Source organism: Paraflavitalea devenefica (assembly GCF_011759375.1).
GTDB lineage: Bacteria > Bacteroidota > Bacteroidia > Chitinophagales > Chitinophagaceae > Paraflavitalea > Paraflavitalea devenefica.
Map to the genome: position 1 here is coordinate 2,249,186 of NZ_JAARML010000002.1, position 57,671 is coordinate 2,306,856.

Consider the following 57,671-nt stretch of genomic DNA (forward strand, 5'->3'; position numbering starts at 1 on the left):
GCCACGTTTATGGCATTCTTCAATCATGAATTGCATAGGGTCCCACGCTGGATTGGGCGCTTTGCCTTGTGTGCCGGTCAGGTCGGCCGACCAGGGTTCAATAGCGCTGGAGTAGAGGGCATCGCATTGGCTGCGCACCTGGATGTACAGGGTATTAAGACCTGTTGCTTTGTGGTGTTCAAGAAGGGTAAGGAAAGCGGCGCGCTGCTGCGCAGGCGTTTGTGTGCGGTTGGGCCAGTCAATATTGGCATACGTGGCAATCCACGCGCCACGCATTTCCCTTTTGGGAGGCTGCTGACCGAGCGCCAGCAGATTTACAGCTAATAACAATACAGCAAGTAAAGATCTTTTCATACGCGTTAGTTTTGCAGGTTTGTACCTAAAGTACAGAAAGGGCTGCAAAAATTTGCGACTTTAAGCCCGTGTGGATATTAAAATAACCTGCAAAAAAACGCAGCGATCTGTGAGCTTGTAGCACGGCTATGCGAGGCTTGCAGCCTCGCAGTTCTATTTCATTGCTTTCAGCAATACTTACACAACCGACTCTGCCAGGTGTGCCGGCGTATTGGCGATATATGTGTCCAATTGGGTATCCTCCAGGAATTTATTGGAAAATAGCTTAGCGGTCTTTTCTGTCAGCAACGCGCTCCGGTATTCCATCCAGGTGATGGCCTTATTGCCATACATATGGTGTACTAGTCCAGGAAACGACCAGTCGGCATTCTTACCCCAATGAATGGTAAAGGGAATATTATTGGCTTGCAATACTTCGATGGTGCGTGTACAGAATTGTTCCAGGCTGATGATCTTGTTCTTCTTCGCTTTCCAGATCAGGCCATCAATCTCCAGCATGCAGGTAATGGGAAATCGCGTAAAGGCTAATGTGGCGTCGGACTGCTTTACAAACCGCATCGCATAAATGCCGGGGATAGGCCCTTCTTCCCGGGCCAGCTTCGTCAATAAGCCAAGCGCCTGAGGGGCATTTGTATGATCAATACCTACAGCAATAGCATAAGCCGGTCCCTGGTAAGGCGCATCCCAAAAGATCTCGGCCAGGGTGCCGGTCACTTCAAGGTCTACGGGTGGCAGCACTGATGTTTGTAACAGCTTGATCAGTTTGGGGATGCTGTTCTTAAACTTTTCTGCAATCTTCGTAAACAAGATGATCAGGTCGCGGTAAATGGCTGTCTTCATACGTGGCAGCGGATCAGGATACTCCTGCACATACGGCTTTTTATAAATCGCTTCTACCACATAATCGGGATCATCCACGTAAGGATTGATAAACACTTTATAATGGAAGGGACGGTTACCTTTTCCATTGGCATCGGTTTCCCCGGGGATCGTGAAGGGGGAACTGGCAAAGTCCATCGTTTTGGCTAGCTCCAGGGCCAGGTCTTTATTGATCTTCTTTACATACCGTTTTAATAAATAGCGGTCTTCTGTTTCCATCACAACGCCATGTATAAAACCAAAAGCACCCAGGCCCACGAGGGCGGCATTAAACAATCCGTCATTGCGTATTACCCTCGCCTTAATGCGTTGGGCAAACACCTCATTCAGGGCAGGTTGTGTATGGCGTTCCAGGTACACAATGTCATGGGGATCGGGCCCGATGATCAGGTTCAATCCTACCACACTGTCCTGTACGGAACCTGTATCCAATGCCGATCCATGCACGCCGGTAGACACACAGCCGGCAATCGTTTGCCCATTGCTGGCGCCGGTGGCCTTGATGGATTTGCCATGATCAAATACAAAGTTGTGCATCTCCTTGATCACATTCCCGCACTGGAAGAAAAACAGGTTCTCCCGTTTGAAGGCAGCGTTGGGATGCATCTCATCTTCGAGGATAGCCTTCTTTAAATTCATGTCCGCGTTGAAATGCATATTGTCCTTCTGGTGGGCAACATGGTTCATAGACCAGGCAGAACCATAGGCCCTGAACCCTTCCTGTTTATCCAATGCGGCTTTAATAAGCCGTTGGATCTCGGCGGCTGCATCATTGTAACGGTCAATCAAAGAAGGCATATTGCCTTTTCCTTCCAGGGAAGTTTTATACAATACCTTGGTAGGGAAGGGGCCATTATTATGGAAGGTATCCCAGGTCCCTATTGCATGTTTCGTAGTTGTTGCCATAGCAATTCGTGTAATTCGTTTTAATGTGTTTTCTGCTCGTTGCCTCGTTGCCTCAATGCCTTCCTACTGCTCCTTCATACACACATATTTGATCTTCACCCTTCTTTTTTTACCAAACGTGATTGCGCTCAGCAATACACCGCCGAAGGTGACCCGGTATTCTACAGAAAAAAAGCACCGGGAAGGGCATCTTTCAATCAGGTAAAAATCACCTTCTATCAATTTCAGGGAAATCGTCGTGTCCAGCACATGCACTTTCTTGCCCCTGTAAAAGTTATCGGCAGTATTGAGCGGGTCAGGTTCGGGTACGCCTTCCCGGTTCACGATGCGTACCGAATAGCAGGACGACAGGAAGAATAGCGCGATGAAGGAGGAAAGCAATAAGAGAGGCAGCTTTGGGCGTATACAAATCCGTGTATTCATGGTATAGTTGTTTTGGTATGATATATACAGGGACGGATTATACGCACTAAATATCCATATTATTTTGATAATGGCAGATACCACTTTGTGGGTACCTGCCATTATCTATGCATCATTGTGTTAAAAATACATTACACTATGGACGGTATTGCCACACCTGATCAACCTTACTTGTCGTGGCATATCCTGCGCCGCTGGTGCCCACATAGTAAAGCCGGTTCCATGGATCGGGCAGCACCGGGATATACTTCCGCTCGAACCAGGTATTGGAACCGGGATCATACCGCCATAGGTCGTGAGTCAGCGTATTATCTTCACCCAGATCGCCTGCTCCGGCATATACCTTGCCCTTGAGCACAAATCCTTTCAGGCCACACCTGACACCGCCGCCAAAATCGGCCTTCTGCGTCCAGGTATTGGTCACGGTGTTGTATTCCCACCAGTCTTTCAGGGGCGTAGGTGTTTTAGTGATGATCCCGGAACTGAGCTGTACCTTGGTAATGACCGTTTCACCGGTACCATAATAGATTTTATCACCCACGGCAAAGCTACAGGAACGGTACCTGGGCCAGCCGGGTGTATTCGCCCTTTTTGTCCAGGTGTCGTTTACAAAATCATATTCCCAGTTCTCGGCATGCAGTACCGGGTTCAGGTTAGCGTCAAAATCACTACTTCCTCCCATCATATAACCTTTGAAAGCAGTAGCGGTATAAGCGCCTCCGGAAGTTTTTGTGCCTGGATAATTGGCTTTGTCGGTCCAGGTCTTCGTATTCACATCATAGGCTTTCAGGTATTTCTCCCATTTCAGGAAATAGGCCTTCGACTGGTAAGAAAACAGGTAGCGCGCGTTTTTGAACTCTATGTCCGAACCGACCTGGTTCCAGGTAGCTTGACCGACATTAAACTGATATAAAACCCAATCACCCAGCACGTGTAACTGGTCATTCACTACGAATGGAGGACTGAAGGAGGGGGTCGGATTAACCTGTATAGCGGTCCATGACAGCTTGTCCCAGGTATTGGCAAGCAGGTAAGAAGGCAATATAGGGCTTGTTGTAGGAAGAGGTTCTGAGGGAACAGGCCCTTCAAGGGCTTGCTTACTGCAACCGGCCAATAACCATACGATACAACAAATGAAAAGGCGCACCATGCGTGCGCTGTGTGATACAATAAACATATTTATTAAAGGTTTAAGGCCAGCAAGGTAAAGCGCCGGTAAAGGGCCTTAAACGGGAACTTAATAACCGGAAAGATTATTGAGTGATTGGTATAACCAGACAATGCATCTGCTACTGATATAAAGTAACTGACCTACGGTTTCAAACCTACGATCGTCGGTTTCAGGCTTCCATAAGGAGTGCTAAGCAGACTATCTTGAGGGGCATTTTAGACAGGGCTTTGGCGTATCTTTATACAAATCAAAGCCATGCAACAGAAACATGTATCCATCCTGGTACCGGAGGGGCAGAACAACGTGAGCAGTATCATAGGTCCCTACAAAATACTCAACAAGGCCGATGAATACTGGCGGAAGCTGGGGCATGAGTCTGTTTTTCGTGTGCAGGTAGTAGGACTTTCTAAAACCGTGGAGTTATACGATGGCTTGTTTACCATCAGGCCACATGCCTGCATTTCAGAAATTGATCATACAGACCTCATCATCATTCCTGCCCTCAGCGGGGACTTTGCCGCGAAAGTGCCGTTCAATGTAGACTACCTGCCCTGGATCAGGGAGCAGCATGCAAAAGGCGCTGAGGTAGCCAGCATCTGTACAGGGGCCTTTATACTCGCAGCTACCGGTCTGCTGGATGGAAGGCAGTGTTCTACACACTGGAATGCAGCCAATAGTTTCAGGAAACTATACCCGGAGGTTGAGCTGGTAACAGAAAAGATCTTTACCGATGAGCAGGGCATTTATACCAATGGCGGCGCTTTTTCTTTCCTGCACCTGTTGTTGTACCTCGTTGAAAAATTCTACAACCGGTCGGTGGCCATCTTCTGCTCTAAAGTATTCCAGGTAGAAATGGACCGCTTTAGTCAGTCGCCATTCACTATCTTTTCGGGGCAAAAAGAACATGACGATGACCTTGTAAAAAAAGCACAGCTATACATGGAGCAAAACATGGGGGAAAAAATAGGGGTAGACCAGCTCGCTTCCCAACTAAACATTAACCGCCGCAGCTTTGACCGTCGTTTTATCAAAGCCACCGGCAATACCCCGCTGGAATACCTGCAACGGGTAAGGATAGAGGCCGCCAAGAAAGCGCTGGAAACCTCACATATCTCTGTAAATGAAGTATTGTACGAAGTAGGTTATGCCGACATAAAAGCCTTCCGGCAGGTATTTAAAAAAATAACAGGTTTATCTCCCCTTGAATATCGTGCCCGCTATAACAAAGCGGCCATCCCCGAAAAAATGCATCACTGACCAGCCGCCATAGTCGCTTTAACAGAATTTTTGCATCTCCCGGGGGTTTGGATGGACGACGTTGTGCAACAGAGAAAAAAAATACGGTACTTTAGGTGGTATCTTTTTCCTCATCCAACTTGTACAACATGAAAAAAACATGCACATTTATTGTAGTCCTCAACCTGCTTATGCTGGCCTCCTACGGACAGAGTGGTAAACTCTTTGTTAGCTACAATAAACTGACAGAACTTACTGGTACCAGCTACGTACTTGCTTCGGTAGAAAACTGGGGGAAGATGTCTGTACAGGACCAACACCTGTTGTTTATCAATACGAGCACCGGAGAGAATAAGCAGGTTGACTTTCCGAAGGATGCCTACATTTCCGGGATCGAACAGATCAAACTGGATACCCTGCAGATCAACAAAGTGGTCGTATCGGCCAGAACGGTTAACCTCAACGAGAACAAGTCCATCGACTGGCGAGACCCCATGCAGGTATTCATTTTTACACCGGATGGAAAACAACAAACAAAAATTACCAATGATGACTTCTTCGTTGGCTCCTGGACCCTCAACCGGCAAACCGGTGTAATGGTGGTGCTGGGCCGGGTAGATACCAATAAGAACGCCAAACTGGATAAAGAAGATAAACCGGAAATATTATTGTTTGACCTTAAGGAGATGAAGCAATTGGTGAAACAATAACGGTAATTGCGGCCTGACATCAATTGGATCAACCCGGAAGCACAAGCCTTTTAATCAGGATGGCTTGTCTTTGGTATTCCTGATCAGTCCAACGCCGGCAAAGAAGAAAATAGCTCCCAGGATGGCATAGATCACAATGTTTTTAATGTTCCGGGTACCGCTTCCACCTTCCACGAAATAAACGGCCGCCAGAATAAGCCCTGCTGTCCCCAGCAAGGAAAAAATAATGCCCAGGATGCGCTTTTCCATAACTACTTTTGAAAGCAGAGAACAAATTGTATGCCCGGGGTATACCCCTGAAATTGAGAGAGTAATAACTTTTAAACATATCATTTCATGGATATCTGGCATGTAGAAAATATGCACTGGGCGAAGCTAATCCTTTGGCGGACAGACGAAGATACTTTTCGAGTTGCACAGGATGGTGAGTATAATCCTCTTTTAACCAATGGTAATTATATTCTTGTAAACAAGAAATATGCGGATATATTTAGACAACTTCATGGACAGGTAGCTGTGCGTGAAGTAAAAATAGTTGACTTTGAATTCAATACTCAAAATAATGATTACGTTGAATTGCTGATAGCCAACGAAATTGACCCGGATTCAATTAAAGTGAAAGACAGTGAGTGGGCTAAAATCTGGAGATGTGAAGGGTATGTTTTTGTGACAGGTAGCTTAAAGGAAGCGTTGGCAAGCATTAGCAATAGCGAACTCCATTTTAACCTTGGCTTCTCTCATTTTTGTGGCTAAAGAAGTTTGCAGATAATAATACACTGGCGCAGTATGCGGGGTACTTGTGCCAGGAAAAGAAGATTCTGTATATGATTACATCAACTTACATAAAAGATATTTTAACATTACTGCTTGATGGCGACAACGAAGGGTTGGCTGCCAAACCGCAACTTGAATTCATTGTGGATGCGGAATACCAGTATACAGGTGGTGGGTTGTTTGTGTCATTTTCGTACAAAGACGGGATCGAAGCATATTCCATAGATAAAAAAGATCTTATTCTGAATGGCGTTAAAATAGAAACAAGCCAATATCCTATAGAAGCAGATGCCTCCTTGTTTTTTAATGACGGCTTAATAAGCTACCTGGAAATCTGGTGCTATCTTGGTGACTATCCTGATAAGGATTTAAAACAATATACTTTGACGCAGATATGGAAGGACTCTCCGGGAAAGCAGATTAAGAAAAATGGTCTTCCCTGATTTGACTGTTTAAATAATAATATCCACCTCCCCACGTAACCTGGCAAATTTATTGCTGCATAATAATGGCGCTTTGCGCTGTTCCGGTTCCATTTCCTCTTGAAGGAGTTCTGCAATTAAGAATAGAAGGGATCAGCATTTCCATAAAACATAGTTTTTAAAAAAATGAACAATACAACAGGGGGATCACTATACCCTTACATGAGCAGATATGGTACTTAGATGTAATAAAATATTATTTTTAAGCTGTTTTCTTCCCTCCTTACAGCGTACTTGCAACGATGTTTCAGCGACCTCATAGCGGATTTACAGCGAGCTTATAGCGATGTTACAGCGACCTTATAGCGGTATAAACGGTAGGTAACTCCCACCTAAGTCCATAGTAACTCCCCATTTCTTCCCCACCAGACGTATAGTAGCGCCCACCCCACAGTGACATAAAAGGCAGGTAAATGCTGGTTGTCCTGCCGGAGCTTTGCTATTCCCTCCAATTGTTGAATTATCATTTTAATACCTTAACTTAGTGACTACTCAAGTTCAGTTTGCTATCCTTTCCTTAGGCCTTCCTTGTTTACCTTATCATTCCGCTTACCTGTCACGCCATACCCCACGCGTTTATTGTGTCATTCTTTAATCAATCATAAAACTATAATTATGAAAATGGTTGCTTCTTTTATGCTAATAACAGGCAGTATTGTTTTGCTGCTGGCTTGTAACACAGCAAGAGACGAAAAGGCCACAGTGGAAGTAAAAGATACCACTGCATTTGACCTGTCTGCAGCAAGGTCATGGATAGAAAATGACAATGCGAAATTCGCGGAGGAATTAAAAAGGGGAGACTCTGTAGCAGTTGCCGCGCATTATGCATCGGATGCCTGGGTCATGATGTCGAACAGTGAACCGGCAAAGGGCAAGGATATTGCTTCCGCATGGGGGCAGGTTGTCAGAATGGGCATTAAGGATATTAAGATCGAGACGGTTGATCTTATTGGCAATGCCGACTTGCTGGCAGAAACAGGCACATATGAGTTGTATGGTGAGGGTAATAAATTATTGGATAAAGGAAAATATGTGGTAATATGGAAACAGGAGAATGGGACCTGGAAAATATACCGGGATATCGGCAACAGTAATTTACCGGTTATGTCTGTTAAATAATGACGTTACAGTAGAGAATTTCACTAATTATACTGGCGCATGGAGTTCAGCCTTGTACGGTTAGGGTTCTTGCGCCTTTTTCACATTTTTTTGCATAGTAGTACAGAATAGGATAGATTTGTTGCATCGGCCCGTTAAAACGGGCTAACCCATAACGATTCCCATATGGACGATGTATATAAACAGATCTATGAAATGGAGGGCGTGAACAGCCTGTCGAAGCATGAACAGTTGGTGAACGGCATCCTGAGCGCTATCCAGAATAAAACACTGGCGCAGGGCGATATGCTCCCCTCGGTCAATAACCTGATCAATGAATTTGGTTTTGCCCGCGAAACCATTGCCAAAGCCTATAAGGACCTGGTAAAACGCGGTATTGTAGAGTCTAAGAACAGGGTAGGGTTCTTCGTTTCCAACAATAATGTAAAACAGCACCTGCGGGTGGCCCTGGTACTCTTTGCTTTTGATGCCTTCCAGGAAACCTTCTACAAAGTGTTCAGGTCCAAACTGGGCAAGGGCGTTCATATAGACGTTTTCTTTCACCACAACAATATTGACGTGCTGGAAAGCACGATCCAAAGCATTCGTGGCCGCTATGGCATGTATGTGGTGGCGCCTATTCCCCATCACCGCACCGCTGCTATCCTGGAAACACTGCCCATGGATATGTTCCTTATGATTGACCGGTTTGAGAAGGTCCCGGGCGATCATGCTTATGTGGCCCAGGAGTTTAAAGAGTCTTCCTACCGGGTATTTGCAGAACTGAGTGATACTATCAAGCAGTATGATAAAATGGTCTACTACCACCGGCCTGCCGCTGATACACCGATCGAGATACTGCAGGCTTTCAAAACCTTTGTAAAGGATTATAAAATAAAGCATGAAATAAAGGCTGAGTATGTTCCCGGCACACTGGAGAAGGGGAAAGTGTATTTTACCATCAATAATACTGAGCTGTGGATGATGCTGAAGGATTGTAAGCTCATGAAGCTGAAACCCGGAAAAGATGTGGGTATCCTTTCGCACAATGATGAAGTGGTAAAAGAGATCATCTTTGATGGTATTACCACTTATTCTGCCGATTTTAAAGTAATGGCGGAAAAAGCGGCTGAGTTTGTGCTCAAACGAAAGATGATCCAGGAAATAATCCCTACCGTGTTAATCAGGCGCAAGTCGCTATGATGATCTGATACACCATGAACCTGACAGGATTTATCTGCTTTTTATTGTTTCTGGCCATCGTTGCTGCCATTGCTATTATTAAGACCAGGAAGATGCGCCTCAACACGACTGTTGCTTATTTTATGGGCAACAGATCGCTGGGCTTCTGGATGGTGGGCGCCTCCCTTTTTCTAACCAACCTCAGCAGCAACCAGTTTGTAGGTGAGAATGAATTTGTATATACCAATGATATGACGGTAATGGCCTGGGGCATGAGTTCCATACTGGCCATGCTTCTTGTGGCGGAATTCTTTTTACCCATCTACCTCAAAATGGGGGCCGTTACCACACCTGATTTTCTGGAGCATCGTTTTGGCCCCGGCCTGAAGAAGATTGTCTCCTTCATCTTCCTGGCGAATTATCTCGTAACGCTCATCCCCACTATATTGTATGGCAGCGCTGTGGCGCTCAATGGCATCTTTCATATTGATGAAGCGCTGGGCATCAGTTATTTTTCTGCCATCTGGTTGCTGGTGGTCCTGGTGGGTGTTATCGGTGGATGCTACACCATACTGGGCGGGTTTAAAGCCATTACGGTTTCTGACCTGGTGCAGGGAGCGGGATTACTGGTAGGAGGGGTGGCCTTACTCTGGTTCAGTCTGCGTTACCTGGGCGATGGAAGCATATTGGGTGGCATTCAAAAAATAGGGGGATCAAAAAAAGAACACCTCAATGCCATCGGCGGGTCCAGCGACCCCATTCCATTCAGTACCTTGTTTACAGGCATGTTCCTGATCAATCTCTACTACTGGGGCATGGAGCAATACATCATGCAGCAGGCGCTGGCCGCCAAAAGCCTGTCGCAGGGACAGAAAGGCATGTCGCTGGCCTGTGTGGGCAAACTGCTTGCTCCCTTGCTGCTGAATGTGCCCGGTCTTATTGCGGTGCATCTTTATCCCAACATCACCAATACGGCTACGGTGTTCCCCCGGCTGGTAGGTGATGTACTGCCACCTGTGGTGACTGGCTTTGTAGCAGCCATTGTATTTGGGGCAGCCATCAGTACATTCAATGCGGGGCTCAATAGCTCAGGCACTTTGTTTATTATGAACCTGTACAAACCCTGGCGAAAAGGAAATGCCAGTGACCGTGAACTGGTAAAGGCAGGCAGGATTTTCCAGGTAAGCACACTTATCCTCGCCATGTGCTTTTCTCCGTTCATACTCTTCTTTGAAGGCGGCTTTTATCACTATATCCAGAAGATATCCAGCTTCTTCAGCGTTCCTGTATTCACCGTTATGATCGTAGGTTTCATGACGAAGCGGGTGCCGGAATCGGCAGCCAGGATAGGATTGTTGTTTTTCATTGTTACGTACACCCTGAGTCAGTTTGTGTTTGATGTGGGGGTACATTACCTGCATGTGTCGGCCATTCTTTTTGTTATTACCGTGGTGCTCATGCTGGCCATCGGGAAGTGGAGACCCATGGCCATACCCTATACCGAACGCAACTTGTCGGTCGTTGACCTGCAGCCCTGGCGCCACCGGTATTGGTTCTTTCTCCTGCTGATCGTGCTCATGGCAGGCGCCTTCATACTGTTTTCAAAAGCTGGTATCGCTCAATGAGCATAACAATCATAACCGCTGCGAATAAACTATAAACATGCAACTGAAACACTTAACCAATAGGAAGCCGGTAACCTTTATGGCAGGCATTATACTCTTATGTGCCCTTCCTGCCTTTTGTATGGCCGGCACAACCGGAGGTAAAGACGGTATTATCGCTATTCCCTTTGGGAAAAAAGATACTATTCTGTATTATATGAATAGCGGGACTTACACTGTACTATTTAGCGGCAAACCGGTTATCAGAGAAGCTGCTGCTGTATATGGAGGAAATGTAACACTTGAAAGTACTGTCGATGCCCCGCGAAAATATTCAGTCGCTTCCATCAACGATGCCTGGGGAAAAGGAAAGTTGCATAGTATAGAGCAAATCCGGAATGATATGCGTATGCAGCAACTGTTTTACGTATACCCTGGTAAATCTTTCTTTTTTGTGCAGGTAAAAGTGTATGGAAAAAACGTGGCGGCAAACTTTATTTCACCGATTTACCTTAGCGAGGTCATTGTAGAAGGTGCAGGGGATAAGCGTGGTCTGGCAGTGCCTTTCGATAATGATATGTGGGTACGTTATAATGCACGGCCATTGGGAAAAGACGGCTATATCAGCAGCGAAGTAACGGCCTTATACAACAATGATAATCATCAAGGGTTGATCATTGGTTCTGTAGAGCATACTGTATGGAAATCCGGCATCATAGTGTCAGGCGGAAGTCAGCCGGGTCTCACTGCTGTTGGCGGGTTCTCCGACAGTGTGATCACCCACGACAAGATACCCCATGGTAAAGTGGCTATCAATGATACACTTTGTAGTTCGCCGAAGATAATGGTCGGCATGTTTTCCGATTGGAGGAACGGTATGGAAGAATATGCGCGGGCTAACAAACTGGCAGAACGGCCGGTTATTGCCCGGTGGAAGAAGGCCACCCCCATGGGATGGAACAGTTGGGGTGCTATACAAAATAAGATCAACCTTGATAAGGCAAAAAGGGTAGTGGACTTCTTCAGCGATTCCTGTAAAGGTTTCCGCAATGCAGAGGGCTTCCTGTATGTTGACCTGGACTCTTACTGGGACAATATGATGAAGGGAGGGATAAACGGTGATGTAAGCGCCCTGCAGGAATTTGTACAGTATTGCCGGAGCAAAAACTTCAAGCCTGGGATATATTGGGCGCCTTTTACCGACTGGGGAAAGCATGACAGAAAAGTGGAGGGTTCTACTTCCTGGAATTATCCGGCAACTTGGACCCGTCAAAACGGGAAGGCGATGGATGTGGACGGCGCTTTGGCCATGGACCCTACACATCCGGCTACCAGGGCGCGGATCGTAACCTACATCAACCGGTTTAAAGAATTGGGCTTTGAAATGATCAAAGTAGATTTCCTGGGTCATGCGGCTTTGGAAAGCGACCGGTTTTATGATCGGGCTGTAACCACCGGCATGCAGGCTTACAGAGCAGGGATGGAATTTTTAGACAGTGTGCTTGATAATAAGATGCTGGTGTATGCTGCCATTTCTCCTACCATGGCTACCGCCCGTTATGTACACATGCGCCGCATCGGCTGCGATGCTTTCAGTGCTATTGATAACACGGAATATACCCTCAACAGCACCGGTTATGGCTGGTGGCAAAGCAGTCTGTATGATTATATTGATGCAGACCATGTGGTGTTCAATAAAGAAACAGCAGGTGCCAACAGGGCCCGGCTGGCTTCGGCCCTCGTTACCGGTACGCTGATCACTGGTGATGACTTCGCAACAACAGGTGCGTGGAGCGAAGCGGCACAACGCCTGTTACAGAACAAGGATTTACTAAGTGTGGTGAAAGACGGCCATAGCTTCCGGCCATTGGAAGCCAATACCGGTAACAGTGGCGTGGTGCTATTTATAAAGACCATCAAAGGTGCAACTTATCTTGCTGTATTTAACTACGGTAATACAGGACACAAATACACGATTTCTCCTGCCAGACTTGGATTGAAAGGTTCACAATGGAAAGCAAAAGAGCTGTTTTCGCAGGTGTCGTCAACAATTACCGGCCATCTTGAGCTGCACATACCTGCTGCAGATGCAGTGATATACAAGATAATACGATGATTAAAGCTCCTTCTTTGGATCGTCCTGCAAGGGTGAAACCTTACACTCATTTGTCATTTCGAACCCTGCCATACGCTGCTGCACAGGCAGGAACTGTACAGGGTGAGAAATCTGTTATCGAAGCAAAGGAGCGGTTCAGACAATTTCCCCTAAAAATATTTTGGCCCACTGAAAATAAATCTATATTTGTAGTAGTATAGTATAGGATAGTACAGATGGGCAATAAAAATGCTGTCTGTGCGTATTTGGAAAACTAACATTGCTTTTTATGATTACAAGATTTGCTTGCCGTGCAGGGCGACCGATCGCTCATCCACGCAACCCCGTCCTTTTCATTCCCACTGCTTTATGCCTGATCTTCCTGTTGCTATCTGTCAGTTCCCGGGCGCAGGAACCTGCCGGCACTCCCTTATCGGGTGTGGTGGTAGATAGTGCCAGCGCGCTACCTCTTACCGGCGTATCGGTAGTGATCAAAGGAACGAAGCAGGGTACCAGTACCGATGCGAAGGGACACTTTTCATTGGACATTTCAGCCAACCAGGCCGTGCTGGAATTCTCTTTTGTAGGTTACAGGCCGAAAGAAGTGATTGCCAGCAAGGGACGCCCTGTAAGGGTAACGCTGGCGCTGAGCATTGACACCACCGGCGATGTGATCGTGGTGGCTTATGGCCGCCAGAAGAAACAAAGCATGGTGGCTTCTATTACGAGCATCAATCCCAAAGAATTGAGAGGGCCCACCAGCAACCTTACCACCATGCTGGCGGGAAGGATCTCCGGCGTGATCGCTTACCAGCAGAGTGGAGAGCCGGGCGCAGATAACGCTTCCTTCTTTATCCGTGGAGTAGGTACCTTTGGCGCCGGTAAGCGCGATCCCCTGATCCTCATTGATGGGATGGAGTCTTCCAATACCGATTTGGCGCGCCTGCAGCCCGATGATATTACCGGTTTCTCCGTATTGAAAGATGCTGCTGCTGCCTCCCTCTACGGAGCACGCGGCGCCAATGGAGTGATACTGGTAACTACGAAGCTGGGTACCGAAGGCAAAGCGAAATTCAATATACGGCTGGAGACGCCTGTTTCCACCAATACGCGCAATTTCAAATTTGCCGATAACATTACTTATATGAAGCTGGCCAATGAGGCGGTACTCACCAGGGATCCCCTTGGCGTATTGCCTTATTCTCAAAATAAGATTGATCATACCGCTGCAGGCGATGATCCCTTGCAGTATCCCAACAACAACTGGATCAAAACACTGATCAAGGATTATACCGTTAACCAGAAAGCCAACATCAACGTGAGCGGCGGGGGTAAAACAGCCCAATATTATATTGCCGGCACGTACAATGTAGACAGGGGTATCCTGCGCACTGCCCCCGGCAGCAGCTTCAACAGCAATATCAAATTGAGCAATTACAGTGTACGTTCCAACGTCTCCATCAACATCACGCCTTCCACCAAAGCGATTGTAAGGACCTCCGGCCAGTTTGATGATTACAATGGTCCTATTGGTTACCGCGATGGCGATGGCAACTGGGTCAATGGCGGACGGGCAGTGTTCAACAGTGCAATATGGTCCAACCCGGTCATGTTCCCTGCTTACTACCCGGCCAGCTATGCCCCCTTCCTCAATCATCCGTTGTTTGGCAATGCATTTATAGGGAATACTACTTCGCTGTACAATAATCCTTTTGCCAGCATGGTATCAGGCTTTCAGCAGTACAACACCTCTACACTAAATGCACAGATTGAGCTGAGCCAGAACTTCAACTTTGTAACGCCTGGCCTTTCTGCCACGTTTATGGCCTATACCCAACGGTATTCTTTCTTCGACCTGAGCCGCCGGTACAATCCATTCTATTATACCTTGCTGCCCGATGCCAATGGTAAGCTCACCGTGCTCACCCCGCTGAATAAAGGGCAGGGCACAGAATACCTCAACTACAGCCAGGGCGATAAGATAGTGAATACGGTGACCTATGGACAGTTGTCCGCCAATTACAGCCGCACGTTTGCCGACAAGCATGCCGTCAGCGGTATGTTGATCGGTATCATGCGTAACTTCCTGAATGCAAATGCAGGCGACCTTCAGTCTTCCCTGCCGCAAAGGAACCTCGGTCTGTCGGGCCGGTTTACGTATGGTTTTGACAGCCGCTACCTGGCCGAATTGAATTTTGGTTATAATGGTTCTGAACGTTTCGCTGCCAACAACCGCTTTGGCTTTTTCCCTTCTGCAGGTTTGGGTTGGGTAGTATCCAATGAACCATTCTTTGAAAAGGCAAAAGATGTGGTGTCCAACCTGAAGTTCCGCTTTACCTATGGGTTGGTGGGTAATGACCAGATCGGTAATGTGAATGACCGCTTCTTCTACCTGTCGAATGTATACCCCAACAATGATGGCCGCGGTTTCCATTGGGGTTCCAGTCAGAACTATTATGTGACCGGTTATTCCATCAACCGGTATGCGAATACAGCCATTACCTGGGAGAAAGATGTAATGACCAATTATGGCATGGACCTTTCCTTTGCCAATGGTATCAATGTAACAGTAGATGCCTTTCATGCGGTGCGCTCCAATATCCTGATGAATAGAAGTACCATCCCTTCCACGATGGGTCTTGAAGCCGGTGTACGCGCCAATGTGGGCAAGGCCTCCCGGAAAGGAGTGGATATCGCGGTTGATTATTCCAAGACTTTCAGAAAAAACTTGTGGATCCAGTTGCGCGGTAATATGACCTATGCCACCAGCAAACTGCTGATCAACGAAGAACCCAACTATCCCGATGAATTAAAATACCTGTCGCGCGTAGGCTTGTCGCTCAACCAGGCGTATGGCTTACTGGCCGAAAGATTATTTGTGGATGACATTGAGGCCGCAAACTCTCCTGTACAAAGCTTTGGTGGCAATAAGCCAATGGGTGGTGATATTAAATACCGCGACATCAATGGCGATGGACAGATCACTGGTCTTGATATCGTGCCACTGGGGCATCCCACCAGTCCGGAAATTACCTATGGCTTTGGCTTCTCCATGGGGTATAAGTCTTTCGACTTAAGCGCCTTCTTCCAGGGCAATGCCAGGGTATCCTTCTTTATCAATCCATACAATATTTCTCCTTTTGTGCTCAATGGCGGTTCTCAGAATGGGTTGCTTACTGCTATTGCCGAAAGCCATTGGTCGGAAGAGAACCAGGACCTGCACGCTTTCTGGCCCAGGCTGGATGCGCGGTTCAATAACAACAACTCACAAACTTCCAACTGGTGGTTGCGCAACGGCGCTTTCATGCGGTTGAAAACGGTGGAGCTGGGTTATACACTGCCATCCAAATTCCTGCATCGCCTGCGTTTCTCCAATTTCAGGATCTATGCCAATGGACAAAATCTTTTTGCCATCAGCAAATTCAAATTATGGGATCCTGAAATGGGTGGCAATGGCCTTGGTTATCCTGTACAGGCCGTGTACAACTTTGGTATCAACTTCGGATTTTAAGCACTGAAACAAGAAACAATGAAAGCAACTTATTATATACCAGCGCTGCTGTTGATCCTGTCAACTACAGCTTGTAAAAAGAACTTCTTAGATGTGGTGCCGGATAACGTGGCCACGCTTGATAACGCCTTTACCATGCGGTCGGAGGCGGAAAAATACCTGGCTACCTGTTATTCTTACCTGCCCAATGATGGCGACCCCGTAAGCAATGTGGCCTATCAGGCAGGAGATGAGTTTTGGCTGGCTTATCCGCCTGCCAGTCTTACCGCCACCAACTGGAATATTGCCCGTGGCAACCAGAATGTGGTAAGGCCCTATGGCAATATCTGGGATGGCGACTATTTTGAAAATGTGGGATACGACAATATGTTTACGGGCATCCGTACCTGCAATACCTTCCTGGAGAATGTAGGCGATGTAAAGAAGATCCCCGACCTCACGATGGATGAAAGAACAAGGTGGCTGGGCGAGGTCATGTTCCTGAAAGCGTATTATCATTTCCTGCTGCTGCGGCAATATGGCCCCATTCCCATCATGGACAAAAGCATTCCCATCAATGCACCGCTGGAGCAAACCAAGGTAAGGCGTGAAACAGTAGATTCTGTTGTGAATTATATTGCTAACCTGCTGGATGAAGCAGCCGCCAAATTGCCGGTTTCCCTGCTTACGCCTTCTACAGAACTGGGCCGTATTACAAAGGCCATCGCGTTAAGCATAAAAACAAAAGTGTTGGTATTGGGCGCCAGTCCGCTGTTTAACGGTAACGCCGATTATATCAACTTTAAGGACAAGCAGGACCGGTTACTGATCAATACGACTTACAGTGCAGAAAAATGGCAGCGGGCTGCGGCAGCCGGTGCAGCAGCGATCAAAGCCTGTGAAGATGCCGGTATCTACCTGTATAAATTCATTAATACCACCGGGTTCTCCCTTACACCGGGAACGATTACTCAAATGAGCATACGCAATGCCGTTTGTGAAAAGTGGAACCAGGAATGGATCTGGGCCAATTCCGAATCCTCTACCTGGCAGTTGCAGTATTCTTCCATGGCCCATATTGATCCAGCTAATTCGGGTAACTCCAGCATTTATGGCACCCTGGGGCCCACCATGCAGGTAGTACGGCAGTTCTATACAAAAAATGGCGTACCCATTACAGAAGATAAAACATTGGACTTCTCCAACGCCAATCAATTGAGAACAGCCTCCCATGACGAGCGCATTGATTTTGTGGAAGGGTACCAGACCGCCAGGGTCAATTATGACCGGGAGCCACGTTTTTATGCCGACCTCGGTTTTGACGGCGGAAGATGGTATATGCAAAACAGCCCCAGCCGTACCGATGAAAATACCTGGAGCGCCCAATTGCGGTTAGGCCAGTTTGGCGCCGGGGTGGCCGTGACCATCACTACTTATTACCCCAAGAAAATGGTGAACTGGAAGTTTGCCTACCAAAGCAACAACAGCAGCCATATAGAAGATTATCCTTTGCCCACCATGCGCCTCGCCGATCTGTACCTGTTGTATGCAGAAGCATTGAATGAAGCGTCCGGACCTTCCGAAGACGTATACAAATACCTGAACCTCATCCGGGAGCGGGCGGGCCTGCCAACTGTTCAGCAGAGCTGGACCAATTATGCCATCGATCCCGGTGCTTACCTCACCAAAGAAGGTTTGCGTACGATCATTCGCAATGAGCGCAATATTGAATTGTCATTCGAAGGGCACCGGTTCTGGGACCTGCGCCGCTGGAAACTGGCCGGTCAATTACTCAACGGTAATGTTACCGGCTGGGACAGGAGCGGCACTGCCGACCGGCCCGACCTGTTTTATACGCCTACTACTTATTACAATATGCGTTTTGTAGTGCCCAGGGATTATTTGTGGCCCATCCGGGAAAATAACCTCCCGGTCAATGAAAACCTGGTACAAAATCCGGGCTGGTGAGTGTCATAGGGCTCCAGGGTGGGTCGCCCTCCAAAGGGCGGCTCACCCGGAGCCCGGGATTAATCATTAAAAACGGCTTGCAAACATACAAATATGAAAAAGCATACTTTGATCATAGCCACCTTCTTCGCATTGGCAGGAATGTGGAGTTGCACAAAAGAAGACCCCAACGGTATTAAGGAAAATAACCCCAACCCGCCAGGGCAGGTATCCAATGTGCAGGTTCAAAATGAGCATGGCGCTGCAGTGATTACTTATACGCTGCCGGCTGATCCTGATCTCTTATACATCAAGGCGGTGTATTCCCTGGCCAATGGCGTAAAGCGGGAAGTGAAAGCCTCTACTTATACCAATCAGCTCAGGGTGGACGGATTTTCAGATACCCTGAAGCATTCCGTTCAACTGATAGCTGTTAATAAAAGTGAAGTGGCGTCTGCTCCTGTGAGTGTAGAAGTGTCTCCGCTGGTATCGCCGATCCAGTTGGTATTCCGTAACCTCCAGGTATCGGCCACTGCCGGCGGCATCCGGATCAAATCGCTCAATGAATACAGAGGGAATGTAGTGATCGTTCCCATGATGGATTCACTGAGCAAGGGCGACTGGGTGAGTCTCGACAATATTTACACCAGCGATTCCATCATTGCTACCAGCATCCGTGGTTTAACGCCGGTACAAAAGAAGTTTGCCTTCTTTGTACGCGACCGCTGGCTCAATACTACCGATACTTTGTATATATCACTTACACCCGCCAAAGAAGTATTGCTGGACAGGACCAGGTATGCTTCTTTTGTTTGTGACAACGACACCAAAATGTCGTTCAATACCACGGTGGAAATGATGTGGCAGGGATTGCTCAACAACGAATGGCCCTGTACCTATACCGATGAAAGTTCCGGCGTTCCTACAACCATTACCTGGAGCATAGGCCCACAGCCGGTTAAGTTAACCAGGTTTAACCTGCTTACCCGCCGGGAAGGCAGCTTGTACTATGCCAAAGGAAGTCCGCGCAGGTTTGAAGTATATGGTTCTAATGAACCAACCCGTGATGGCGACTGGTCTAAATGGACGAAGATATTAACCTGTGAAGTGGTGAAGCCTTCGGGCCTGCCGCTGGGGCAGGAAAACAGTGCAGATGCTGCGGCCGGCGCGGCCGGATTCACGTTCGATTTCAATGAAGATACACCGCCCTACAGGTACCTGCGCATCAAATGCCTGAATAACTGGATCGGCTCTTATTTCATCGTTATCCAGAACATGAATATCTGGGCTACAGAATAAATAGAAGATTTCCCCGCAGTGTCTCCCGTAGGGGACGCTGCGGACAATGGAACTTATAAAAAGTAAAAACTACGTTCATGAAACGATACATCATCAACATACCCTTTTGCACCCTCGCAGTACTGACCCTGCTGGTCTTTGCTGCCTGCAAAAAGATGGACGACTATAAAAAGTTTGCCGAAGGCGGGGAAGTAATTTATCCTTCTACCTTCGACTCCCTGAAAGTGATATCCGGAAATGGCCGGGTAATGATCACGGGTTTGCTGGCAGGCGATCCCAAAGTAACGAAGTACAGGGTTTTTTGGAATAGTGGCAATGATTCACTCGAAGCGCCCTTTGTTCGCTCCGGTGGTATAGATACCCTGAAGCAGATCGTAAGCAACCTGCCCGAAGGGCCTATCACTTTTACAGTACGTACGTATGATGCCAAAGGCAACCGGTCAATACCCATGATCGTTACCGGTAATGTATATGGCCAGAGCTTCCAGACTTCCGTAAATCAGCGGGGTAACCGGGTAGTACTCAAAACTTCCTTCTCACAGGATGGGGCTGCTATTATCCATTGGGCCAATGTGGATGCGTATGTAGGCGTGCTCGGCATGCAACTCCATTATGTGGATGCAGACAATGTACCCCGCGATACGATAGTGCATGTACAGTTGGTTGACCAGCAAACCATCCTGCCCAATGCGGGGATTAAAAATCTTATTACTTACAACACTTTGTATTTGCCGGAGAAAGTAGGTATAGATACTTTTACTGTTTCGCAGAAGGAATTGCCTGCATTTACGGAAGTAACTTTATTGAACAGCCAGAAGCCGGTAGCCAACGCCGCCAACGATGGCAGCCGCTGGGCTACGCTGCGCGACTGGATCACCAATCCCGCTGCCAAAAACCACAATGGCTATGGCGGCACTGATATCTCCGGCGATCCCAAGATCTATTTTGAAGCAGGATGGGGAGGGGCAGCTATTCAGAACGGCAAGATACATCAGGTCGTTACACTGCCGCCCGGCAAGTATAAGTTTGAAGGATCGGTAGACTGGTACCACCGTGGCTCCCGGAATGATACGTACCTGGTAGCGATGGCCGGCCCTAATGGATTGCCGGATGTAGACAATGTGAATACAGCCATTGCGTCGGCCAAACTGGAAAACGGCTGGTGGTCGTGGGATACTACTTTTGAGTTAACCCAAAAGACCACGCTTTCACTCGGCCTGTTGCTGTATATGAATGATGATGGTGAAGCTACCCGGTTAAACAGTCTTAGATTATATATTGTGAATTAATACAGGAATTATTGCATGACTAGAAAAAACGTTCTGTTATTACTGTTAACGATTTGTTTTGGCGTTTTTGTAAAGCAGGCATTTTCCGCAGAGTCTCCCGCAGGGGACTCTGCGGGGAAAATCACGCAGTCGGGGCTCAATACCCCGTTGCGTTTATGGTATGATAAACCGGCTGCCCAATGGGAAGAAACCCTGCCGCTGGGCAATGGCCGCCTGGGCATGATGCCCGATGGAGGTGTGGGGAAAGAAAACATCGTGCTGAATGACATTACGCTTTGGTCGGGCGCGCCACAGGATGCCAACAATAAAGAAGCGTATAAGAAATTGCCGGAGATACAACGGTTGTTACTGGAAGGAAAGAATGACCAGGCACAGGCCCTTATTGATAAGGATTTTATTTGTACCGGGAAAGGCTCCGGTGCCGAACCTTTTGGTTGCTTCCAGACCCTGGGCAACCTCAGTATGGCATTCCGCTACAAGGGCGTGCAGGGAAATGATGTACCCTATGGCAATTATACCAGGACGCTTTCTTTGGATGATGCCCTGGCGGCTTGTTCTTACCAGGTAGGGGATGTTACCTATAAAAGGGAATACTTCACCAGCTTTGGTGATGATGTGGGCATGATCAGGATCACTGCCAGTAAGCCTGGCATGATCAGCTTTAACCTCTCTCTATCCCGGGAAGAAAAAGGAAGTGTGCGGGTGAATGAAAAGACGCTGGAAATGGTTGGCCAACTGGAGAATGGTACCGATGGCAAGGGCATGGAATACATCGCACAGGTGGCGCTCCGGTTACAGGGAGGCAAATTAAGTACAACAGGCAACCAACTGGTGGTGAACGATGCTACTGAAGTGGTCGTATTCTTTTCTGCCAAAACCAGTTTCAAAGACAAGGCATTTCGCCAGCATGCACAGCAGTTGCTGGATAAAGCGATGGCTGTTGATTACGGACTACAAAAGAAAAAGCATATTACTAACTTCCGGAAACTCTTCCATCGTCAGCAGGTATGGCTGGGGTCCGGTGGTTCAGATAAGCTCACCACCGATAAAAGGCTGGAACAATTTTACAATGCCACCACACCCGATAATCAACTAACGGTCTTATTCTACCAGTTCAGCCGCTACCTGTCTATCAGCAGTACGCGGGTAGGTTTATTGCCGCCTAATTTACAAGGCTTGTGGGCCCACCAGATCCGTACTCCCTGGAATGGCGACTATCACCTGGATGTGAATGTGCAGATGAATCACTGGGGTGTAGAGCCGGCCAATCTTGCTGAGCTCAACCTGCCATTGGCAGACCTGGTAGCGAACATGGTACCTCATGGTGAGCGTACTGCCAAAGCCTATTACAATGCCGATGGTTGGGTGGCGCACGTGATCACCAATCCCTGGATGTTTACCGAGCCCGGTGAGAGCGCCTCCTGGGGCGTTACCAAATCCGGCTCCGGATGGTTGTGTAATAATCTCTGGGACCACTATGTATTTTCCGGTGACAAAAACTACCTTAAAAAAATATACCCTGTGCTGAAAGGATCCGCACAGTTTTATGCTTCCATCCTCATCAAAGAACCCAAAACCGGATGGCTGGTAACATCTCCTTCTTCATCACCTGAAAACCATTTCTACATGCCTGATGGCAGTGGTAAACATGCAGCCATTTGCATGGGAGCCACCATTGATAACCAGATCATCCGCGAACTGTTTAACAATGTAATCACCGCTTCTGCAACATTGGGCATAGACAAAGCCTTCAGCGATACACTAAAAACAAAGCTGGCGCAGATACCGCCACCCGGACGTATTGCTCCTGATGGCCGGTTGATGGAATGGCTGGAAGATTATAAAGAAACAGATAAGGAACACCGGCATATATCGCACCTGTACGGACTTTACCCGGCCAATCTTATTACACCTTCACAAACTCCTGATCTGGCAGAAGCCTGTAAGCAATCACTGAATGTAAGAGGTGATGACGGTCCCAGTTGGGCCATTGCCTACAAACAATTGTTTTGGGCAAGGCTACACGATGGCAACAGGGCTTACAAACTGTTCAGGGAGATCATGAAACCAACGCTGAAGACCAACATTAATTACGGAGCGGGTGGGGGCGTATATCCCAACCTGCTGTCTGCAGGACCGCCTTTCCAGATTGACGGCAACTTTGGCGCCGGCGCCGGTATTGCTGAGATGCTGCTCCAGAGCCATGAAGGATATATTAACTTCATCCCAGCCATTCCCGAAGCCTGGCAGGCGGAAGGCGCTGTGAAAGGCATGCGGGCCAGGGGGAATATTACGGTTGACTTTGCCTGGAAGAACGGCAAAGTGACCAGCTATCAACTCAGGTCGCCCAAAAAGCAGACCGTGAAAGTAATGTTGAATGGAAACATAGTAACAACAAGTACACAACCATTGTTAAACTGATTTATCAAAGGGTGGGTCGCCCCTCAAAGCTTGTCCCGCTTTGCGGGAGGCAGCTCACCCTGACCTAAAGAACACAAAACACCACATGCAACTTCGTACTATGAAACGAATGAGAGAAACCGGATTGATCGTGGCAGTAGCCCTGCTTTCTTTGGTACAGCCAACCGCCTTTGCGCAACCTGTAACTATTCCAGTTGAAACAAAGCATCATGCCCTTGTATTACAAACAGATGCCAACAAAAACCTGGGCATTGTGTACATGGGTGCTAAGCTGGCCGATAAAAATGAGTATACTCATGTGCCTGCGATGTATAAGCAAACTGCCGAGTATACCGGCGTAGCCAATGCTGCTTATGCTACAGCCGGTTCCAGGAACCTGTTTGAGCCGGCCATCGCTGTTACGCATGTCGATGGCAATAATTCGCTCGACCTGCAATATGTGCGGCACGACAGTAAAAAGCTGGATGAGAATACCTCCCTGCTGACTGTCTTCTTAAAAGACCCGGTGTACAATTTTGAAGTAACGCTCTATTATAAGTCCTGGTTCAATGAAGATGTTACCGAGCAGTGGAGCGAGATCAGGCACAATGAGAAAGGTAATGTGGTACTAAATAAATATGCATCGGCAGGCTTATACCTCAAGGCAGGCAGTTACTGGCTGCGGCAATACCATGGCGATTGGGCCAAAGAAATGCAGGCCGAAGAAACACGTCTTACGCATGGCATCAAGACACTGGACTCCAAACTGGGCACCAGGGCCAACCTGTTTCAACCTTCGGTATTTATGATCTCCCTTGATAAACCTGCTACTGAAGATGAAGGAACTGTGCTGTACGGGGCGCTGGAATGGAGTGGTAATTTCCGGGTTGACCTGGAGCTGGATAACCAGGATAACCTGCGTATTATGGCAGGTATCAATAACTATGCATCGCCTTATATCTTGAAGGCTGGTGAAGTGTTTACAACGCCGGCCTTCGTATCGGTGCTCTCCTCCAATGGGAAAGGAGAGGCCAGCAGGAAACTGCACAACTGGGCGCGTAATTATAAGTTACTGGATGGAAAAGGTACCAGGCTTACATTGCTGAATAACTGGGAAGCCACTTATTTTGATTTTAATGAAGCGAAGCTGAAAGAGCTGTTGAAGGATACAAAGAAGCTGGGTGTAGACCTGTTTCTCCTGGATGATGGGTGGTTTGCCAACAAATATCCGCGCAATGATGATAAGGCCGGCCTGGGCGACTGGCAGGAGAATAAAAAGAAATTGCCCAATGGCATTTCTTCCCTGGTGCAGGAAGCACAGGCCAATGGCGTGAAGTTTGGTATCTGGATCGAACCGGAAATGGTGAATCCCAAAAGCGAGTTGTATGAGCAACACCCTGACTGGGTGGTGAAGCAACCCGGCCGCCCTGAACACTATTTCAGGAATCAACTGGTGCTTGACCTGAGCAATCCGGCCGTACAGGATTTTGTGTTCAATGTAGTAGATGGCTTGTTTACAAAGAACCCCACACTGGCTTATATCAAATGGGATTGCAATGCGGTTATCTATAATGCTTATGCTGCACGCCTGGGTAACCAGTCGCATTTTTATATTAAATACGTGCAGGGATTGTATGCTGTGCTGGAAAGGATCAGGAAGAAATATCCCACTGTTCCTATGATGTTGTGCTCCGGCGGTGGCGGACGGGTGGATTATGCCGCCCTGCAATATTTTACGGAGTTCTGGCCCAGTGACAATACCGATCCGCTGGAGCGTATTTTCATGCAATGGGAGTATTCTTATTTCTACCCGGCCATCACTTCTGCCAACCACGTGACCGATTGGGGCAAACAGCCTATTAAGTTCCGGACGGATGTAGCCATGATGGGCAAACTAGGCTTTGATATTGTGGTCAGTCATTTGAAAGAAAAGGACATGACCTTTTGCCAGGAGGCGCTTAAAACCTATAATGCTGTAAAGCCTATCATCTGGCAGGGCGACCAGTACCGTTTGCAAGACCCGCTCACTAATGCGGTAGCTGCTGTTCTGTATATCAATAAAGAGAAAACAACGGGCGTGGTATTCAATTACCTGGTGAGCAACCGGTATGATGCGGGGAGCCTGCTGCCCATCCGGTTTAAAGGTCTTGATCCCGCCAAAAAATACACCCTCAAAGAACTCAATGTATATCCGGGAACTACTTCTACTATTGATAGCAGTAAAGTGTACTCCGGTGAGTTCCTGATGAAAGTAGGCTTTAACCCCGATGTAAAAGCCGGCAGGAATAGTGTGGTACTGGAGGTGAAGGCGGTGGGTTAGGCATTGCTAAAACGGCAATCCCCGGTGTACCAGGTTACGCCAGTTGTCCCAGGATCGCTTATTCATGACCCGGTTCAGGGTGTAGCTATATTGTGCATTGCCCACCAGGAAGTGTTTGTCTTTGTCCAATACGAATAGTACCTGTTCATCTCCTTTCAGCAGTAGCAGGCTCACTGTTCCCATATGTAGCCGGTATACCACAGCCTGCGGATCGGTAGGAGTTCCTTTCTCTATCGACCATTTTCCTGTACCGGTCCGGATACCTACGCCCCGCATCTTATAAAATGTAGGCTTATTGGTAACCGTGTCTACATACAACGTTAGTGATAATTTTCGCTTGGCGCATTGTTCACTAACGGGTATCTGCAGCTCGGTCGCCATTTCTTTACAGGGTGTTCTGCCTTCATACCAGGCCAATATCCTGGAGCCGGGTGGAATAGTGTCTGGCGGGCCTTGCGGTTGTGCGTGTGCAACCAATATGCCCGCTATAAAAGCCATAAATAGCAGTATCTTTTTCATACAGTTGTTATTTGGTAATGCGGTTAAGGGTATAGCTCTGGAAAGGATCCCCCCTCAGATAACTTCCATTTTCATCCAGCAGATGAAGGAGGTCATCACTTAACTTTATGAAGCGCAATGTAGTGCCGGATTTGGCAGGGGTAAGCTGATAGATCATGGAGCGGGCATGTGCGCCTGTTCCCTGTACGATGCTCCATTTGCCGGTAGATTCACTTTTGATACCCGGCTGGGAATAGTTGTTATCCGGCAGGGTGTAGTGGCTGTAACCCGTCAGCCGGTAGGTGGCAGGCTGCTGTGTGACGGAGTCCCGCAGTAAAGTAAGCTCCCATTCAACCAATGCGCAATCGGTACTTGGGGCAATATTATGCAGTGGTCTTATCAATTGGCCGCAGGGAGTAGTGCCGGCAAACTTCTCCTTGGCGGGGGCATTCATACCTGGTATTGGCGCAGTTCTTTCGCCGCTAAACAGGGAAAAGATGGCAAGGATAAATGTAAACAGCTTCATAACAGAAAATTATGCTTTAAACCTACGTAAAAGCGGTTACAGATCCTCCTTTACTACACATAATGCAAGATTTGCTTGATGAAGTGCTGCTCCAATACCCTAAAGCGGCTGCAGCATTTTCTTTATTTCCACCGTATCGTGCTCTTTTTTTGTGCTATGATCAAAAAGGGGAGTAGTACAGTGTAGAGAAGGGTACCGTAAAATTTTATCATAACAATTAATGTTATCAGGAATTGTACACGAATGTAAAGAAAACAATTGATTGGCAATCCGTTATTGCCGCCGGCAAAAACGATACTCTGCCAGGGCATACGCTTTGCAGCTAACCATCAGTACTATAACCAAAATAAATTTGCGCAACCAATTAGTTGCGTGTATATTTGCAACCAGTTAGTTGCGTAATAAAGAGGTATACCCATGAAGAGAGACGTTTTCCAAGCTATAGCAGACCCTACCCGCAGAGCCATCCTAAGCCTGATAGCCTTGCAGCCGATGACGCCCAATGCACTGACCGAACATTTCGATACCAGCAGGCAGGCGGTGTCCAAGCACATTAAAGTCCTTACTGAATGTCAACTGGTAAAACAGGAACAATCAGGCAGGGAAATTTATTACCATTTTAATCCTAAAAAGATGAAAGTAATAGCAGACTGGTTAGAGCCTTTCCGGCAGCTCTGGGAAACCAGGTTCAATCAACTGGATGCTGTATTAAATAACTTAAAAAACAAATAACCATGATTGCAAACAAAGAACTTGTCTTTTCAAAAGACCTGGCCAATAAAAAGGTCCACGTCGTCAGAGAATTTGATGCGCCTGTGGAGCAGGTGTGGAAAGCCTGGACAGAAAGTGAAATACTGGACCAATGGTGGGCGCCCAGGCCCTGGAAAACAGAAACGAAATCAATGGACTTCCGGGAAGGTGGCCGTTGGCTGTATAGTATGGTAGGACCAGAAGGGGAGCGCCATTACTGCCTGGCAGATTACCAAAAGATCGTGCCCAATAAAAGCTATACGTATATTGATGCTTTTTGTGATGAAAACGGCAATAAGGGTGAGGATTTTCCCAATATGCATTGGCTGGTTGAGTTCAAAGCTACCGGTCAGGGCACTACCGTAGCGATCGAGATCAGCTTCTCCAGTGAAGATAGTTTTCAAAAGATCATTGAAATGGGCTTTGAGCAAGGCTTTACCATGGCGTTGGGTAACCTTGATGAAGTACTGGCTAAATAATTTGCTTAATAATGTAAAAAGGTTTCAGGTCTATTGGCCTGAAACCTTTTTTTAGGCGGTTATTGGATCTTTTCCTCTTCTTAGCTATTGTAAGGTTACTTTTTCAGTAATGATCCGCGTAGGGCCAGGATTGGGGTATCCATACTTCAGCCAAAACGTATGAGTGGCCGGATCATACGTATTGTTGTAAACAGGATCTCCGGCAATAGCTGCTACTGTAGCGGAGGAGCCAGAAGTGCCGCTCCCCGGGGCAATAGATACCGTATTGCCGGCATTGATGGTTAAGTTGATTCTTACAGTGTTGCCAAGGTCGCCGAGGTCTTTGGATACACTATTGACGCCAATGGTAGCAAGACTTACTTCCGTTTCAAAGTCCCGCGGGGATGTGGGATGCTCAAAATGGCCTGTGGCCAGGTAATCACCATCATAAACATTCCGGAGAAGTATACCCAATAACGATTGCTTTGAAGTGGCAGGCAACTTAACAGAGGGATCGCTCACCGAAGCGACCTGCAGTCCCAACGCATAAGCCTTTGTAGGGTCCACGGCATCTTTTTTTAACCGGAGAGAGACCTCCACATAAGGCTGACCTGCAGGAATGGTGACCGTCGGATTGAGATCATAGGCAGCAGCGGGCAATACTTCGTATTCAGTACCGTTTGCTGCGTTGTGGTCAGCCACCAGGGCCGGCGTCGGAGCTAAGGTTACCTGCACATCTTTGTCATAGGCCGGGCCTGTGAGTGACAGTACAAAAGCCTGTATTTGTTCTTCGGCAGGCGTTGTAAAAACAGCCTGTATATTGATGCCCCTCGTTTCATAAGCATTTATCACAGCAACGAACCGGTCTTTATTATTGGTCTTGAGCCCGGTTTCATTGTTGTCAAAACCTTCATCTTTTAAGCAGCCTGTCATCGAAAGCGACAGGACAGCCATTGCAAGGAAATATATTCGTTTCATTGTATTAGTTTGTTGGTTTAACGGTCCCAGAATACGGTGGAAGTAAAAGGGTCAATAGTACCTTCTGCCTGTACATTGGCCGCATTGTAACTGAACTCATTGGTGGCATAAGGATAACGTGTTGGAACGTGGTCGGTCTCACGGCCCGGATCGATGGAAATAGCAGGCTGTACGACGCCGGTCCTCCGGTAATCATTCCACGACTCCAGGTGGTTGTTGCCGTTGAATGCAAAATATTTCTGCCAGATGATCACCTTAATTTGATCAGCCTGTGCAGCAGGCCAGGCTATTCTCGCATCAGCATTGCCAAGATAGGTATTGGCAGTAGCTACCGCATTGGGAACGCCCAGCCAGCGGAAAGATTCCCTTACACCTTCTTCATACAGGCTTTTTGCATCGCCGCTGATCCATCCCCGTGTGGCAGCTTCCGCTTGTAAAAAGAGGTTTTCGTAGGCTGTAAGCACCCAGGCATCCATGGTGGCAGATTTAGCCAATCCGGAGGTTCCGCCGGCAGTGGTAGGCGCTCCACCAATATCAGACAACTGGCCTTCGCCGAATAAATGTGCCGGGTCATTGTTCAAACCAAAGTCAATACCGCGGTACTGGCCCACAAAAGTGCCCCCACGGACAGGGCGGTAAAAATATTTGTACCGCTCGTCATTCAATCCTTTCATCAGGTTCAGTGCAAAATTGTTGGCCCGGCGATAATCCTGGGAGTAGTTGCCCGCCAATCCAAACGCAAAAACTGACCAGTAAGGATTGGGCTTATCACTCGTATAGCCGGGATTCACTGCAGCCGTTTGGCCGGCCCCCAGGAACCCACTGCCTTCTGCAGTAATGGCAGCGATCTCAGTAGCGGGGTTGAAGCCCGGTACCTGGCTCATATGGATCAGCAAACGCAATTTCAGCGTATTGCCAAATCGGGCCCACTGCGCTTTATTGCCATGGAACATAATATCCGCGTTAGCAATATCAATGTTCCTGGATACATCGGCATTCTTGATCAGGGTGATCCCTTCCGTGATTTGCTTCAGCAGGTCCTTATAAATATCCTCTCCCTTATCATAAGCCGGGGTAATATTCTTTTTTATGTCCATAGCTTTGGAATACGGAACATTGCCGAACATATCAACCAGTATCTGGTAGTGCAGGCTCTTCATGACCTTCGCAATGCCAGCATAAAATTCCTGGCCGGAGGCTTCAGCTTTCTGTTGCATCGTGTGATAATCAAAAATGATATCATAATTATTATTCCAGTTCGAATTGCCGAAGTCTGTTGTCATGGAATACTTGTTCTCTGTTACCGCTCCATAGTTGGTGCCCACGGCCCAGTAGCCCATCCAGGCGCCCAGCGTAGAAATGGAGTTGTTGAAGGCATTGTTGACGGTCACTCCGCCGGTACGTGCCAATGCCGCCGGCAGTATCAGGTCGGGCGTAATGCTGGTGGTTGTAGGGACATTGGGGTTGTCATTGATGTCGAAAAAGCTTTTACCGCAGCCTGTGATCAGTATGGCTGGTAATGCAAATGCTATGATCAATTTCTTCATATACTGGGATTAAAAAGTAAGATTAATGGAAGCACCATAAATACGGGTAGGCGGCGTATTGAAAGAGTTGTTCACACCCTGCGCATTACCGGTTGTATTGCTGAATTCCGGATCTGTATAGATATTGGATCCAGGTACCCAGGTAAACAGGTTACGGCCACTTACGGTGATCACGGCGCTTTTTACAAAACGGGTACGCTGTAAAATGGAGGCTGGCAGTTCATAAGAAAGTGATACTTCCCGTAACTTCCAGGATGCTGCACTGGTATAATAGAGTGATTGCGTATTCTGGAACACATTGGCGGTCCAGAAAGTAGCTGTACCACCACTGGTCAAAACATCTGTATTATCGACAAACTTTCCGGTCCCGTCATCATAAGCCGAATTCGGGAAGATAAAGGGCTTCCTGTTATAGCGCGTTGTTAAGGCGCCAGATCCTTCAAACACAAGGTTGGGGCCGATACCATGGTATACATAGTGTCCGCCTCTGTAATCAGCCACGATACTTAAAGAGAATTTTTTGTATTGAAAAGAGGGATTGATACCAATTAAATGCTTGGGCAGGGTCCTGCCATAAGCTTTTGTAACAGGATCGGTGGTAGGTAATCCTGTAACACGGTCAACGATCACTTTTCCATCCGGTGTTCTGTTGAAATCGGTCAACTTAAGCACGTATGCCGGCATTCCTACAATGGCATAATTGAAGTTGATGGAGCCCAATTCGGTAAGTCCCTCGTAGATGCTTGTTACTTCATTATCAGAATAAGTATAATTGGCTTTCAGGTCCATGCGAAAATCCTTGCCCGCCTGGATCAACGGTGTCAGGCGCAGGTCAAACTCCAGGCCTTTATTGACGAAAGAGGCCGCATTGACCAGCGCGGTCTGATAACCGGTAGCGCCGGATACCTGCACACCAATGATCTGGTCGGTATTGTCCTGGCGGAAAGCTGTGGCTTCCAGCATGAGACGATTGTTCATAAAGCCGATCTCAAAACCCACTTCTTTACCGTTTACAAACTCAGGTTTGATATCGGGGTTGTTGATAGTGCCATTGGCCGAATAGCCGGCCAGGTTGCCATAGGGGAATCCTGTGCCCGAACTGAAAGTTGATTCCAGGGAATACGGATCAAGGTTTACAGTACCCGATAAGGCCCATGAACCACGCAGCTTCAGGTAACTAATTGGAGTGGTTTTAATTTGGGGCACCACTTCATGCAGCAGCAAGGATAAACTTCCGCCGGGATAAAAGAAACTGTTCTTGCTGATGTTCAGGCGGGAGTCCCATTCATTCCTTCCGGTTAATTCCAGGAAGGCCCAGTTGTCCCATCCAAAGCTAAGTTTGCCAAATACCGCAGTTGTCCTGATCTCGCTGTTACCCTGGTTAACAATGGCCTCACCAGAGCGGTTACTAACATTGTACAGGGTTGGGATGATCAGGTTATTGCCGCGGGACTCCAATTGTTTATTAATGCGCTGGATAACCGAATACCCGACCAGCCCGTCTACTGATAAACGGTTAATTTGTTTCTTATAGGTCAAAAATGCTTCTGAGTTGAGGCGGCTGGCAAAGCCCATAGCATCTGAAACAGAGGCCCTGACAGATTGTATACTCTTCAGATCGGTGGTATACTTGGACACATTAATGGCTCCCAACACACTTTTATTACTGACGAATGCCACATTGGTACCCAGGCGGTAAGTGAAATTGAAACCTTCCATGATCTTGTAGGATGCCTCAAGAGTGGCCACCAGGTCATCAGAACGGCCCTTATTGCGGTCAATATCGATCAACATCCAGGGATTCCAGCCAAAACGGTTGTAATAACCATCGGGCGTGGAAAACTTATTGTTGCGCCAGTCCTTGAATTCAGTAATAGGCACATGGGCTGCTGTTTTAAACAAGCTACGGTATATATTATTGGCTGAACCCCTGTCCTGGTTCACGATATTATAGTTGCCTTGTGTATAGAACATCCTGAAAGAGGTAGAAAGTCTGCCAAATTCACGGCTGGCATTCAACCTGATCGTGGTTCGACGGTTTTCATCCTTGGGGATCAACCCGTTCACCTTTACGTCCTGAAGACTTAAATAATAGCGGCTTTTCTCATCCCCGCCGGAAATGGACACATCGTTTTGAAAGGTAATGGCGGGACGGAAAAACTGCTCAGCAGGCGATTTGCTTTGAGCAGCATACCGCACTTTGTTTACACTGCCGTCTTCCAGGGGATCACCCAGGGCCACTTCACTGCCATCGTACCGGGGACCAAAACTATTGTTGGTCCATACATCAAGATGTGGCGTTCCGTCGGGGTTTTCACTTTCTCCATTGCCATACTCTTTTTGAAATTTAGGTACAAAGGAGATCGTCTCCCGCTGGATCGTGGTGCCTATCGAAATGACAGGCTTGCTGCGGTTGCCACTTTTGGTAGTAATAATGATCACACCATTCCCGCCTTCCTGGCCATATAAGGCAGCGCCGGTATTGCCCTTCAATACCGTCACATCCTGTACATCATTGGGATTAAGCGTGCTGATCAGCGATAAAGGCATCGGCGATCCATCAATCACCAGCAAGGCCTGGTTATTACCTGTCAGGGAACGGATGCCACGCAGCGTGATCCGGGTATCGGCAAATACCCCGTTGTTGGTGGTCTGGATAGTCAAACCTGATACTTTGCCCGTTAATCCATTTTGAACATTGATTGGTTTTGCCCTGGAGGCGTCATCACCACTGACCTTCGTAACAGAATAGCCCAGTTCTTTGGGCTGCCGCCGGATACCCAGGGCGGTCACTACCACTTCATTTAAGTTATTGCTGACCACCGTTAAGGAAATGGTCATACCCTCGCTGGCGGTTACTGTTTGCGGCGCATAGCCCGAAGAAGTGATCGTGAGCCTGGCGCCATCATTGACACGGATGGAAAAACGTCCGTTCGCATCGGTTTGTACCGCTCTTTTTGTGCCGGTTTCCAGGACCGTGGCAAATGGCACAGGCTCTCCTTTACTGTCCTTGACAACCCCTGATACCGGTTTCTGCTGGGCCTGCAGGTGCAGCAGAAGCAGGGTAAAGACAACAGTCAAAATTTGCTTCATATCGTAGATTTGGTTGATTGGTGAATGAATACAGACAACCAATGCAATGCTTTTGAAACACAAAACCGACAGAATGGAATAATTAACTACTCAAGCGACTGATACAGGCGCTGTAATGCCAAACAGTGCTACGTCTGGCTATCGGTTTACCTTATTGACCAATCCATGTATAGATCCGCCTAAATAAATACTACGTATAGTCATTACAGTCCCAGTTACCATCATTCAGAAGTATTGGTCTGTCATTTCAGCGCTCCACTGCATTTTATAGGCAGGCACTGCTACAACTTTATACCCAAAAAGCCTGCTCACCCCACGCCATCTGTGCACAGCCGCGCAGTATCTAATTTTTAACCATAAAAAATGAACATGAAAATGAGTGCGCTATTTTTCAAATGCCTTGCGGTCATACTATTGACCTCATCCTGCAAAAAAGACCCGAAAGAAGAAGACAGTGGAACACCTACTGCCAATGTGGTAAAAGGAAAGGTTACCGATACCCAGGGCCGCCCGCTGAAAGGAGTTACCATCCTTATTGACAACACCCTTTTATACAACAGCTACCTGGAGGGTACTACAAAAGATGATGGCACGTATCAAATTAAATTGTTCAACAGTGCCTGGCAGGCCTATGCCGAAATGAATGTGGACTATAATGGAAAGACGTATAAGATAGACCTGCACCCGGATAATCCGGCGGGCTTTAGCGGTGAAGGCGCCATCCGCAACTTTCAATGGAAGCTGAGCGGTAAAAAGCCTGTGCCGCTGACAGGTCATTATGGTGGTACTATCATCACCGATAAGTATATATTGAGCGAGATTTACGATTCCGAAAATATTGAATTCACGTTAACCCCCGCAGGCGCCCTGATTGACGGCTCCACCGGCGAGGTGATCAAAATGAAACATGGTCAACCCGCCACCGATACTTATGGTAAACTGGTGGATATCCCCATCGGCCGCTATACAGTGACGGCAGTTTATCCATCCGCAACAGGTAATATCCCGCTTAAATTAAGGGACAAGGAACACAACCGCACAGGGCCATTTACCTCCAGCCTGCAGTTGGATTTTGAGCCGACTACCAGCACTGGTAATAATATGGCTATCCTGGAATACAACGAGAAATAAGGCTTCACGGCTGCAGGTCTCGAAGAGTACAAAGACAGAAAAGCGAAGAATAGAAAAAGGGATTGAAGGCAGAATGCCCAATCCCTTTTTTAATGAAGAACATCCTATTGCTTCACAAAAGGAAGGGTAGTCTTGCCGCTTTTCTCTTCAATCACCAGGTAATAGGTCCCCTTCAGCAATTGACTTACCGGCATGCTTACCACACCGGAAGAACCAGTTGCCGGCATCTTCTGCAACAGTCGTCCATCATTGTTATAGACCGACAAGCTGATAACAGCGCGTTGCGGTGGCAATGCCACATGAATCCTATCAGTAGCAGGATTGGGAAAGAGTGCATAGGAGGGTAAGTTGTTCCTGAACAACAGTACAATGGTCTTTGAGTATTCATAGTTACCATCCAGGTCGGTTTGTTTGATCCGGTAATAGACAACGCCGCTGGTAGTGTGCCGGTGAAGCCAGGAATATGTGCTGCCGTTGGATTGGTTGGCAGCTTTTAGTTCGCCGGCTGCTAAGTAAGTGGCGCCATCTGTACTGTACTCCACAATAAACTTGTCAGCCTGTTGTTCCATTCCCGTAGCCCAGGAGAGCAGGGTTCCGTCTGTTTTAACTTCCCCTTTTACATAGAGCCAGTGAACTGGCAGGGTAGCGCCCAGCGTAAAATCGGCATAGGCTGACATGCTCCAGGGGTTTTGTTTGCTGCGCAGGTAGAGCGTGTGAGGGCCCTGGGCAACACCTGTTAAAGGAACAGAGAAGGAAAAATTAGCCACCTCTGTAGAAGCTCCCACACTTATAGGATGCCCATTCCCGAAACCCGGATCATTATCCAGGTAATATTCCACCTGCCCAATGGGGGGCGCTGCTGCAGGCGCCGTAGGGTAAGGTGTTACCATTGAATTGTCGAACAGTGCATAGTTGGAAAAGCTCCAGTGGCCTTCCGCATCCCTGATGCGTATGAATAACCTGTGCACACCGGCTGATAGTCCCATCAGGTTCACCAGCACATTTACGCTGGCAGCGTTGGTGGCAGATGGTAAAACAACGGGAGTACCATTACCCGGCCCGGGATCGTTATCAATAAAATATTCGGCTCCGGAGAGGGCAGGGGCTGCTGCCGGAGTGGGATAGAGCGGTACTGCCACATTATCGAAAAAGCCGATGTTGGAAAGGCTCCATTTACCATCGGCATCCTGTACACGCAGGTATAAATTGTGCAATCCGTTGGTTAACCCGGTGCCATTTAGCGCAATAGTGGTACTAAAGTTTGCAATATTGGTAGAAGACGTTAAGGTAAGAGGCGTGCCATTGCCCAATCCCGGATCAGTATCAAAAAAGTATTCAGCCTTCACCAGCGGCGCCAGTGTGCCGGGACCAGCAGGATAAGGTTCCTGTGCCACAACAGCGGAACACAGGCTCACAGCAATGCCCGACAGCCATAAGATATGCTTCATTACAAGAACTTTTAAGTGATTAATTATTGGAACGGGTGCTGAAGGTGATGTCCATCGAAGTAGCTGAAGCCGGTATGGATGGAGGTACGGTGAGACTGTAAATAGTGGGGATTGGCGGGATGCCGCTTAAGCGATAGGGATCGGCTGTGCCAAAAGCGCCGGCATCGGGCGTTATACCGCCAATGGGCTCGCCTGCTCCGATAGCAGGAGAGCCGGCCTTGAGTTGGTATTTCCCATCGGAAGAACCGGTATTCTCAAAGAAAACCGTGGCCGATACACCATTCTGGTTATTGTTTCCGGCAGGTAAGGTATTGGCGCCGGAAGCAAGATTGTATTTGACCGTACTGGTAGAAACGGTCAAAGTGCTTAAAAAGATATTGTTACTCACATAGCTGTTGGCAATAGTAGCCGCGGAGACAAATACATTATTCCGCACCAGGCCATTAATGACTTTGTTGATGGTAAACGTGTTGAGAAATATACAGTTGGTAACCTTAATGTTCTCCACCGTGGTTAATGACAAGTCTGAATGTCCGATGCATTTATTAATAATGAGGTTGGCTATTTTGGAATTGGCTATAGGCGTGTATACGCTTATATTGCCCTCACATCGCGTAATGGTGACATCATCTACACTGGCATAAAGATAGATCGGAGCGCTAAGGCCCATAAAAGTGCTGCCGGAGGCCAGTGAATCAATTAGGATAGAAGCTATTTTAGTAGACAGGCCCATCGCCTGCAGGCCGGTGTTGGCGCCGGTGCCGGAAAGCAGGTAACCGGAACCGATCAATACCAGTTTTTTGGTGAGGGTAGCGGAGTTATAGAGAGTAGCAGAGCCCTCAATGTATAAGGTGTCGCCAGTCGTCACAAAACTGCTTGCAATAGCTGCAGACACTTCCTTATAATCCGCTGATACACCGGTGGCATTGTTGATACGCCACACTTTTGCCTGCACATCACTTGTCTGCAGGAGGCCACTCACAATAATAATAACAGATAATACGCTTTTTTTCATAATAATTAATTGTAGGAAAGTTAGTGGCAAAGACAGGAAAAGCTGCCGCGGTGTCACACAAAAACGACAAGATGCTATAACTTACTGGTGAAGTGATGCATACCCCAACCGAAATGGAAACCCGTAAACACAAGCCCCGATCAACACTTGAATATGCTTTGCCAGCGATTAAGATAGATAAATCATCATCTTAAACAGCAACAAATACGCGCAATTGGATTCGTATTTATTTTTGACCTGTTACAGCAGCCGGAAAAGTACTGTAACAAAGGGTCGTTAGAATATTTCTCATGTGACACAGGTGGTTTCTACCACCTGTTCTTTATTAACATATCTGCTCTTAACCCCCAAACGTTATTTACAAACTATGAACCTGCTAAAAACTTTTTGTTGCTGCTTAGGTATATTAGCTTCCATCAATGGCTATTGTCAGCCCGGGATGACGATTACAGAAGCGGAACTTAGATTCGCCCAACAGGCCCGGGAAGAAAATACGAAAGCGGCGTTTCTGTCCTGCCTGGATAGTAACGGTGTTGTCTTTAACAGGGGAAAGGCCATCAATGGATTGCAATACTGGCAGCGTGCTCCAGAAGAAGGTCCCAGGCTGCTGTGGCTGCCCGCCCTTAGCCTTACATCGGCCAAAGGTGATCTGGGTTTCACGACAGGCCCCTTTGAATTGAGGGATTCATTAGCAGGGACTGTCTTAACCTGTGGTCAATATATTTCTGTCTGGAAAAGAAATGCAAAAATGGAATGGAAACTATTGGCCGACCTGGGAACGGGTTATACGCCTACTGCTTATCCGGCACAGGTGCTTGCTCCCTTTCAGGTGACCTTACTACCAGATACAGCCATGGTTGATCTATACCAACTGGAAACAAACCTGAACTATGCTACTATGTTGTATCCTCAATCAATATTGAGCAGAGAAGGCAAACAGCCGTTGCAATCTGCCGACACTGTCTTGCAGGAGTTAACAACACTGCCTGCCAATATAGAATATACGCCGCTTGCCGCCGGCATCGCTCAAAGCAATGACCTTGGCTATGTGTATGGCCAGGCGAAAGCGGGCAATAAAACAGCAAACTATGTACGGATTTGGGGACATACTACAAAAGGGTGGGTAGTATTGCTGCAGGCAATCGGGTTATAGCTTTACTCGCCAAGCCACTTTTTAAAATCGGCTGCCCGGAGCCGGCTGATGATGATCTCTTCATGAGCAGCCGGTCGAACCTGAACCTTTAGCTTTCCGGCAAACCAGCTTTGAACTTTTTCTATGTGGTTATAATTAATGATGAATTGCCGGTTCGCCCGGAAAAAGGCCTTTTTGTCTACCTCATTTTCAACTTCATCCAATGCTTTGTCAAGGATCAGGTCATCGTTAGTGGCTGTCTTTATGTATTGACACCTTTCTTTGGTATAGAAGTAGGCAATATTCCTGGCTGGTACAGAGATCATCCGTGTACCTGTTTTGGCTAAAAAGCGTTCCTTAAATTCCACGGGGTCCATCGCCTTCATTTCTTCCAGGAGCCGCAGCACATTTTTTTGTAATTGCGTGTCGGGGCGGCCATGCAGGCGTTTGTATTTTTCCAGGGCAGCCTTCAGCTCCGACTTATGCAAGGGCTTCAGCAAGTAGTCAACACTATTTTGTTTGAAAGCCTTCAGCGCATGCTCCTGGTAAGCGGTAATGAAAATGACGGGAGTGTCAATGCTGACCTTTTCAAAGATCTCCAGGCTTTGGCCGTCGCCCAATTCAATGTCCATGAATATAAGGTCAAGTTCAGGAGCCTGTTGCAGGAAGGCAATGCTCGTTTTCACGCTATCCAGCACATTGACTATCCGCACATCTTTTTCCAGGTCATGCAGCATTTCGGTCAACCGCTGCACGGCAATATTTTCGTCTTCAATGATCAGCACATTCATAGGGATGCTTTTAAAACAGGGAAACTCACGGAGAAATATTGTTGATTGCTATCGATCACAATGCCGGGCAGCGCCAGCAATTGAAATTTCTTTTTCAAATGTTGCAGGCCATGCCCCGATCTTAGTACGCGGTTCTTTGGCTGATAATTATTCCGTATTACCACACGTTCCTCCTGCTTGTTGAGCCAGATATTGATAAACAGGGGTTCTGCCCTGGTGACAGCATTGTGCTTGACGGCATTTTCAATCAGTATCTGCAGGCTCAGTGGCGGCACCTGGAAACGGGCCGCCTCTTCCATGGCTTCTTCCAGGAACAGTCCTTCGGGATAGCGGGTTTTCAACAGGGAAAAATAGATCCTGGCAAATTTCAATTCTTCTTCCAGGCTGATCAGGGTGCATTCGTTGGCCTCTAAAAGGTACCGGTATACATAGGCCAGGTCTTCCGTAAAATGGATGGCCCTTTTCTGGTCTTTTTCAATCAGTCCGATCAGCGTATTGAGTGTATTGAATAAAAAATGGGGTTGAATCTGTACTTTCAGGGAATCGAACTGCATTTGCAGGTTCAGCTTTTTCAGTTCGTTGGCCTCTATTTGTGTGGCCTGCCACCGTTGTATATAAAACATGATCTCATAGAACGATACCTCCAGCAAAATAAACAGCAGGGTGATGCCCGTAAACAAGAGAAAAATGGGAATAGTCATCACAGGAACGCCCCATAAATTCAACTTGCCTTCGATGAAAATACGGGCAAACCCCAATAGAAAACCATAGGGTATCAATATAGCGGCTACGATCGCCCTTCTTTTCGAATTGTGCTGAATGCCTTTCCGTCTTTTGTAGGTCTGCAAAGCCACAAAACGTACAGGCTCCCATACCAGGATGGTAAAAGCAATGGTTACGATCAGCGTTTTGGCCAGCAGGTTTTTTGCCTGGACGTTAAAGAACATATCCAGCATGAAGAAACAATAGAAAAGGACCGCAAAGGCCAGGTACCCATAAAGCCGCACTTTTTTTTCACCGATCAGCACAGACAAATTTTTGTAAAAATAAGTCAATGCACATAAAGTGCCTGCTATTGCGCGATCAATTTGAATAGCTTGTCCGTCATTTCAGACGCCAATAACGTCATTTCAGCAGCTCAGGCAGGACTGCCAGTCAATTGCCTCTATAAGACATGGCTGCAATCCTGCCTGCGGCCTGTTATTTAACGGTCTGCCTATTGTCTTCCTGGTCCGTATCCGGCAGGTAGCCGTAAGGATCAATAACCGCTATAGCCGGTTTTTTGTCAAGCTCAATCGTCACTACATTGACCACCCGGGAAAAATGGTGCTGCTTCAGGTACAGGGGCTTTGTGTGCCGGTTCCATTGACCGGCCGGTTGGTCGTAAACAGCTACTGTCATTACATCATCCGGGGCCAGAGGCTGAGGTTGTATACCGCTTTCATCAAAGGCAGCCAGGTTCACCTGCAGTTGCAGCCTGAACCGGCCGGGGGATAGGGAGTCGCATCGCAGTACCTGCAGCTTGTTGCTATACACGATTACCTTGTTAAAAAGATCATCTATCCGCTTTGCCTGTTGCGGTGTGGCGCCTGTACTCAATTCACGGAGCAGATCAGTGGTTGTCGCCTTGGTATGTGAAACACCATACTTGCCCAGGAGTCTTTGCAGGGCCTGGTCCATGTGTTCTTCCCCCAACATTTCTTTGATGCCATACAGCACCCGCCCGCCTTTCTGATAATAGGCAAAAGCCTGGGTGGTGCGGACCAGCGGTGCTTCCTGTTCTCCCTCCATATTGCGCAGGGTAAAATAAAGGTTGTTGTCAGCTTTCAGCAGACTGCTCAGGTATTGCCGGCCAAAGCGTTTTTCTGTTACCATGAACTCCGTATACTTCGCCAATGATTCTGTCAGCACGGCCCTGCCCGGGGCATCCAGTGGCGCCAGTTGGTTGGCCCACCATTGGTGCGCTACCTCATGGGCGGTAACGGCATAGATATTGTTGAACCGGCTGCTGTCGCGCAGGTCACTCATGAAGTTGATCTTTTCTGTACTGAACAATACGCCCGGGTAAGCAGTGGCGGCGCCGGGATAGTGCGGGATTTCAGCAAGGGTGAGGTGCGACAGGGGGTAAGGACTGAAATGTGTGGTGCCATAATTTATGGCATCCTTCATGGCCTGCATCATCGTGGGCAGGTTGTGCGTGTGCCCGGGTTGATAATAAATGCTGAAGCTAATATCTTTATACACTTCCTGCTGCACCGCATACCGTGCCGAGCTTAATGCCAGCATGAAAGCAATGGGCTGCCCCGTTTTGTAATGGAAATAGTGCCGGTTATTGGCGGTCCATTCTTTTTGCAGGTCACCTATTGTTACTACCTGTTGGTCTGTGACAGTAGAGACCACGGTTTCATAGTCCACCAGGTGATAGCTGCTGTCTGTTGAAGTGGTAGCAATGAGTGGCGGCAGTCCGTTCGCTTTCCTTAAAGCAACATTACCTGTTTCATAACGGTCATTGTACCCCAGGAAGGGGATGTATTTTTCCAGTTCAATATAGCTGCCATTGCTTACTACGGAATGCTCGGGGTTAAAGGGGGCAAAGCTGTTCCGTTCTACTGCCATGGAAAACTGCAGGTTCATTTCCATGCCCGGCAATAAAGGGGTGGCCAGCCTATACCAGTATTGCTGGAAGGCAGGATCGGCTTTTTCCAAGGTGGCATGGGGAACAGAAAAAGTAACGTTGGTCACTTCCGGATCAACGCCCAGCCATAAGGTGGAAACGGGCTGATCGCTTTCGTTTCTCAACCGGTAATGACCTTGCACGGTGTATGTGCCTGTTGCCGGGTACAAGTCTATATTGGTTTTGATGGCTACGATATACGGTTGCGGCAAGGACGCTTGTGACTTGTACTTTTTTTCATAAGATGCCTGCCAGGTCTGCACCGTTTTATTGTTCCGCGCTGTACTGACGGAAGGTGTTTGTTTATAAATATACATACCAGTGGCAATCCAGGTGAGCAGGCACGTGGCGAGGAATACCTTGCCGGTGCGGCCCCATTGCCGGCCCATTGACTTCGCCCGTTGCCACAAAGTAGCCGATGTGCTGCCCTGCCATAAAGCGGCGGCCAGCAGGGACAGCACAGCCGCACAAGCAGTCCAGTACAACAGGTACCAGTTTGTCGCGGCCGTATAATGGCCGAAGCCGTTCATGAGCGAATACCTCAGGTCGGGCAGGGTGGCATAGCGCAGCAGGTAATGATGAATGCCCAACTGGCGACTGAAGATCACAATGCCTACGGCTACCAGGCTGAGTAACATGCCCAGGTATTTGTTGGGCGTGATTGTTTGTATGAATGCGATCAATACTGCCAACAGGAATAAGGGCAGGCCACTGTAGTAATACAGGGAAAGATAGGCAGGCACGTCAATGGTGCTATAACCGGTCAATAACTGCAGGCCCATCCCGATGAAAATATTGACTGTAACAAGTATAACTATCAGCACAGCAAGGGTAGCGCATTTGGCGCCCCACAAAACAATATTGGGCGCTGGTGTACTGAAGATCAATCCCTGCATATTGGCTGTGCGCTCGCGGCTGATCAGCTCGCCGGCATAAAAAATAAGCAACAGCAAGGCTGGGCGTATGGTGCGCAACTCTTCTATAATAAAACCGGTAGCTGCATAAAACCGTGTGCCGTAAGGCCCTTGCAGGATGTTTTCTTTCAACTCTACGGCATACAGGAATATCCACAAGGCCATCATCACCAGGAAGGGAATGTGTTTACAGACCGATTTTGCTTCCAGTTTCAGTTGCGTGGTAAAGGTGGAAAGGTGATAGGCAAATCCTTTCGGATGAACAGCTACACTTTTATAAGGAATAGCTTTTGCTACAGTTGCCGGCTGTTGTTGCTTCCGGGTTTTGGCAGTGGCCGGCTTCCGGAATTTAAAATACCGGTAGCTCAGCAATAGCCATATGCCTGCTATTCCTGTCCACAACAAGCGGTTGGCCAGGAAAATACCTTCCACAGGGAACAACTTACTGTTACGGTCAGCCACCGGCCAGGAGCGGGTTTCACCCAGGAAGGCCGCCAGGCCAAAAGGGTCCAGCAAATAAGGTAAGAGGGTAGGGGTGTCGGTCTTTAAAGAGCTGGCCATGATGGGTGAATTACCCAAAATAGATCCCAGGAAATACAGGATGAACAAGCCTACACCGGTCATGTACACTGCCCGCTGGTTGTGGGTGAGCAGTGCTACACTGAAAATGACACTGCCACAAAACAGTATATTGGGCAGTCCGAATACAAAGAGCGGGTATAAAAAGTAGCTGGCCTTAAAAGCGCCGAGCTGATCGGCATCGGCGGAAAATGTACCCAGGTATATGCCCAATACCGCCAGGCCAAGGATTAAAAAAACGGCCAGTAATAAACCCTGCAACCGCACCATAAAATAGGGCAGGCGTTGCAGGGAGGTAGTAAAAATAATGGCGTCCATCTGGTGGGTGACATCCCTTAATACCACATTGGCGCAAAAGAGCGTGTTTACAAAGATGGCAAACAGGGAGAGGAAGCAGGTAATATAACTGATCACATGCGGCGAGTTCTTATGTATTTCAGTGCCGCCAAAATTCCCCTGCGCTATCAGCATGCCTAAAGCCACAAATAAAATGGCCGCCACTATAAAAGTGATTTGTTTGAAATGATATTTCAGTTCAAACCCTATTAAATGACTTAACATACAGCGCCCTCCTTTTTGGTGCGTTGCGCACCAAATAAAGCAGAGAAATAGACGGATGACAGGTCGGGCGAGAAAGGCTCAAAGCCTGCATCGGGGCGGATACCACTCAGTATATGCACCTGTATTTTGCCGCCGGTCATCCGCGTGGAGATGACATTCAGGGTGGATTGGTACTGATGCAGCGTTTCTTTGGAAACGGTTTTCTGCCATACCTGTCCTTCCAGTGCTTCCGTTAATAAGCCGGGCCTGCCTTGTAAGATAACTTTGCCACCGGCCAGGATGGCCATATTGGGACAGAGGTCATGCACATCTTCCACGATATGCGTAGACAGGATAACCACTACCTGCTCACCGATCTCGCTCAGCAGGTCGTGAAAGCGGTTGCGTTCCAAAGGGTCCAGTCCGGCGGTGGGTTCATCTACAATGATCAATTGCGGGTTGCCCAGCAGTGCTTGTGCAATACCGAAGCGCTGGCGCATGCCGCCGGAGTAAGTGCTCACCGCCTGCTTCCTGACTGCATACAAGTTGGTTTGCTGTAATAGTGCCAGTACCTGTTCTTTGCGCGCCTTCTTATCCGTGATACCCTTTAAAATGGCCAGGTGGTTCAGCAGGTCTATAGCGCTGATCTTTGGATATACGCCAAAGTCCTGCGGCAGGTAACCCAGTTGACTGCGCAGTTGCTGTTCGTGCCGGAAGATGTCTTTGCCATCAAACAATACCTGCCCGCTATCGGGTGGTTGTAAAGTGGCCAGCGTGCGCATTAAAGATGATTTGCCGGCGCCATTGGGGCCCAGGAGGCCAAACATGCCATTGGAAATGGTGAGGGAAACATTGTCCAGCGCCTTAACGCCGTTGGGATAGGTCTTGGAAAGGTTGCTTATTTGTAATCGCTGCATGGGACTTTTGTTTAAGAGTGGGTGCAAAGTACCCTGCCGGTGCAGGTTGTTCAATTATACATGACCATGGAAAAGAAGATGATGATCAACGGCCTGTATAGGCTGTTTTCAGTTATTTTTTACTTACATCATGATAAATGATACGTTCATCATTAATATTTGCCCGGATGGACGGGCAGCCGTTTTTTTATCCTTTCATTCTGGTAATATGAAGCGATGGTATGATAAGCTGGAGCCTCTTACAAAGCGTTTTGAAGTGTTGTTGTATATAGGCCTGTTGTGCTGGATGGCTCTTTTTGACGTGCTGGAAAAAGGCGTGTATTCCTGGACGTATTACGGGAGCGCTTTGCTGGTATTGTTCCTGGTGCATTTGCCGGTATTGGTTTTCTCCTGGAACAGGGAACGTTGGAAACAACTACTTTCCGGGAGGCGGTACCTGCAATACTGGCTGGCTTGCTTTGGTGTTTATTTGGGGTTGCTTTTTGTCATTTGCAGTACTTTCCTGGAAGTGAATACGCGTTTCCAGCAATTGATCCCCATCAGCGCGCTCTTTATTTTCCTGCTCGAACTGTTGCTGACGGTTATCGCCTGGTACCGGAAGCGGGCCTTGCAATGGCAATGGATCAAGCGGTTGAGCCTGGAGCGGTCGGTGTTGATTAGCATTATACTGATTGCCGTCCTCTTTTCTATCATGGCGGTGTCCAGTATGGGCAACCCGGAATATGACAGGCCCGGCGGGTTGCTGCTGGGTTTTGAGTTTAACTTTTGGAAAGTGCTCACCCACTTTGGTGTTTTTCTGAGTTTCCTGGTGCAGTTCCTGTTCATGTACCTGTGCGGCTATTTCTTTTTTTATATCAATAACCGGGTGCTTGTGCCCCGGGTATTGAAACAAAAAGGAGTGGTGATGTACATACTGGCCGGATTGGCCACGGTAGGCATCACTTATCCCATCATTGCGCAATTGCTATCCCTGCTGCCGGTGAATGGCAGATTGGGCAAGGTCTTTTCTGATAATCCCTTTTTACTGGAGAATGCTTTTGGGGCCATATTGATCATCCTGCTTAGTCTGCCGGTAGTGCTGGCCCTGCAATGGTCGAAGCAGAACAGCCGGATCATGTCGCTGGAAAAAGAAAAAGCAGAGGCCGAGCTGGACCTGCTCAAGCAACAACTGAATCCACATTTCTTTTTCAATACCCTGAACAACCTGTATGCACTGAGCCTGGCGCAATCAACGCAAACACCGGAAAGCATTTTGCAGTTATCGGAGTTAATGCGTTATGTGATCTATAAAGCCAAAGAGCCGGCCGTGTCTGTACAGGAGGAAGTAAAGTACCTGGAAGATTATATGCAATTGCAACAGATCAGGCTCAAGCGGAAGCCGGATGTACAGTTTACAAAAGAGATAGCGGGCGATACGCCTCTGGTAGCACCCCTGTTGTTAATTGTGTTGGTCGAGAATGCCTTCAAGCATGGGGTAGAGCCTGCGGAAGGAACAGCCCTGCTGCACTTGTCGTTGTATGCAGACGCTACCCGGCTGTATTTTACGTGTGTGAATTCTTTTGAGCAGGAGGGGGAAGTGGCTGCCGGTATAGGATTGGCCAACCTGGAAAGACGATTGGCTTTGTTATACCCGGGTAAACACCAGTTGAAAACCGGGATAGAAAGTCATACTTTTAAGGCTGAACTGGAATTGGACCTGACATGAAAATACGTTGTCTGATAGTGGATGATGAGCCGCTGGCGCACCAGGTGATCCTGAAATACGTGGAGGATATTCCTTTCCTGGAAGTGGTGGGGCAATGTCACCTGGCCACGGAGGCCCTTTCTTTCTTAAGTACCCAACCTGTTGATCTGATCTTCCTCGATATCCGCATGCCTAAGCTGAGTGGCCTCGATTTCCTGCGTACGTTACAGCAACGGCCACTGGTGATCATCACTTCGGCGTATGAAGAACATGCGCTGGAAAGTTTTGACCTGGAGGTGTGTGATTACCTGCTCAAGCCTTTCCGGTTCGACCGCTTTTTGAAAGCAGCTAATCGCGCGCTGGCTATGTATACTTTACGGAAACAGGCTGCTGAAAGTACTGCTGCTGTCGTGCAGCCGGTAATGCCTGCTGAGCCTTTGCGTATCTACATCAAGTCGGATAAGAAACAGGTGCAGTTGGCAGTGGATGAAGTGTACTACCTGGAGAGCATGGGCAATTATGTAAAGGTATGGGGTGAACAAAAATACCTGTTAACGCCCCGCACCCTCAGCAGCTTTGAAGAGCAGTTACCGCCGGAAACCTTTGTGCGCATTCATAAATCCTATATCCTCAACAAAAAGTTTGTGCATTACATTGAGGGTAATACCATCCGCCTAAAGAATGGTAAGGAGTTGCCGCTGGGAAAGAATTATAAGCATGTGGTGAAGTTGTTTTGATTTTACAGTCGCGCCAGTTTTTTCTCAATAACCTGCTTATCTGCCGCAGTCCGGGCCAGTGTAAGCGCCTGTTCAAAATGCTGTTTGGATTTTGTATGATCAATGCCGGTATATAGTTCACCCAGCAGTATAAAATAAAAATGATTGCCGGTGAGCGATAACTTTTCTGCTTCGGCAATAGCTGCGGTCTTTCCCTGTACTTTGGCAAGTGCAAAGGTCCTATTGAGGGCTGCCATGGGAGAATAATTTATTTGCAATAAGCGGTTGTACAATTGCAAAATGCTTTCCCACTTCTCTTTACTGTCTTCTTTTTGAGTATTCCAGTAAGCAATGCCGGCTTCGAGGTGGTAACGGGAGAGCTGATTGCCACTGGCCGCACAATGCAGGAAATAGCCGCCCTTACTGATCAGGTCGGTGTTCCACTGACTGGCATCCTGCTCATCATATAAAACAAGTTCGCCGGCTACATTGACCCGGGCATCCAGCCGGGAGGCATGAAAGCACATAAGCGCCAGCAAGGCGTTGGCGGCGGGTTGATTGGTATACTTGTTTTCCACCAGCATGGAACAAAGCCGCATGGCTTCAAAACAAAGCTCTTTTCTTATGGTTTGGCCCTGACTCACGGAATAGTAACCTTCGTTGAACAGCAAATAGGTCGTTGCCAGTACAGCAGCCAGGCGTTCATCCAGTTCAGCAGGAGCAGGAAGCGCTATCCTGATCTTTTCTTCCCGCAGTTTTTCTTTTGCCCGGAACAACCGTTTATTGATCGTTTCCTTATTCGTAAGAAAGGCATCAGCTATTTCCTCAATGCCAAAGCCGCACAGGATGCGCAGCGATAACCCTATCTGTGCTTCGGGAGTGATGGCAGGATGACAAATGGCAAACATCATTTGCAACTGGCTATCGTTGATGTTTTGCGGCGATAGATCAATCTCATATTCCTCAAAGCCTGGCGCTGTGTTTTGGATGGCTGGCGCCACCTTATTGTTAAAGATAGCATGGCGTTGCAAATGATTGCGGGCTTTATTCTTTGCTACATTGTATAGCCAGGCAACGGGATTCTGTGGCAAACCTTTAATGCCCCAGGTCTGTGCGGCAGTGAGGAAGGTGTCGCTGGCAATATCTTCAGCGTTGGCTATCTGGTCAAATCCGAAATGCTTACAAAGCACCGATACGATCTTCCGGTATTCGATCCTGAATAAATGCGGTATCAGTTCGCCGTTCTCCATCTCAGCGGGTATTGTTTGTAGCCACTACCTTCCTTACTTCCACGCTGTTGCCTTCGCCCTGCAGGATGGGGCAGGCTCTTGCCATAGCCGCCGCTTCATCAAAAGAGGCTGCCTTTACAATGATAAAGCCGGCTATGGATTCCTTGATCTCTGCATAGGGACCATCGGTCATTATATTGTTGGCTTTTAATACCCGGCCTTCAGTTGATAATCCGGTGCCGCCATTAAATTTGTTCTGTGCGGCAATGCCGCCTACCCAGTCGTGGTATTGTTTCATATATACCTGCAGTTGCTCCGGCGATGGCTGGGCCTCTTTGGTGATAAGGTCCAGGCGCATCAGTAATAAATATTCGTCCATGATCATGTTTTTTTTCTGTCCATTGTAAATGTAATTACTTTTTTATGGGCAGGTAAGAGAGCAGCACCACACCACTTTTAAATACCCTCGAATTGATCAATTGAAGGTCCAGGTGATGCTGCAGGCCCTCAAATAAGGGAGTGCCGCTGCCGAGCGCCACAGGGTCTATCATGACCTGGTATTCATCAATCAGCCCGCTGTTGGCTAACTGGGTTAAGATGCTGCCGCTGCCCAGTATCGTCATAGCCTTTCCGGCTTCTTTCAGCCGTTTTACTTCGGCTTCTATATTGTCTTTCACGATCCGCGTATTGTTCCAGTCGGCCGTTTTCAATGTGCGGGAGAATACGATCTTTTCGGACTTGTTCATGCCTTCGGCTACTACCGGCATGGCTTGTTGGGCCTCGGCCGTTGGCCAGAAGCCGGCCATCATTTCGTAGGTGATGCGGCCAAAAAGCAGCGTGCTGCCCGATTGGGCGCCTTCTTCAGCAAAGGCGCTTTCCTCTCCACCGTGCTGGTGCCAGGAGATGTCGTTATCCGGCCCTTTATAAAAGCCATTCAGCGTTATGAACTGGAAGGATGATAATATGCCCATGTCATCAGTTTTAATTGTCAGGGAATAATTGATGTATACCTCTATAACAAATGAGCTATACCGGATTGGACACCGGGGAGGAAATATTTTTCCAACCTTATTGCGGGGTCGTCAGCACCACCGGTGTGCCCGGGAAAGATACGGCGGCATGGTCTTCGGTGAAGATCAGGAAACGGACAGGTTTGAAAGTGGTTACTGTTTTCAAGGAGGCTTTGTATTTGCTGGACAGGAACCCTTTGGAAGTGACCAACTGCCCGATGTTCCACCGGGCTCACTGAACTAAGTTACCAACTAATTGAATAAGTATCAATTTGTGCCTTATTTTTATCTCTTTTAAAAGAAGCTTATGCACGCCGGACAACGATATACTTTCAAGGAAATTTTTGTGTGGACGATCAGTGATGTGAAACTGATGGCCATCCTTTCCATTGTACCTGTTGTAATATTTGAGTTGTTCAACTGGCGATGGATAGCGCTGCCCTGGATACCCATTGCCATGGTGGGTACCGCTACTGCCTTTATTGTAGGTTTCAGGAATACACAAACCTACAGCCGTTTATGGGAAGCCCGCCAGATCTATGGCTCTATTATCAACAGCAGCCGTTCCTGGGGCATGATGGTCAAGGATTTTGTGGGTGCACATAGTTCGGAGGAGATACAAAAGATACGACTGGAGCTGATCAAGCGGCATATTGCCTGGCTGACGGCCCTGCGTTTTCAGTTGCGCGAGCAACGTACCTGGGAAACCAGTCGCACCAAACCTTCCAATAAAAAGTATGGTCAGCGGTTTGTGATCGATGAATGGAGCAGATCACTGGAGTCTGCGCTCACGCCCTATCTTTCCCCCGAAGAATTAAAGTATGTATTGAGTAAATCGAATAAGGCTACCCAGTTGATAGGCAGGCAGTCCCTGCAGTTGAAACAATTAAAGGCCCAGGGATTGATCGAGCCGCTGACGTATGTGGAGATGGAGAAACTGCTGGTAGACCTGTATGATCACCAGGGCCGGTGTGAACGGATCAAGAATTTCCCTTACCCGCGGCAATTCGCCACCATCAGCCAGATGCTTACCCGTCTTTTTGTTTTTATGGTGCCCTTTGGCGTATTGAATGAATTTCAGCGGGCAGGCAATTGGCTGATATGGCTGTCCATTCCTTTCAGTGGCGTAGTAGGCTGGGTATTCCTTACCCTTGAAAGGATTGGGGAGAATACGGAGAACCCCTTTGAAGGCGGCGCCAATGATGTGCCGGTCACGGCCATTTCCCGTACTATCGAAATTGACCTGCTGGAAATGATGGATATTCCGGAAGTGCCCAAGCCTATGCAGCCGGTGAATTTGATTCTTTCCTAATGGTTATTCTGTAGCCTTCTTCCATGCTTTAGTATATTTTCTGGTTTGAGTGCCCCTGTTTTGATGGTTCCGGCGCTCCGGGAGGGTATTTTTAGGGTGCAATCAAAACGAACGTTTTCCCCCAAGCCAAACCCCTCAACCCGGACCGTTTATTGAATGAGTTAAACACACAAATCATGAAAAACTTGTCATTTACCTCCAGGCCCCCCGCCGTTGCCCCGGTATTCGCCAGCACAGAATCCATGCCCCTCTGCCCACTGATTAAAGATCTAATGAAAAGTTTTATACCGCTGGCTGTTGAAAAAAGCAGCTTTATTGTGAATGATGTAGACCCCGCCTTTCAGCTTTGCGCCGATCAGCAGACCCTGGCCTTTGTACTGAGTAACCTGTTGGATAATGCCATCAGCACTACCAGCAGTGTATGTATCCGTGTGGAAGCTGTGAAACAGGCCGAAGGGATACAGATAGGCGTACGCATCAGCGCCGCCAATTTTTACAGTACCGTAACCGGCGATTTTTCGCAGGTACTGGCTGCTGCTTACCGCCTGGGTGGTAATATCCATATTTATAATCAGCGGAACCAGGGAATGGTGATCTCCCTGTCGCTGGCGGCATCATCCATATCCTAATATGGGCAGGACCCCATTTGGAGCGGTTTAGCCCACTTGCAGGAGCTCCCGGACTTGGCCGGTTGGCGCTATTTCACTATATTCATTAGGCGCTTTTATTGCCCAGCCAACAACCGGTATGACCCCCTTCATAAAAAACATCTGCTGTATACTGCTTTGCCTGTCTGTACTTTCCTTACGTGCACAGGAGGTTCCTTCCACTATTACTACCAGGTTATACTCTGCCAGACCCTCTGCTTCCTTACAGGAACGATTTAACAAGGTGCAGGTGCTCCGGTTAACGGCCAATGAGCTGGCCGCCTTCTCACGCGCCACACCCGAAAAGGTCAACCGCATTAACTGGCATATCGGTGAACAACCATGGTCCCTGCAATTGTCGGCTAAGCCGGCCTCCGCGGATAAGGTCAGTGTGACCACCAGCAGGGGAGGCGTGCAGCCATTATTGCACGGGCCGCTGTTGCTGACCGGAACTATGCAGGATGGAAAGGGCCGGGTGCGACTGGCCGTGAATGATCATTTTATTTATGGCTTCCTGGACAATGGTACAGACCGGTATTTCATTGAGCCGCTCCGGAAGTTTGATACGTCAGCTTCTAAAGAAGAATATATTTTTTACCATGTGAATGATGTGCCCTTGCCGGGCAATTTTTGCGGCACCACTGAGATGTCTGCGGGCAATAAGTATAAGGTTCCGGCTACCTCCGCAGCGGCTGTATCATCGCCTGCCTCCCAGCGTGCGAGTTGTAAACAGGTAAGGATGGCTGTTGCCACCGATTATGCCGTGTATGAAAAACATGGCTCCACTGAATTGATCGCCAATTATATTATTGCCAACTGGCATGTAGCTGAATCTTATTTTGTGGATTTAGACCTCGACCAGGAAAGTACTACCGATGTAGGAGATGATCATATTACGATGCCGGTGGTGGCCCTGTATATCGTAACAGATCCGGATAATGACCTGCTGCCCAATGGAAGTTTTTCACTCCTTGCCTTTGGCAACTGGGCCAATGCACATTTCCAGGCGCCTTTTGATATAGCGGAAATGATTACCGGCAAATCCATTCCTTTAGGTCCGCCCAATGCTGTATTGGGTGTTGCCACTGGCATGGGGCAGCTCTGTAATGCCCGCAAAGAGGTGCATGTGCTCAGGGATTACCTGAATGGAGCGAGTTATTCGCTGGTCACTGCCCATGAAACCGGGCATAATCTTGGTTGTGCGCATGATGATGAGCTATCTCCTGCAGTACGGTCATTTATTATGACTTCTTACCTGGTGCGTACTGCCACGCGGTTTTCACGGTACAGCGATTTTGTGGGAATCCCCTACGAGACTGGTTCTGCCTGGAATATTAAGCGAACATTTGAATGGGGCGCCAATGCCTGCCTGCATAGCAATCTTTGCAGCATAGACCCTTGCGAACGGGTAAAGGGGCTTACACTGGAAACGGTGGGCACCCAGGCGGTGCGCCTGAGCTGGCAGGGAACTGCACCCACCTATATTGTACAATACAAAGTAAAAGATTCAGCGATATTCCCGGTGGCCAATACGGTTGAAGTAACGGGTACGGAGATCACTATTTCCGGATTGCGGCCCTGTACCCCATATGAATTCCTGGTGAAGGCGAAGTGTGATGCTTCCACCACCAGCATTCCGGTGATTGTTCCTTACCAGCTAAGCAGTTTCCGCATTGATTCTATTGTGGCAGGTAATGCAGCCAATGGCAGGTACGACCTTTCCTTCCATCTTCATTATCTGAATAGTAATGCCGACCAACTGCAGGTAACCGCGATGGTAGACGGACAACAACAACGATTTGATTTCAGCGGGGCTTCGCAGCGCATTACCTTAACCGGCCTGCGCATAGATGGACGCCTGCTCAAAAGGCTACACATTTATATTACGGATTATGGGCCCTGTTATACGGCTGCCACCTTCCGGGCACCGGTATTGAGCAATGATTGCACGCCACTGGCAACGACCGACTTTAATGATGGTAAGGTGCCTGCCGGCTGGATCAGCCAGGTTACCCGTCACTTTCCACTGCCTTATGAGGCAAAGTACCTCGCCATAGGGTTCAACGATCGCGCCGGCAATGGCGGTCCTTTCCCTTACGGGAATATTGACAGCACCCGCATGACTTTTTATGATTTCTGGAATAACGGGATCCAGAAACAATTTGGTACTTATGAGATCTTTTCGCCGGTATTAGACATCAGCAATAAAACCGGCGTAACGCTGAGTTTCGATTATGCTTATTTCCGCACGGTTGACAGAAGGAGCCATGTGTTCGCCTGTCTGAAAGCGGATGTGTTTGACGGCCACTCCTGGGTGAATGTATGGATGGTGGATAGTTCGCAGCAATATATCAATTATACCGGCAGTGAGTTCTTCTGGCATTTTATTCCTCCCCGTATTACGATTGGCCTGGACCCCTATCGCAACCCGCAGTTCCAGGTTCGCTTTACGTTGATTGATGGCAGTAAGGGTACTTTTACGAGGGGCCTGGATGCTGCCGCGCTGGACAATATCCTGATCTGCGGTGCTGATGTATGTGCGTCGCCTGTCAATGCCCCGCTGCCTCAGCAGCGTGGTGCTGTGCATGCGGTTACTGCTGTAAAAGCCTGTACGGATGCTGATTATTTCACGCATTATTTTTCGGCGGCCGATTCCCTGCTGATCTCTTTTAAGAAACAATACAATGATTCACTGGAGTTGTATCCTAACCAGGTAAAACTGCAGCATTATACTACCAGCCTGGCGGTTAATGCCTCCCGGGTGCCCTACGTACAACAGGGCTGGTCATGGGTATTACTGAATAAATATTGGGTGGTCAATCCTTGGCATGGTTTCAGCGATACCGGCATCGTACGGTTATATATTAAGCGGCAGGAGGTGGAAGCTTTGTGCGCTGCACTGGGCATTGCTTATACGACAGACATTATCCGCCCATATTACCTGTCGCTTTCTGATACAACCGCTTTTGCCCACCCGGTGCATGCTGCTGTCACAGCCGGTACCATCGTATTCCCTTATGCTGTTATCCGGGAAACACCGGACTATTATGTTATTGAATGTATAGCGCCGCCATCAGGCGGCGTGCTGGGTATTGGCGCTTCTGCCAAGCGTTGGCAGCCTGGACAGGTGGCGCCCCTGCTCCTGTATCCTAACCCGGTAACCGACCTGCTCATAGCCGAGGTGAATACCACGCAGGAAGGGAATATGTATTTTGAGATTGTCAATACACTGGGGCAGGTGGTGCGTGCCGAAAAACGGTTGCTCCAGGGCGGGTTCAACAGGTTGTCCTTCCCTGTAAAGGGCCTGGCGGCGGGGATGTACCTGCTTCGCAGTCCTCAATTAGCGCCGGCCAAGGGGGTAAGATTCATCAAGTTATAGGGCTATTATCTACCTGTTTAACCGGGAAATCGCATGCAATAAGGCCCAAAGGCCGTAATATTGCAAAAAATTTCTCGTAATGCGGTTTTCAAAGATCCTGTACAAGACTTCAAAGGGTGACAGCAAGGAGGTAGAGATCCGTTCGGCAAGCCTGCTGGTGCGCGCCGGGTACATCCGTCAATTGTCCTCAGGTATATTCAGTTATCTTCATTTTGGCCAGCGTAGCCTCAAGAAAATAGAAGGTATTCTCCGGGAAGAGATGAATGCCATCGGCGGCGATGAGATATGCATGCCGGTAGTGCATCCGGCCGATATATGGAAAAAAACGAACCGGTGGTACCAGATAGACCAATCGCTGGTGCGGTTTAAGGACCGTGCCGACCGCGATATGGTACTGGCCATGACCCATGAAGAAGTGGTGGCAGAGCTTTGCGTGAGTGAGATAGACAGCTATAAGCAATTGCCGAAGCTGGTGTACCAGATCTTTACCAAGTTTCGCGATGAAGCGCGCTCTCGCGGCGGACTGATCCGGGTGCGGGAATTCACCATGAAAGATTCTTATTCCCTCGACCGGGATGAAGCGGGCATGGTAAAGCAGTACAAGGAACATTATAATGCTTATTTCAAAATATTTGCCCGTGCGGGATTGCCTGCCGTAGCCATCAACAGCGATACCGGTATGATGGGTGGCCGCATGGCGCATGAATATATGTATGTGACGCCCATCGGTGAAGACACTGTTTTCATCAGTGACGATAATAAATATAAGGCGAATAAGGAAATTGCCACGTTCAAAAAGATCTATTCCAGCAAGGCCGAAGCGCCGTTGGAAAAAGTGCATACGCCCGGCGTGAAGACGATTGAAGACCTGGCCAATTTTATGCAGATGAGCAAGGAGGACCTGTGCAAGGCGGTATTTTATACAGCCAAGATTGATGACAAGGATAAAGTGGTCCTGCTCCTGGTGCGTGGCGATACAGAAGTGAATACCGTGAAGCTGGAGAAGATCATTAAAACAGATAAATACGCTCCTTCCACTGCCGAAGAGATCCTGCGCATAGGTGCGGTACCCGGTTATGCCTCTCCTGTAGGTATTGACCGCACGGCCTGCCTGGTGATTGCAGATGACCTGGTGGCCAATGCTAAAAGTATGGTGGCGGGCGCCAATGAAGTAGATTACCACATGAAGAATGTGGCTTATGGCCGCGATTTCACCGCCGATGTGGTAGCGGATGTGGTCAGCGCTTTTGACGGCGCTTTGAGTCCGCATGAAAACAGCACTGGTTCCCGTTTGCGTTCGGTAAGAGGTATTGAGATCGGGAATATTTTCCAGTTGGGCACCCGGTACACAACCGCCATGGGCGCTGTGTTCAATGATGAAGACGGCGTGCAAAAGCCGGTGATCATGGGTTCTTATGGTATTGGCGTAGGCCGCTTACTGGCTTGTCTGGCCGAAGAGTATATGGATGATAAAGGATTGAGTCTGCCTGTATCGGTAGCCCCTTATCATGTGGCGCTGGTGGCCCTGGCCGATAAGCCCGAGCTGGCGGAGCTGGCCGACAAGACCTACGAACAACTGAAAGCTGATGGCATTGAAGTGTTTTATGACGATCGCGAAATGAAGATGGCATCCGCCGGCGTGAAGTTTGCCGATGCTGACCTCATAGGCATTCCCATCCGCATTACTATTTCCAAACGCTCTGTGCAGAATGGTGGCGCCGAGATCAAGCTGCGCAAGGAAGAGAAAGGGGAGATTGTACCGCTGGACCAACTTTCCGCTAAAGTGAAAGAGATTGTACAGGGATTGTTTGCCCAACTGAAAGCGGGCGTGGACGCTGCAGAGAAGTGGGTTGATTAAATAATCAGGCAACGAGGCATAAAGGTATTGAGGCATCGAGGCAAGGGGATAACCCATGCTTTGGTGCCTTTTCTTTTTTCAGGAGATTTTCTTTTCGATGCCTGGGGTGTAAGTTCACGATGAATGGGACGGGCGCGTTTTTGGGGCTAAAAGCCCCCTAATAGAGCTTCGAGGCTGCAAGCCTCGAATAGCGGCACTAAGGGTTTAAAGGGCACAAGTACCCTTCCGCACAGGGCTGGGTGGCATGCTTACGCCAGTTGAAGTGATTGATTGTGAAACAGTTGAACGTTTACAGCCGTGTATATGCGGGAGATGTGACGAGGTTGCGATTTTAGTAAAATGCGCCTTTAATATATCGTTGGGATAAGGTTGGTATAGCTTTGCCATTTAGTACCCATTTAGTATCCATTTAGTATCCCAGGCGGACCTGGTTACTATCAGGGGAATGGGGTTTGTGTTGCCCGCTTTATGGAAACCTTCTGCCGGCGCATCTGGTTTATATGCAATGGCCAAAACTTTACTACGTGCCCGGCTTCATCAGCCTCCTGGCGCTTCCGGTGATCTTGTTGATCATCCACCCGGAAGATCCGGTGCGTCACAACAGTATCAGGATGGTTTTGCCTACCGATGAAAAGCCGGATGGAGAAAACATAAAATACTCCAGGTATGGTGTATTAGAAGCTGCTGCAGGAAAGCATATTACCACCGTTGAATTCTGGTATGACCCCGCCTATGTTGAAATAGATGAGTTCAGCTATCATGCCAAGCTTGATTTTGTGCGCCGGGAAATTGAGCGCATGAACTTCACACACGATACGCTATCTGTGCTCAAGATCGAATTAGGGGATGGTATTACTTATGGTGATTTTGTGCGGATACTGAATTGCCTCCTCATATACCGGGTAAAACGATACGCACTGGTGGATAACAGTTTTTACATTTTTGCCAACCCCATGCCGCCCAATCCTGCCGATTTTGAACCGCTAGATCCTGTTGATCAGGTCCCGGTCCTTGTAGATGGGGATTATGATGGACCAACTGCCTGGGACAAATTTTATTGGAAGCTGGAGGAGCAGTTGCGGATAGCCGCTTACATTATAAAATACAATTACCTGCTTCTTTCCGGCTTCCTGTTATTGATATTCCTGCCTTCCATAGAAAGAGCCATCCTAAAGCGGCGGTCTTT

The 57,671-nt window shown here is 48.1% G+C and carries 44 protein-coding genes (2 of these 44 running past the window's edge); 25 read left to right on the plus strand and 19 right to left on the minus strand.

Annotated features, from left to right (window positions below; all coding sequences use genetic code 11):
• The 4 genes from HB364_RS18185 to HB364_RS18200 all read right to left on the minus strand — a co-directional run.
• Nucleotides 1-354, minus strand: the beginning of a protein-coding gene (locus HB364_RS18185; RefSeq protein WP_167289637.1) for a family 10 glycosylhydrolase. The gene continues 2,328 nt to the left of window position 1, outside the view; the window shows 354 of its 2,682 coding nt (coding positions 1-354); it begins with the start codon at nucleotides 352-354; its stop codon lies off the left edge, out of view.
• 177 nt (nucleotides 355-531) lie between these two features.
• A complete protein-coding gene (locus HB364_RS18190) occupies nucleotides 532-2,139 on the minus strand; it encodes a hypothetical protein (RefSeq protein ID WP_208419988.1) in 1,608 nt (535 codons plus the stop codon).
• 63 nt (nucleotides 2,140-2,202) lie between these two features.
• On the minus strand, nucleotides 2,203-2,562 hold the full coding sequence (locus tag HB364_RS18195; protein ID WP_167289638.1) for a hypothetical protein: 360 nt from the start codon (nucleotides 2,560-2,562) through the stop codon (nucleotides 2,203-2,205).
• A 136-nt stretch (nucleotides 2,563-2,698) separates the two neighbouring features.
• Nucleotides 2,699-3,739 carry a Kelch repeat-containing protein gene (locus HB364_RS18200; protein WP_167289639.1) on the minus strand — a complete coding sequence of 347 codons (1,041 nt, stop codon included), beginning with the start codon at nucleotides 3,737-3,739 and terminating at the stop codon, nucleotides 2,699-2,701.
• 249 nt (nucleotides 3,740-3,988) lie between these two features.
• Here HB364_RS18200 and HB364_RS18205 point away from each other — a divergent pair, with 249 nt between their 5' ends.
• Together HB364_RS18205 and HB364_RS18210 are read left to right on the plus strand one after the other, a co-directional pair.
• Nucleotides 3,989-4,990, plus strand: a complete 1,002-nt coding sequence (locus tag HB364_RS18205) for a GlxA family transcriptional regulator (RefSeq protein ID WP_167289640.1) — start codon at nucleotides 3,989-3,991, stop codon at nucleotides 4,988-4,990.
• A gap of 128 nt (nucleotides 4,991-5,118) precedes the next feature.
• On the plus strand, nucleotides 5,119-5,679 hold the full coding sequence (locus HB364_RS18210) for a hypothetical protein (RefSeq protein WP_167289641.1): 561 nt from the start codon (nucleotides 5,119-5,121) through the stop codon (nucleotides 5,677-5,679).
• 54 nt (nucleotides 5,680-5,733) lie between these two features.
• On the opposite strand, the gene HB364_RS18215 is transcribed toward HB364_RS18210, so the two are convergent.
• Nucleotides 5,734-5,928, minus strand: coding sequence for a hypothetical protein (locus tag HB364_RS18215; RefSeq protein ID WP_167289642.1), 195 nt, complete (start codon nucleotides 5,926-5,928; stop codon nucleotides 5,734-5,736).
• Between the two features lie 87 nt (nucleotides 5,929-6,015).
• On the opposite strand from HB364_RS18215, the gene HB364_RS18220 reads away from it, so the two are divergent.
• The 12 genes from HB364_RS18220 to HB364_RS18275 all read left to right on the plus strand — a co-directional run bounded on the left by HB364_RS18220 (nucleotide 6,016) and on the right by HB364_RS18275 (nucleotide 25,659).
• A complete protein-coding gene (locus tag HB364_RS18220) occupies nucleotides 6,016-6,432 on the plus strand; it encodes a hypothetical protein (RefSeq protein ID WP_167289643.1) in 417 nt (138 codons plus the stop codon).
• Between the two features lie 71 nt (nucleotides 6,433-6,503).
• Entirely contained in the window at nucleotides 6,504-6,896 is a 393-nt protein-coding gene (locus tag HB364_RS18225) for a hypothetical protein (protein ID WP_167289644.1), read from the plus strand.
• Nucleotides 6,897-7,550: 654 nt separating this feature from the next.
• Nucleotides 7,551-8,054 carry a YybH family protein gene (locus HB364_RS18230; protein WP_167289645.1) on the plus strand — a complete coding sequence of 168 codons (504 nt, stop codon included), beginning with the start codon at nucleotides 7,551-7,553 and terminating at the stop codon, nucleotides 8,052-8,054.
• A 165-nt stretch (nucleotides 8,055-8,219) separates the two neighbouring features.
• Nucleotides 8,220-9,236: a GntR family transcriptional regulator gene (locus HB364_RS18235; RefSeq protein ID WP_167289646.1), complete on the plus strand. Its 1,017-nt coding sequence runs from the start codon at nucleotides 8,220-8,222 to the stop codon at nucleotides 9,234-9,236.
• Between the two features lie 14 nt (nucleotides 9,237-9,250).
• Nucleotides 9,251-10,840 carry a solute:sodium symporter family transporter gene (locus HB364_RS18240; protein WP_167289647.1) on the plus strand — a complete coding sequence of 530 codons (1,590 nt, stop codon included), beginning with the start codon at nucleotides 9,251-9,253 and terminating at the stop codon, nucleotides 10,838-10,840.
• 37 nt (nucleotides 10,841-10,877) lie between these two features.
• Nucleotides 10,878-12,935 (plus strand): alpha-galactosidase, encoded by a 2,058-nt coding sequence (locus HB364_RS18245; RefSeq protein ID WP_167289648.1) that lies wholly within the window; start codon nucleotides 10,878-10,880, stop codon nucleotides 12,933-12,935.
• Between the two features lie 268 nt (nucleotides 12,936-13,203).
• Nucleotides 13,204-16,425, plus strand: a complete 3,222-nt coding sequence (locus HB364_RS18250) for a SusC/RagA family TonB-linked outer membrane protein (RefSeq protein WP_167289649.1) — start codon at nucleotides 13,204-13,206, stop codon at nucleotides 16,423-16,425.
• 18 nt (nucleotides 16,426-16,443) lie between these two features.
• Nucleotides 16,444-18,372, plus strand: a complete 1,929-nt coding sequence (locus tag HB364_RS18255) for a RagB/SusD family nutrient uptake outer membrane protein (protein ID WP_167289650.1) — start codon at nucleotides 16,444-16,446, stop codon at nucleotides 18,370-18,372.
• 93 nt (nucleotides 18,373-18,465) lie between these two features.
• Nucleotides 18,466-19,650, plus strand: coding sequence for a DUF5000 domain-containing lipoprotein (locus HB364_RS18260; RefSeq protein ID WP_167289651.1), 1,185 nt, complete (start codon nucleotides 18,466-18,468; stop codon nucleotides 19,648-19,650).
• A 77-nt stretch (nucleotides 19,651-19,727) separates the two neighbouring features.
• The gene (locus tag HB364_RS18265) at nucleotides 19,728-20,939 is read left to right on the plus strand and encodes a DUF4998 domain-containing protein (protein ID WP_167289652.1); all 1,212 of its coding nucleotides are present in this window, start codon (nucleotides 19,728-19,730) and stop codon (nucleotides 20,937-20,939) included.
• Nucleotides 20,940-20,954: 15 nt separating this feature from the next.
• The gene (locus HB364_RS18270; protein WP_167289653.1) at nucleotides 20,955-23,360 is read left to right on the plus strand and encodes a glycoside hydrolase family 95 protein; all 2,406 of its coding nucleotides are present in this window, start codon (nucleotides 20,955-20,957) and stop codon (nucleotides 23,358-23,360) included.
• A 100-nt stretch (nucleotides 23,361-23,460) separates the two neighbouring features.
• The gene (locus HB364_RS18275; RefSeq protein WP_208419989.1) at nucleotides 23,461-25,659 is read left to right on the plus strand and encodes an alpha-galactosidase; all 2,199 of its coding nucleotides are present in this window, start codon (nucleotides 23,461-23,463) and stop codon (nucleotides 25,657-25,659) included.
• 6 nt (nucleotides 25,660-25,665) lie between these two features.
• Here the strand turns inward: HB364_RS18275 and HB364_RS18280 are convergent, their stop codons facing one another.
• On the minus strand, nucleotides 25,666-26,178 hold the full coding sequence (locus HB364_RS18280; RefSeq protein WP_167289654.1) for a hypothetical protein: 513 nt from the start codon (nucleotides 26,176-26,178) through the stop codon (nucleotides 25,666-25,668).
• A gap of 7 nt (nucleotides 26,179-26,185) precedes the next feature.
• Nucleotides 26,186-26,683 (minus strand): copper resistance protein NlpE N-terminal domain-containing protein, encoded by a 498-nt coding sequence (locus tag HB364_RS18285; RefSeq protein ID WP_167289655.1) that lies wholly within the window; start codon nucleotides 26,681-26,683, stop codon nucleotides 26,186-26,188.
• A 417-nt stretch (nucleotides 26,684-27,100) separates the two neighbouring features.
• Here HB364_RS18285 and HB364_RS18290 point away from each other — a divergent pair, with 417 nt between their 5' ends.
• Together HB364_RS18290 and HB364_RS18295 are read left to right on the plus strand one after the other, a co-directional pair.
• Entirely contained in the window at nucleotides 27,101-27,415 is a 315-nt protein-coding gene (locus HB364_RS18290; RefSeq protein ID WP_167289656.1) for an ArsR/SmtB family transcription factor, read from the plus strand.
• Nucleotides 27,416-27,417: 2 nt separating this feature from the next.
• Nucleotides 27,418-27,912: an SRPBCC family protein gene (locus HB364_RS18295; protein WP_167289657.1), complete on the plus strand. Its 495-nt coding sequence runs from the start codon at nucleotides 27,418-27,420 to the stop codon at nucleotides 27,910-27,912.
• Nucleotides 27,913-27,996: 84 nt separating this feature from the next.
• On the opposite strand, the gene HB364_RS18300 is transcribed toward HB364_RS18295, so the two are convergent.
• The 3 genes from HB364_RS18300 to HB364_RS18310 are packed head-to-tail and all read right to left on the minus strand — an operon-like array spanning nucleotide 27,997 to nucleotide 33,509.
• Nucleotides 27,997-28,869: a BT_3987 domain-containing protein gene (locus tag HB364_RS18300; RefSeq protein WP_167289658.1), complete on the minus strand. Its 873-nt coding sequence runs from the start codon at nucleotides 28,867-28,869 to the stop codon at nucleotides 27,997-27,999.
• Between the two features lie 17 nt (nucleotides 28,870-28,886).
• Nucleotides 28,887-30,416: a SusD/RagB family nutrient-binding outer membrane lipoprotein gene (locus HB364_RS18305; protein WP_167289659.1), complete on the minus strand. Its 1,530-nt coding sequence runs from the start codon at nucleotides 30,414-30,416 to the stop codon at nucleotides 28,887-28,889.
• A gap of 9 nt (nucleotides 30,417-30,425) precedes the next feature.
• Nucleotides 30,426-33,509 carry a SusC/RagA family TonB-linked outer membrane protein gene (locus HB364_RS18310; protein ID WP_167289660.1) on the minus strand — a complete coding sequence of 1,028 codons (3,084 nt, stop codon included), beginning with the start codon at nucleotides 33,507-33,509 and terminating at the stop codon, nucleotides 30,426-30,428.
• 375 nt (nucleotides 33,510-33,884) lie between these two features.
• Here HB364_RS18310 and HB364_RS18315 point away from each other — a divergent pair, with 375 nt between their 5' ends.
• Nucleotides 33,885-34,640, plus strand: a complete 756-nt coding sequence (locus HB364_RS18315) for a carboxypeptidase-like regulatory domain-containing protein (RefSeq protein ID WP_167289661.1) — start codon at nucleotides 33,885-33,887, stop codon at nucleotides 34,638-34,640.
• A 104-nt stretch (nucleotides 34,641-34,744) separates the two neighbouring features.
• Here HB364_RS18315 and HB364_RS18320 read toward each other — a convergent pair whose 3' ends face one another.
• Nucleotides 34,745-36,088 (minus strand): T9SS type A sorting domain-containing protein, encoded by a 1,344-nt coding sequence (locus tag HB364_RS18320; protein WP_167289662.1) that lies wholly within the window; start codon nucleotides 36,086-36,088, stop codon nucleotides 34,745-34,747.
• Between the two features lie 19 nt (nucleotides 36,089-36,107).
• Entirely contained in the window at nucleotides 36,108-37,103 is a 996-nt protein-coding gene (locus tag HB364_RS18325; protein WP_167289663.1) for a hypothetical protein, read from the minus strand.
• A gap of 367 nt (nucleotides 37,104-37,470) precedes the next feature.
• On the opposite strand from HB364_RS18325, the gene HB364_RS18330 reads away from it, so the two are divergent.
• Entirely contained in the window at nucleotides 37,471-38,256 is a 786-nt protein-coding gene (locus HB364_RS18330; protein WP_167289664.1) for a Cif family virulence factor, read from the plus strand.
• 2 nt (nucleotides 38,257-38,258) lie between these two features.
• Here the strand turns inward: HB364_RS18330 and HB364_RS18335 are convergent, their stop codons facing one another.
• The 4 genes from HB364_RS18335 to HB364_RS18350 all read right to left on the minus strand — a co-directional run bounded on the left by HB364_RS18335 (nucleotide 38,259) and on the right by HB364_RS18350 (nucleotide 44,650).
• Complete coding sequence (locus HB364_RS18335) at nucleotides 38,259-39,026, minus strand: LytR/AlgR family response regulator transcription factor (protein ID WP_167289665.1); 768 nt, start codon at nucleotides 39,024-39,026, stop codon at nucleotides 38,259-38,261.
• Nucleotides 39,023-40,054 carry a sensor histidine kinase gene (locus HB364_RS18340; protein ID WP_167289666.1) on the minus strand — a complete coding sequence of 344 codons (1,032 nt, stop codon included), beginning with the start codon at nucleotides 40,052-40,054 and terminating at the stop codon, nucleotides 39,023-39,025. The genes HB364_RS18335 and HB364_RS18340 overlap by 4 nt, the downstream gene beginning before the upstream one ends.
• 172 nt (nucleotides 40,055-40,226) lie before the next feature.
• A complete protein-coding gene (locus HB364_RS18345; RefSeq protein ID WP_167289667.1) occupies nucleotides 40,227-43,754 on the minus strand; it encodes an ABC transporter permease/M1 family aminopeptidase in 3,528 nt (1,175 codons plus the stop codon).
• Nucleotides 43,748-44,650, minus strand: coding sequence for an ABC transporter ATP-binding protein (locus HB364_RS18350; protein ID WP_167289668.1), 903 nt, complete (start codon nucleotides 44,648-44,650; stop codon nucleotides 43,748-43,750). Before HB364_RS18350 ends, HB364_RS18345 begins: the two co-directional genes overlap by 7 nt.
• Before the next feature lie 208 nt (nucleotides 44,651-44,858).
• Here HB364_RS18350 and HB364_RS18355 point away from each other — a divergent pair, with 208 nt between their 5' ends.
• Nucleotides 44,859-46,355: a sensor histidine kinase gene (locus tag HB364_RS18355; protein ID WP_167289669.1), complete on the plus strand. Its 1,497-nt coding sequence runs from the start codon at nucleotides 44,859-44,861 to the stop codon at nucleotides 46,353-46,355.
• A complete protein-coding gene (locus HB364_RS18360; protein ID WP_167289670.1) occupies nucleotides 46,352-47,071 on the plus strand; it encodes a LytR/AlgR family response regulator transcription factor in 720 nt (239 codons plus the stop codon). Before HB364_RS18355 ends, HB364_RS18360 begins: the two co-directional genes overlap by 4 nt.
• Nucleotides 47,072-47,073: 2 nt before the next feature.
• Here the strand turns inward: HB364_RS18360 and HB364_RS18365 are convergent, their stop codons facing one another.
• From HB364_RS18365 to HB364_RS18375, 3 genes are read right to left on the minus strand one after another with little or no spacing between them, the layout of a single operon-like run.
• Entirely contained in the window at nucleotides 47,074-48,300 is a 1,227-nt protein-coding gene (locus HB364_RS18365) for an RNA polymerase sigma factor (protein WP_167289671.1), read from the minus strand.
• A gap of 1 nt (nucleotide 48,301) precedes the next feature.
• Complete coding sequence (locus HB364_RS18370) at nucleotides 48,302-48,658, minus strand: YciI family protein (protein ID WP_167289672.1); 357 nt, start codon at nucleotides 48,656-48,658, stop codon at nucleotides 48,302-48,304.
• Between the two features lie 34 nt (nucleotides 48,659-48,692).
• Nucleotides 48,693-49,250, minus strand: coding sequence for a dihydrofolate reductase family protein (locus HB364_RS18375; protein WP_167289673.1), 558 nt, complete (start codon nucleotides 49,248-49,250; stop codon nucleotides 48,693-48,695).
• A 346-nt stretch (nucleotides 49,251-49,596) separates the two neighbouring features.
• Between HB364_RS18375 and HB364_RS18380 the strand changes: the two genes are divergently transcribed.
• The 5 genes from HB364_RS18380 to HB364_RS18400 form a co-directional block, all read left to right on the plus strand.
• The gene (locus HB364_RS18380) at nucleotides 49,597-50,601 is read left to right on the plus strand and encodes a bestrophin family protein (protein WP_167289674.1); all 1,005 of its coding nucleotides are present in this window, start codon (nucleotides 49,597-49,599) and stop codon (nucleotides 50,599-50,601) included.
• Nucleotides 50,602-50,777: 176 nt separating this feature from the next.
• A complete protein-coding gene (locus HB364_RS18385; RefSeq protein ID WP_167289675.1) occupies nucleotides 50,778-51,230 on the plus strand; it encodes a HAMP domain-containing histidine kinase in 453 nt (150 codons plus the stop codon).
• Nucleotides 51,231-51,348: 118 nt separating this feature from the next.
• On the plus strand, nucleotides 51,349-54,627 hold the full coding sequence (locus tag HB364_RS18390) for a M12 family metallo-peptidase (protein WP_167289676.1): 3,279 nt from the start codon (nucleotides 51,349-51,351) through the stop codon (nucleotides 54,625-54,627).
• A 79-nt stretch (nucleotides 54,628-54,706) separates the two neighbouring features.
• Entirely contained in the window at nucleotides 54,707-56,485 is a 1,779-nt protein-coding gene (locus HB364_RS18395; protein WP_167289677.1) for a proline--tRNA ligase, read from the plus strand.
• A gap of 524 nt (nucleotides 56,486-57,009) precedes the next feature.
• Nucleotides 57,010-57,671 carry the 5' portion of a hypothetical protein gene (locus HB364_RS18400; RefSeq protein WP_167289678.1) on the plus strand. The gene runs 13 nt beyond the window's last position, so 662 of the gene's 675 nt are visible here — the first part of the coding sequence; its start codon is at nucleotides 57,010-57,012; its stop codon lies off the right edge, out of view.

What these genes read in the sequence shown, in the direction of transcription:
- HB364_RS18190 (WP_208419988.1), bottom strand. Translation starts at nt 2,139, where the DNA reads ATGGCAACAACTACGAAACATGCAATAGGGACCTGGGATACCTTCCAT.
- HB364_RS18195 (WP_167289638.1), bottom strand. Translation starts at nt 2,562, where the DNA reads ATGAATACACGGATTTGTATACGCCCAAAGCTGCCTCTCTTATTGCTT.
- HB364_RS18200 (WP_167289639.1), bottom strand. Translation starts at nt 3,739, where the DNA reads ATGTTTATTGTATCACACAGCGCACGCATGGTGCGCCTTTTCATTTGT.
- HB364_RS18205 (WP_167289640.1), top strand. Translation starts at nt 3,989, where the DNA reads ATGCAACAGAAACATGTATCCATCCTGGTACCGGAGGGGCAGAACAAC.
- HB364_RS18210 (WP_167289641.1), top strand. Translation starts at nt 5,119, where the DNA reads ATGAAAAAAACATGCACATTTATTGTAGTCCTCAACCTGCTTATGCTG.
- HB364_RS18215 (WP_167289642.1), bottom strand. Translation starts at nt 5,928, where the DNA reads ATGGAAAAGCGCATCCTGGGCATTATTTTTTCCTTGCTGGGGACAGCA.
- HB364_RS18220 (WP_167289643.1), top strand. Translation starts at nt 6,016, where the DNA reads ATGGATATCTGGCATGTAGAAAATATGCACTGGGCGAAGCTAATCCTT.
- HB364_RS18225 (WP_167289644.1), top strand. Translation starts at nt 6,504, where the DNA reads ATGATTACATCAACTTACATAAAAGATATTTTAACATTACTGCTTGAT.
- HB364_RS18230 (WP_167289645.1), top strand. Translation starts at nt 7,551, where the DNA reads ATGAAAATGGTTGCTTCTTTTATGCTAATAACAGGCAGTATTGTTTTG.
- HB364_RS18235 (WP_167289646.1), top strand. Translation starts at nt 8,220, where the DNA reads ATGGACGATGTATATAAACAGATCTATGAAATGGAGGGCGTGAACAGC.
- HB364_RS18240 (WP_167289647.1), top strand. Translation starts at nt 9,251, where the DNA reads ATGAACCTGACAGGATTTATCTGCTTTTTATTGTTTCTGGCCATCGTT.
- HB364_RS18245 (WP_167289648.1), top strand. Translation starts at nt 10,878, where the DNA reads ATGCAACTGAAACACTTAACCAATAGGAAGCCGGTAACCTTTATGGCA.
- HB364_RS18250 (WP_167289649.1), top strand. Translation starts at nt 13,204, where the DNA reads ATGATTACAAGATTTGCTTGCCGTGCAGGGCGACCGATCGCTCATCCA.
- HB364_RS18255 (WP_167289650.1), top strand. Translation starts at nt 16,444, where the DNA reads ATGAAAGCAACTTATTATATACCAGCGCTGCTGTTGATCCTGTCAACT.
- HB364_RS18260 (WP_167289651.1), top strand. Translation starts at nt 18,466, where the DNA reads ATGAAAAAGCATACTTTGATCATAGCCACCTTCTTCGCATTGGCAGGA.
- HB364_RS18265 (WP_167289652.1), top strand. Translation starts at nt 19,728, where the DNA reads ATGAAACGATACATCATCAACATACCCTTTTGCACCCTCGCAGTACTG.
- HB364_RS18270 (WP_167289653.1), top strand. Translation starts at nt 20,955, where the DNA reads ATGACTAGAAAAAACGTTCTGTTATTACTGTTAACGATTTGTTTTGGC.
- HB364_RS18275 (WP_208419989.1), top strand. Translation starts at nt 23,461, where the DNA reads ATGAAACGAATGAGAGAAACCGGATTGATCGTGGCAGTAGCCCTGCTT.
- HB364_RS18280 (WP_167289654.1), bottom strand. Translation starts at nt 26,178, where the DNA reads ATGAAAAAGATACTGCTATTTATGGCTTTTATAGCGGGCATATTGGTT.
- HB364_RS18285 (WP_167289655.1), bottom strand. Translation starts at nt 26,683, where the DNA reads ATGAAGCTGTTTACATTTATCCTTGCCATCTTTTCCCTGTTTAGCGGC.
- HB364_RS18290 (WP_167289656.1), top strand. Translation starts at nt 27,101, where the DNA reads ATGAAGAGAGACGTTTTCCAAGCTATAGCAGACCCTACCCGCAGAGCC.
- HB364_RS18295 (WP_167289657.1), top strand. Translation starts at nt 27,418, where the DNA reads ATGATTGCAAACAAAGAACTTGTCTTTTCAAAAGACCTGGCCAATAAA.
- HB364_RS18300 (WP_167289658.1), bottom strand. Translation starts at nt 28,869, where the DNA reads ATGAAACGAATATATTTCCTTGCAATGGCTGTCCTGTCGCTTTCGATG.
- HB364_RS18305 (WP_167289659.1), bottom strand. Translation starts at nt 30,416, where the DNA reads ATGAAGAAATTGATCATAGCATTTGCATTACCAGCCATACTGATCACA.
- HB364_RS18310 (WP_167289660.1), bottom strand. Translation starts at nt 33,509, where the DNA reads ATGAAGCAAATTTTGACTGTTGTCTTTACCCTGCTTCTGCTGCACCTG.
- HB364_RS18315 (WP_167289661.1), top strand. Translation starts at nt 33,885, where the DNA reads ATGAGTGCGCTATTTTTCAAATGCCTTGCGGTCATACTATTGACCTCA.
- HB364_RS18320 (WP_167289662.1), bottom strand. Translation starts at nt 36,088, where the DNA reads ATGAAGCATATCTTATGGCTGTCGGGCATTGCTGTGAGCCTGTGTTCC.
- HB364_RS18325 (WP_167289663.1), bottom strand. Translation starts at nt 37,103, where the DNA reads ATGAAAAAAAGCGTATTATCTGTTATTATTATTGTGAGTGGCCTCCTG.
- HB364_RS18330 (WP_167289664.1), top strand. Translation starts at nt 37,471, where the DNA reads ATGAACCTGCTAAAAACTTTTTGTTGCTGCTTAGGTATATTAGCTTCC.
- HB364_RS18335 (WP_167289665.1), bottom strand. Translation starts at nt 39,026, where the DNA reads ATGAATGTGCTGATCATTGAAGACGAAAATATTGCCGTGCAGCGGTTG.
- HB364_RS18345 (WP_167289667.1), bottom strand. Translation starts at nt 43,754, where the DNA reads ATGTTAAGTCATTTAATAGGGTTTGAACTGAAATATCATTTCAAACAA.
- HB364_RS18350 (WP_167289668.1), bottom strand. Translation starts at nt 44,650, where the DNA reads ATGCAGCGATTACAAATAAGCAACCTTTCCAAGACCTATCCCAACGGC.
- HB364_RS18355 (WP_167289669.1), top strand. Translation starts at nt 44,859, where the DNA reads ATGAAGCGATGGTATGATAAGCTGGAGCCTCTTACAAAGCGTTTTGAA.
- HB364_RS18360 (WP_167289670.1), top strand. Translation starts at nt 46,352, where the DNA reads ATGAAAATACGTTGTCTGATAGTGGATGATGAGCCGCTGGCGCACCAG.
- HB364_RS18365 (WP_167289671.1), bottom strand. Translation starts at nt 48,300, where the DNA reads ATGGAGAACGGCGAACTGATACCGCATTTATTCAGGATCGAATACCGG.
- HB364_RS18370 (WP_167289672.1), bottom strand. Translation starts at nt 48,658, where the DNA reads ATGGACGAATATTTATTACTGATGCGCCTGGACCTTATCACCAAAGAG.
- HB364_RS18375 (WP_167289673.1), bottom strand. Translation starts at nt 49,250, where the DNA reads ATGGGCATATTATCATCCTTCCAGTTCATAACGCTGAATGGCTTTTAT.
- HB364_RS18380 (WP_167289674.1), top strand. Translation starts at nt 49,597, where the DNA reads ATGCACGCCGGACAACGATATACTTTCAAGGAAATTTTTGTGTGGACG.
- HB364_RS18385 (WP_167289675.1), top strand. Translation starts at nt 50,778, where the DNA reads ATGAAAAACTTGTCATTTACCTCCAGGCCCCCCGCCGTTGCCCCGGTA.
- HB364_RS18390 (WP_167289676.1), top strand. Translation starts at nt 51,349, where the DNA reads ATGACCCCCTTCATAAAAAACATCTGCTGTATACTGCTTTGCCTGTCT.
- HB364_RS18395 (WP_167289677.1), top strand. Translation starts at nt 54,707, where the DNA reads ATGCGGTTTTCAAAGATCCTGTACAAGACTTCAAAGGGTGACAGCAAG.